Raw genomic sequence first — 54570 nt, 5'->3', positions numbered from 1 at the left:
CACGGCACGGCGCGAGGGCCGCACGCGGGACTCGGTCTCGCCCGGCGGCTCGCCCACGTCACCTATCGCAGCGAGCCGGAACTCCAGGTCCGCTTCGGCCGCTCCCCGCAGGGGGAGGAGGATCCGTGGTCGGGCGGCCGGTACCGGGTCGGGTCCTACCTCGACCATCACGCCGCCAAGCTGGTACGCCGCTTCGACGCGGGCAGCTATGCCGTGCTGTGCGAGGCGATGAACAGCCACGACATCGGCCGCGGCCGCGGCGGTGTACGCGCCGCCCTGGGCCGGGTGACCGCCAGGACCCTGGTGGCCGGCGTCGATTCCGACCGGCTCTACCCCCTCTCGCAGCAGGCGGAGCTGGCCGCGGGCATCGGCACGGCCGACGGCCTCCGGGTCATCGAGTCCCCCTGCGGCCACGACGGCTTCCTCATCGAGGTGGCACAGGTCGCCGCGCTCGTGGAGGAACTCCTGCCGTGAGCCGGCCGGCTCGCCACGTCCCCGGCGGGCCGGCACCCGTCGCCCCTCAGAGGGACTCGGCCAGGGTGAGTGTCCCGGTGCGCCCTCCCAGCGTGGCGGAGAAGTGGTCCGTGACCTGTTCCAGCGCTGCTGCTGCGGCCGGTGCGACGAGCGGTGAGCCGTGGTCGTCGGCGGCCACGTCCGTGTCGAGGGTGAACCAGCCGGGCACGATGTGGGAGGCGCCCATGGAACTGAGCACGGGGCGCAGCGCGTAGTCGATGGCCAGGACGTGGGCCCTGCTGCCGCCGGTGGCCAGCGGCAGCACGGTCTTTCCGGCCAGCGCGTACTGCGGCAACAGGTCGAGCAGCGACTTCAGCAGGCCGGAGTAGGCCGCCTTGTAGACGGGCGTGCCGATCACCACGCCGTCCGCCCGCGCGAACAGATCGGCGGCGCCGGTGATGGCCGGGTGGCGGAGGTCCGCCCCGAGCAGGGCCTGCGCGGGCAGGGTGCGCACGTCCAGCGTGGTCACCTCGTGCCCGTGCTGCCGGAGCCGTTCGTCCAGGTGACGCAGCAGACGCGTGGTGCGGGAGGTGGGGGAGGGGCTTCCGGAGACGGACAGGATGGTGGCCATGAAATGCCTTCCGGTATCGGGGTCCGGTCCTGCCGGGGGGCGGACCGATGAGGGTTCACCAAGCGCTGGACCGCACGGTGACCAACGGCTGGAGCTGGTTGCGGAGCGTTTCGAGGAAGGTGACGACCTCGGCGGCGACCGAGCGGTGCTGGAGGTCGTTGAGGACGTCGTGGTGGGCGCCGTGGACGACCGAGAGCCGCGCGCGGGGCAGGGACTTGGCGGCCCGCTCCAGTGCCTCGTGGTCGGCGAGGGGGTCGGCGTCGCCGGTCACGAGCAGGACGGGCACGTCGATCCCGCCGTCCTGGACGGCGTCCAGCAGGGCGTCCGGGACGGCTTCGCCGAGCGACCCGCGCCGCACCCGGGGGTCCTGGGTGAGCGTGCCGCGGTGGGTGGGGCAGGAGGTGCGGACGTCGAGTTCGTCGTCCCAGGTGCCGGCCGGCCCGGCGGCCCGGCCGGGGAGGCCGGCGAGGACCAGCGCGTCGGGCCGTGTCCCTTCGGGCAGTTCTCCCCGGGTGACGAGTGCGGCGACGGCGGCGGCTCCCGCGTCGGCGCCGACGAGGACGACGGGCCGGACGACGCCGTCCTCCGCCGCGGTGCCGTAGACGGCGTCGCCGATCCGCGAGGCGAGGTCGTCGGTGGCGGCGGGGTCGTCGGCGTCGAGGAGCGGCGGGTCGATCACCCGGACGCGATAGGCGTCCGCGGCCAGCCGCCCGCCGAAGCGGGCGTAGGTGTCCCGGGTCTCGCCGCGGCCGGGGACCACGACGACGGTGCCGCGGACGCGCAGGCCCTCGGGTGCGTGGTGGTCGCTGTAGTCGGTCATCTCGTACTCCTGCGGGTGCTGGACGTTCTGGGTGCGCGGGCCTCCGGCCCAGGGCGGGTGCCACCTCGGTCGCGACGAGCCCGACCCATCGGCGGTTCGTTCACGGCGTGGACCCTCAGCCGTTCACGAGCCGGCGCTCGCGGGTGTGGCGGTTGGCCGGAACCGGCAGTCCGAGGTTGCCGCGCAGGGTGTCGGAGGCGTACTCGGTGCGGAACAGGCCCCGCTTCTGCAGGATCGGGACGACGCCGTCGACGAAGAGGCTGAGCTCCTCCTCGGTGCGGAAAGCGAGGTTGATGCCGTCGAAGGTGCCGGCGTCGAACCACGTCTCGATGGTGTCGGCGACGGTCCACGGGTCCCCCACGAACGGAGACCTGCGGAACTCGTTGACCGATTCGGCTACCTGACGCAAAGTCAGGTTCTCGGCCCGGGCCCGCTCGATGAGCTTGGCCGCACCCGTGCGGCCGCCCTTCTCGGCGAGGTGGGCGACGTCGGGGAACGGCGCGTCCAGGTCGTGCACACTGAAGTCGTAGGCTCCGAACGAGCGGCCGAGCAGGGCGAGGTTGCGGTCGAAGTCGTTGTCCTCCTCGAAGATCTCCCGCTCGCGCCGCCGGGCCGCCTCGTCGGTGGCGGCGACGACCGGACCGCCGTGGATGAAGATCTTGATGTGGTCGGGGTCGCGGCCGTAGGCGGCGGTGCGCTTCTTGATGTCGGCGTAGTACTCCTGGGCCTGCTCCAGGGAGCCGCCGGGCGCGTAGATGCCCTCGGCCACCTGGGCGGCGAGGTCACGGCCCTCCTCGGAGACACCGGCCTGGAAGATCACCGGCTGGCCCTGGGGTGAGCGCGAGAGGTTCAGCGGTCCGGCCACCGTGAAGTGCTCGCCCGCGTGGTCGAGCGCGTGCAGCTTGTCCGGGTCGAGGAAGACGCCCCGCTCGACGTCGGCGGGGAACGCGTCGTCCTCGTAGGAGTCCCACAGGCCCCGGGCGACCTGGACGAACTCCAGGGCCCGGCTGTAGCGGGTGGTGTAGTCGAGGTGCTCGTCGAGGCCGAAGTTCCGGGCGGTACCGGTGTCGAAGCTGGTCACCACGTTCCAGCCGGCCCGCCCGCCGCTGATGTGATCCAGCGACGCGAACCGGCGGGCGAGGTTGAAGGGTGAGTTGTACGTCGAGCTGGCTGTGCCGACCAGACCGATGTGCCGGGTGTGGGTGGCGACGGCCGACAACAGGGTGAGCGGCTCGAGCCGGTTGAGGTAGTGCGCCGGGTAGGTGGCGTTGATGAACTGGCTGTCGACGATGAACAGGGCGTCGAACAGCGCGTGTTCGGCGGCCTGGGCCTGCCGGATGTAGTAGCCGATGTCGATGCTGGCGTTCTTCGCGACGCGCGGGTCCTTCCACAGGCCGTGCTGGCCCGGCCCGCCGACGCCGTAGGGGTGCAGGGCGAGATGGATGGTGCGGGGCATGGCTGTTCCTTGTCTGTCGGGGGTCGGTGCCGGGAGTCCGGCGTGAAGTGAGGGGGTCAGGCGTCCAGCAGGGCGCGTAGGGCGGCGCGTTCGGCCCGGTCGGCCGACGCGGTGTGCAGGGTGGGGGCGGAGCCGACGAGCAGCCGTGTGTAGGGGTGCCGCGGTGCGCCGATGACGTCACGGGCGGCACCGGCCTCGACCAGCTCGCCCCGGTACAGGACGGCGATGCGGTCGGCGATCCCGGCGACGGAACCGAGGTCGTGGGAGATGAAGACGAGGGCCACGCCGTCGGCCCGCAGTTCCTTGAGGATCTGGAGGATCTGCACCCGGTTCGCGGAGTCCAGGGCGCTGACGGGCTCGTCGAGAATGACCAGGCGAGGCTCGGTGACCAGGGCCCTGGCCACCGCGACGCGCTGACGCTGCCCGCCGGACAGCTCGCCGGGGAGCCGGCCGAGCAGTTCCTCGGAGAGGCGGACGCGGGGGAGGAAGGCCCGCGCCCGCGCCGCCGCCCGGTCACGGGGTACGCCCTGCAGGAGCAGGGGTTCGGTCAGGGACGCCTCGATGGTGAGGTCCGGGTCGAGACTGCGCAGCGGGTCCTGGAAGACGTACTGGACCAGGCCCCGGCGGCGCAGGGCGCGCCACTGGCGGGGGCCGTACGCGCTGACGTCCTCGCCGCCGACGACGACCGATCCGGCGGAGGGGCGCACGAGACCGAGCGCGGCCCGTGCGAGCGTGGACTTGCCCGAGCCGGTCTCGCCGATGACGCCGACGGTCTCGCCGGGCGCGATGTCGAGGGAGACCTGGTGCAGGGCGCGGCGGCGCCGGCGGCGCGGACCGTAGTGCACCTGGAGGTTCTCGAACCTCAGGACGGGCTCGGCGGGCTCGGCCGCCGGGTCGGTGCTCACGCGTCCTCCTCGGGGGTGAGGAACTTGTCCAGGCCGTACTGCTCGTGCTCGGCGATCAGGAGGCGGGTGTATGCGTGCCGCGGGTCGTGCAGGACCTGCCGGGTCGGTCCCTGCTCGACCACCTCGCCCTGCCGCAGGACGAGGACCTCGTCGCACAGCTGGGCGACGACGGCCAGGTCGTGGGAGACCACGACGAGGGCGAGCCCGCTCCGCTCGCGCAGGTCGGCCAGCAGGTCGAGGATCTCGGCCTGCACGGTGACGTCGAGGGCGGTGGTGGCCTCGTCGGCGATCAGGATCCGCGGGTCCGCGGCGATGGCCGCCGCGATGAGCACCCGCTGGAGCATGCCACCGGACAGTTCGTGGGTGTACTGGCCGTAGACCAGTTCCGGGTCCCGCAGGTGGACGGCGCGCAGCAGGTCGAGGGCCTGCCCGCGCGCCTCGCGTCGCTTGACCTTCTTCTTGACCCGGATGACCTCGGCGACCTGGGGGCCCACGCGGATCGAGGGGTTGAGGTAGGAGGCGGGGTCCTGGAAGACCGCGCTGATCGTGGTGCCGCGCAGGGCCGTCCACCGTTCGGGGCTGAGGTCCGCGATGTCGTGGCCGTCGATCTCGATGCGACCGCCGGTCACTGTGAACCGGTCGGGCAGGATGCCCAGCGCGGCGCGGCAGGTGAGGGTCTTGCCGCTGCCGGACTCGCCGACGATGCCGACGGCTCGGCCGGGGGCGAGCGAGAAGCTGATCCCGTGGACGATCTCCCGCCCTCCGTCCGGGTCGCCGATGCGCACGTCGCGCACCGACAGCACGGGCGAGGGAGAGCCGGAAGGGGCAGCGGGGTGTGCGGGCCGGGTCCGGAGCTTTTCTGACAGCGGGGTCATCGCGCACCTCCGGCGGGGGCGGGGTCGGCCTCGTCGAGGCGGTCGGTGAGGGGCTTGCGGCGGTCGACCAGCGCCCGGCCCGCTTCGCCGGAGACGTCGCGGACGGCGTCGGCGAGGAGGTTGCAGGCCCAGACGGTGATCATGATGAGCAAGGCGGGGGCGAGCGGGGCCCAGGGCCGGTGGCTGAGGTAGCCGAGGTCCGAGGCGAGCAGACCGCCCCAGGTGGGGGCGGGCGGCTGGACGCCGATGCCGAGGAAGGTCAGGCTCGACACGATGACGAAGCCGACGCCGATGGTCTGGGCGAGCGCCACCGCGACGGGCGGCAGCACCTTGACCCAGACGTGCCGGCGGACGACCCAGCCGACGGACGCGCCGGAGATGACGGCGGCCTCCACGTAGGGGGAGCGGGCCACCGACAGGGTGGCGGCGCGCGAGACCCGGTAGAACAACGGGGACACCAGTGCTCCGGTGACGAGCATCGCCTGGGTGATCCCGTTGCCGAGCAGGGCGATGACGGCGACGGCGAACAGCAGGAACGGCAGGGCGACGAGGGTGTCGGCCAGCCGGAGGGTGATCCACTCGAAGGTCCGGCCCAGATACACGGAGAGGATCCCGGGCACCGCACCGACCGCCAGCGCCGTCAGGGCGACCTCCAGGGAGCCGAGCACGCTGACCCGGGAGCCGTCCAGGAGCCTGCTCAGCACGTCCCGGCCGAGGTAGTCGGTGCCCAGCCAGTGGGCGCCGGAGGTGGCGGCGAGGGTGTTGCCGCTGGTGGCCAGCGGGTCCTGGGGGGCGAGGACCGGACCGAGGGCGGCCAGGAGGGCGACGACGGTCAGGACGGCCACGGCGATCCGGCCGGACGGCAGGGCGAGTACGCGACGCACCATGGTTCACACTCCCCGCTGGGATGCGGGCGTCACGCGCGCCAGCACCAGATTGACGACCAGGTTGAACGCGACGACCAGGACGATCGAGACCACCAGCACGCCCTGCACCGCGGGCACGTCGCCGGCCTGCGCGGAGTCGTTGGCGAACCGGCCGAACCCCTGGAGGCCGAAGATCCACTCGGTGACGACGGAGGCGCCGACGAGAGAGGGGAACTTCAGGCCGAGGGTCGCGAGGGCCGGCCCGAGACCGTTGCGCAGGACGTGGGTGAAGAAGATCCGGCGCGGGCTCAGCCCCCGTACCACCGCGCCCGTCACGTAGTTCTCGCGGTAGGCCGCGACGAGGCCGGAGCGCAGTTGGCGGGCGACGTCGGCGACGACGTCGAAGCTCAACGCCACGGCCGGCAGGGTGATGTGGGCCAGCCAGGGACCGAACCCCTGCTCCGCCGGCACATAGCCGGCGGAGGGGAACAGGTTCAGCCCCACGGCGAAGACGGAGACCAGCACGATGCCGACGACGAACGCCGGCATCACGGAGATCAGGGTGACGAAGCCGGTGACGGCCCGGTCGACCCAGGTGGTGCGGCGCAGCGCCGCGACCGTGCCCAGGGCGAAGCCGGCGACCACGCCGATGAGCAGCGCGAAGGCCGCCACCGACAGGCTGACGCCGAGGCCGAGCCCGATGAGGGTGGAGATGTCCGCGCCGTTGGTCCAGCTCGCTCCGAGCTGCCCGTGCAGGACGCCGTCGAACCAGTCGCCGTACTGCACCAGGAAGGGCCGGTCGAGGCCCCATTCGGACTCGACCCTCGCGATCGCCTCCGGTGTCGCTTCCTCGCCCAGCTGGATCCGCGCGGGGCTGAGCCCGCTGAGCGACCGCAACGCGAACGTCACGAACGTCGCGACCAGGAAGACGGGCACGAGGATGGCGATCGACCGGGCGAGGGTGACCAGGATGCGGCCCAGTGTGTGCCGCGTCCTGGCCGCGGCGGCCGTGCGACGGACGTCGGGGACGGCCTGAGCCTCCGTCGTCGTCATGGGGTGCCCCCTCTCAGTGGTGGACGGAAGGTCAGTTGCCGCCGATGGTCACGCCGGTCCAGTCGATGTGGGCCGGGTTCGCGGGCAGGCCGGACACGGACTTGCTCTTGGCGATGAGGTTGGGCTGGGAGTAGGTGAAGACCAGCGCCCTGCTCTCCAGGCCGGCCCGGGTCGCCGCCTGGAGGACCTTGGCGTAGTCGGGCGAGTCCAGCGGCGTCTCACGGACCTTGGCGATGGCCGCCTCGAAGCCGGCGGGCTGGTACGGCGAGCTGAGGTTGAGCGGTCCGTCGGGGCCGAAGTGCGCGGTGAGGGTCTGGGCCGCGGAGTCACGACCGGTCGTCCCGTAGAGCGAGAACGTCAGGTCCTTGGCGAAGAACGGGGTGGCCCAGTTCTTGTCGATCTTGATGTCGACGGTGATGCCGACCTTGGCGAGCTGCGACTGGACGATCTCCGCCTGCGGGTCCTCCGCCGGGATGACCAGGTCGAGTTCGATGTCACCGGGCTTGTGGCCCGCCTCGGCGAGGAGCTTCTTCGCCTTCGCCGGGTCGTAGGCGTAGGCGTTCTCCGACTGCGGGTCGTAGGCCACATACCCCTTGGGGAAGGGCTGGTTGGTCACCTCGCCGTAGCCGAAGGTCAGTTTGTCGACGAACTCCTGACGGTCGATCGCGTACCGGACGGCGTCGACGACCCTCTCGTCGTCGAACGGTGCCTTGTTGACGTTGAGACTGATGTTGGAGGCGTTGAAGCCGGGCTGGACGAAGACGTCGAGGCCGGCCTTCTTGGCGGCGTCCGCCTGGCTGGGGTCGATGTCGGCGAAGTTGTACACCCCGGTCTGCAGGCCGGACACCACGGTCGAGGCGTCGGGGGCCGAGGTGAGCTCGACGTTGTCGATGTGGATGTTCTTGGCGTCCCAGTAGTCCGGGTTCTTCTTCAGCACCGCCTTGGTGCCGGGCACGATCTGGGTGACGGTGAACGGGCCCGCGCCGACGGGGTGCTGGTCCAGCTCGGCGGGGGACCGGGCCGCCTTGGGGCTGGCTATCTGGAGGACGCGCTCACCGAGCAGTTGCGGGATCTGGTAGTCGACCTGGTTGAGGTGGATCACCGCGTCCAGCCCCCTGGCGTCGACCGACTCGATGGAGGTCAGGTCGCCGAAGAGCGCCGAGTTCTTCTGCTTCTTGGCGCGTTCGATCGCCGCCTTGACCGCGGCGGCGTCGACCGGCTCGCCGTCGCTGAACTTCAGGCCGGGGCGCAGATGGAAGGTGATCAGGTCGCCCTTGTCGTTGTACTCCCAGCTCTTCGCCAGGTCCGGGACGGCCTTGCCGGACTCGTCGGTGCGGGTCAACGAGGCGTAGACCAGCGCCAGTTCGCGGAACTGGGCGCCGCTTCCGCCGACCACCGGGTCCCAGTGCGCGGGGAAGTAGGAGGAGGTCCACTTCAGGGTGGCGCCGCCGCCCGCGGAGGCGGCGTCACCGCCGCAGGCGCTCAGGGCGGGGACGAGTACCGTCACGAGGGAGACCCCCAGGGCCGCGGCGCGGAGCCGGCCGGGTCGCAGGAGCGGTCTGTGGCGCGGGGGAGTGTGGCGTCCGGACATCTCGGTTCTTTCTTCGAGGGCTCCGCACCGTGACGGAGGGCCACGGGGCGGAGCACGGGGAGGGTTTCCCGCCGCAGGACGGGGCGGCGCACGGTCGGCGGGCACGCCGGAGCGGGGACGTGGCACGCAGAAGGGCCACGCTCACGGCGTGAGGCGTCGGTACGGCGGCGGGGGAGCCGGGAGGTGTGAGGAAGGCAGTGGCGAAGCGCGGGGGATCAGGCGCGACGGGTGACGGTCGCCGGACGGGTCAGCGGCGGGAGGCCGGTGCCGGCGGAAGCGGTCGGGCGCCTGGGAGCCGAGGTCGGCGGAGGATCAGCGACAGAGAGCGCTGCAGGTGCGCCGCAGGTCCACGTAGCGGCACACCACACCGGGGTGCGTCGTGTGCATGCTGCACATCCTGGGGGCAGCGAACGGCGGCTGTCAATGGACACCAATTGGTGTCTCATTCGGTGGAACGGTCACCTGACCGCTGATCAGAGGCCCTGTCGGGGCGGGGAGGGAGCGCCGAGGCCGACAGCCGGGTGCGTCGCGGCCTCTTCGGGATGCAGCCAGAGGGAGCCGTTGCCGGTTTCGATCCGGACGGCGCCCGCAGGCGGCCACGAACCCTGCGTCAGAAGCGTGCGCTCCGGGTCGGTCATGCTCCGGTACCGCTCGAGCGCCGTCGCCGCGTCCAGTCGCACCGGCTCCGACGGCAGTGACGGCCCGACCGCGCGCAGCGCCGAGGCGTACTCCTCGTAGGACCGCCAGCCGGGCACCGCGCGCATCCCCGCCGGTGAACGGAACAGCAGCGTCGGAAGCGCGTAGCGGTACCCGCCGTCCGCGGTCTCCTTGGCGGCCCCCGGGTGGGGCGACCCACCGGGCACGGACAGCACCTCGCGCACCGGGCGCCGCGCTTCGGCGTGGTCGGCGCGCACCCCTTCGCGTACGGCGGCCGACGCCGCGTCGGCCGCCAGCCGGCGCAGGTCCAGGCCCGGCAGGCCCCGCGCGGCGGACAGCGCGAGCGCGGGAGTGTCGGCGGGGTCGCCCAGGACGAAGACGGTCTCCCGCAGCCGCCGCAGCACCCGCTCGGCCGCGTCGCAGCCTTGCAGTTCGGCGGCCTTGGCCACCAGCGAGGACGGCCACGAACTCGCCGCCACCCGGCTGAGCCTGAGCGCCCTCGGTGCGTGGGTGCGACCGCTGATGTCCTCGACGTAGCGGGCGTACCACGCGGTCTCCGCGGCCGGGTCGGGCGCCGGGTCGTCGTCCTCGTCGAACAGGACGCAGAACACGCGGCGCCAGCGGACGCGGCCGGCCAGAGCGGCGCGCAGCCCGCGCAGCACGGGCTCGGCGGCCCAGGACCAGGGACACAACGGGTCGGTGTACTCCACCACTTCGACCCGCGCCCCGTCCGCCGCCACCGTCACGCCGCTCCCCTTCGGCCCAGCTCCCCGCCCGCCGCGTCGGGCACTAGCGCGCTGAGAGTGGTGCCGCCCAGGAGCGCGGCGGCGTCCGACTCGATCCGGCGCCACACCCCGGGCAGACCGGACGCGGGTCCGGGATAGTCGAGACCGGTCAGCGACTCGCCCCGCAGGGTGATCAGCTCGCCGTCCACGGCGTGTGCCACGTCGAGAAGAGTGATCTCCTCGGCGGGCCGGCCCAGCCAGTAGCCGCCCTCGCAGCCGCGCTGGCTGCGGACCAGGCCGGCCCGGCGCAGTTCGCCCACCACGGACTTCAGGAAGCGGAAGGGGATCTGCTGCGCGGAGGCGATGGCCTCACATGTCAGAGGGCGGTGGGGTTCGCGGGCGAGCTCCAGCAGAGCCCGCGTGGCGTAGTCCGCCTTCGCGGAGATATGCATGCCCACATGATGCCCGACAAGCCGCGCGCGGCGAGGGCGTCTGTGAGGTCCGCTCCTCCATTGCGGCAACATTGCCGCAGGTGAACCGCAATGGACACCTCTTGACATCCTTTTTCGGGCGGCCCTAGCGTCCTGACCCATGAGCGAGCCGTCGACGACCCCCGGCGAGGGGTTCCACCCGCACCTCCACCACACGGCCGGACAGCCGGCGGCGCCCCTGCGCACCCGTCTGCACCACGTCCGCGCCGACGCACTCGACGGCGACACCGCCCAGACCGGCGGCATGCGCCGCTTCGCCGCCGTCAGCGGCAGGACCGTGGGTTCCGAGAAACTGTGGATGGGCCAGACCCACGTCGCCCCCGCCACGTCCTCCTCCGATCACCACCACGGCGAGTCGGAGACCGCCATCTACATCGTCAGCGGTCACCCGGAGTTCGTCTTCCTCGACGACTCGGGCCCACAGCCGGAAGAGGTACGCCTGCGCACCTCCCCGGGCGACTACATCTTCGTTCCGCCGTTCGTCCCGCACCGCGAGGAGAACCCGGACCCCGCCGAGGAGGCCGTGGTCGTCATCGCCCGCAGCACCCAGGAGGCGATCGTGGTCAACCTGCCACACCTGTACGCCCTGGGGGCCGAAGGCTCCTGACGGCGAAGCCGCCGGGTGCCCGCGCGGGCACGTGCGAGGATCGCGGGATGAACGATCTGCGCCTTCGCCTCGCCGAGGAGAACGACCTCGCCACCCTGGTCCGGCTGCGCGACGACGCGGCCCGCCGGATGCCGGCCGAGGGCATCACCGGCCAGTGGCAGCCAGGCGAGTTGGGCCAGGACCACTTCCGCGGGGTCATGGCGGACGGAGAGGTCCGGCTCGCCGAGGCCGGCGGGCGGGTGGCCGGGGCGTGGGAGTTGTGGTGGCAGGACGAGGGCGCCTGGGGACCGCGGCCGCCGGTGGCCGGCCATGTGCACCGCCTGATGGAGGACTGCGCGAGCCCCCGGCCGGGAACGGGGCGGGCCCTGCTGCACGCCGCCGAAGCGGGGCGCGAGTTCGTGCGGCTCGACTGTCTGGCCGGCAACGCGCGGCTGAACGCCTACTGTCTGCGCGCCGGTTACCGGGTCGCCGGCCACAAGACCGGAAAACCGCAGCCGGGCGGTGCGCCGAAGTCGTTCACCCTCCTGGAGAAGGTGTGCGGTCCGGCCGGTACCGATGACAGGGTTCAGTCATGAACCCAGACGGAGGCACGGCTTATCGGAGGGCGCGCGGGCGCGTCCGGCAGGGCACCTGACAGGACAGGTGCCCTGAACCCCGCGTCTTCTCCCGAGCGGCCGACTCCAGCGGCGAGCCGCAGGGCCGGGCGTTCCTGGACGCGCCGACCGCCGCGACCGACGAATCCGACCGCACCTCGGTCGGCGCCGGTCACCGGCGCGTTCAGCATACGAGACCGCCCTCTGACGTCTCAGGCGTCCGCGATCCAACTGCCGTGGAAGCCCAGGGGCACGCGGCCGGGCAGGTGGACGCGGGCCAGCGGGTGGCCACCGAAGTCCTGCGCCGAAAGGATGATCAGGTCGGTCGCGCCGCGCTCGGGGTCGTTCACGTACGACAGGACGTAGCCGTCGTCCTCGTCCCGCGCGCCGCCCCGGGGAACGAACACCGGCTCGCTCACCGCCGCGTCCCCGGGGAAGCGGTGGAGCTGCCTGCTGCCCCGCAGCATGTCGTGCTTCACCAGGTAGTTGGTGAACTTCTCGTCCGGCCACGTCCCGTCGACGGCCTCGTACGCGCGCCACATCTCGGCCGTGCTCGCGGTGTAGGCGTAGCGGTGGCGGCGCGAGACCAGGGATTCGTTGATGCGGGGGAACTCCTGCGGACGGTCGTCCAGCCGGCTGCTGTGCACCCGGCCCGCGCGCAGGTCGATCACCCAGCGGTCGAGTGTGGGGGCACCGGTCGCGGAGGGTCCGCCCATGCCTCGTCCGGCGGCGTGGAACGGGGCGGGGAACGCGGTGTACTCCACCACGACGGTGTCGCCCTGGTCATAGGCGTTGAGGGTGTGCGAGTAGTAGACCGGGTCGATGTCGAACCAGCGCGTGGTACCGCCGGCGCGCGGCAGCAGCCCGACGCGCATGGGGTGCCTGTCGTTCCACACGTACGGCACCACCGCGCCCGCCTCCGCGGCGGCACCGTCGAAAGTGATCGGTACGTCCGCGATCACCACGTACTTCTCGGTGAGCGCGAAGTCGTGCATCATCGGCGCGTCCGCGACGGGGATCCGGGTGGCCCGCGCCACCCGGCCCGTCCGGTCGATCATGATGTGCCGCACATGGTCCCAGGTGGGGTAGTACGCGATCGCGTGCAACTCGTCGGCCGAGGCGTCGTACTTGGTGTGCGCGGTGAAGGCGCCCTTGAGCGTGGAACGGAAGTCGTACGGGCGGACGGTGTCGAGCTCGCCGTCCAGTTCGTACGGCAGCGGCCCGCCTTCCTGCATCGCCAGGATGCGGCCCTTGTACGGGATCACGTGCGTGTTGCAGGCGAAGTCGTCCGGCGGTGCCTGACCCGAACCGGTCTCTCCCAGCTTGGCCCTCACCTGTGAGGAGCGCACCCAGCGGTTGCGGTACCACTCCGCCCGTCCGCCGCGCAGCCGGACCCCGTGCACCATGCCGTCGCCGAGCATCCAGTGGTGGGCCCGGACGTCCTCGATGCCCAGCGCGTTCGGGCCGTTGCGCAGGTAGCGGCCGTCCAGGTCGTGCGGGATGCGGCCGGTCACCTTGAGATCGAAGGCGGTCAACTCCTCGGTGACCGGTGCGAAGGCCCCCGTCAGGAACGGGCGGGCCCCGCCCGCGCCGCCCTTCCCGACCGGAGGGCCCGTCTGTGCCGCGGCCGCGACGAATCCGGGCCCGAGGCCGCTCCCGACCACACTGCCCGCCGCCGCGGCCGCGGCGCCCCCGAGAATCCTCCGCCGTGTATGACTGGCCATCATGCTTCCCCGTTCCGCTGTCGGCGCCCGGCTCTCGCGCCGGCCGCCTGGTGACGAGGACAACTCTCCTCCGCGATCGCCCGTGCAGCAGTCGGCCCAGCACCCCGATCAGGGGGTGGTGTTGGCACCACCCCTGACACCGGCACATGCGGGAGCGGCTGTCCGAGCGCTCCACAGCCCGGGTGCCCACGTGGTGATGCGTCCGCGCCGGACACGCTCTCGCTCCTCACCGCGGCATGGAAACACAGCCCGAAGGCCGGTGACCAGCGACTTTCGCAATAGGCCGCGCCGCGTCGGACGCTTATGGCGTGCGGGGCGAGTGCATGTGCTGGAGGGGTGGTGCCGGCGGCAGCGGCGTAGGCGATGCCGCCTCCGGCGTGGCACGGAACGCCTCGATCACGTAGGCGGCGAAGCGGCGGGAGGCCGTGATCCGGGCGGCACGGGGCGTGTCATGGAGGCCTCGGTGGGCCATGAGCATGAGGACCAGGTCGTCGACGACGAAGCCGGGGCGCAGCCGGCCGGCCTCCTGGGCGCGGCGGGCCAGTTCGCCGACCGCGCGCAGAGCCCGTTCCTGGTCGGCGGCGAAGTCCATGGCCTCGGGGCAGGCCGTCATGAAGGCGTCGGCGAATCCCTGGCTGTGTGCGTGCAGTTCGCAGATCCGCTCGATCAGGCTGCGCAGGCCGTGCCACGGGTCCGGGTCCGTCAGCGCGTCGCGGACGGCGGCATGGCAGGCTCGCCGCTGCTCGGCGAAGGTCTCCGCGATCAGTTCCTGCTTGGTCGGGAAGTGGCGGTACAGCGTGGCGGGACCGACGCCCGCGTGCCGGGCGACCTCGCGCATGGGCGCACGCAGTCCCTCTTCGCCGAACACCGCGCGGGCGGCGTCCAGGATGTGAGCCCGGTTCTCGCGGGCGTCGGAGCGCACGGTCCGAGGCACATGGCTGGTCATGGTCTCTCACTTTAGCCAAACGGACGAGGGCGTCCGTTACGGTCCGAAGGCGGTGCTGCCGCCACGATCCGTCCCCCCACCGACCCGAGGAGCAGAGATGAAAGCCGTTGTGATCAGGACGTTCGGAGACCCCGATGGCCTGGAGGTCGTCGATGTGCCCGTGCCCGTTCCCGCTTCGGGGCAGGTGCGGATCGCCACGGAGGCGATCGGGGTGGGCGGCGTGGACGCCGTGATCCGCCGGGGGACGCTCGCCGCCTACGGCTTCCGGGAGGGCCATCTGCTCGGCAGCGAGGTCGCGGGAAGGGTCACCGCGGCGGGAGAGGGCGTGGACCCCTCGTGGATCGGGCAGCGGGTGTGGGCGTTCACCGGGCTGTCCGGTGGGTATGCCGAGCATGCCGTCGCCGCGGTCGAGGACGTCCTCCCGCTGCCCGACGGCCTGACCGGCGCCGACGCGGTGACCCTCGGCGGCTCCGGAGTGGTCGCCCACTTCGCCCTGGACCGGGCCCGTTTCACCCCCGGCGAGACGGTGCTCGTGCGGGGTGCGGCGGGCAGCATCGGGATCACGGCGGTCCAGCTCGCAGCCAGGGACCGCGCGAGCGTGGTGGCGGTCACCACCTCGTCGGAGGAGCGTGGCGCCCGCCTGCGGGACCTGGGCGCGACCCATGTCCTGGACCGTTCCGGCGAGGGCGGGCCGGACGCACCGGCGGGCTTCGACGTGGTGATCGATGTCGTGGGAGGTCCCCAGCTTCCCCTGTTCCTGGACAAGCTGCACTCCAACGGGCGGTATGTGGCCGTCGGTGTGGTCGGTGGGCAGCCACCGGCGGACTTCGGCACGCGGCTGCTGGACGCCTTCCGCAGGTCGTTGTCGTTCGCCACGTTCAGCTCCGACACCGTGCCCGGCCCCGACCGGCAGGCCGTACGGTGGTCCCAGTTCGCCGACGCCGCGCGGGGGGACCTGCGCACGGTGGTGCACGACGTCCTGCCGCTGGACCAAGCGGGGCTGGCCCACCGCGAGATGGACGCGGGGGAGGTGTTCGGCAGGGTCGTGCTGGTGCCCTGAGCCGGGCAGGCACCACCGGCCCGCCGACGCCGCGGGACCACCCGTCGGAGGGGCCGGGGGATGCGCCGTGACGGTCAGGGTGCTGCTCGCCGACGATCAGGCCCTGCTGCGCGGTGCCTTCCGGATGCTTCTCGACAGCGCCGACGACATCACCGTGGTCGGCGAGGCCGGCGACGGCAGGGAGGCGGTCGGACTCACCCGGGAGCTGCGCCCGGACGACATGCGCAACGCCGTGACCCTGGCGGCGAAGTCCCTGAAGGTCTCACCCACCGAACTGGATGCCGGCGGCGCCGACGCCACGTACCTGAACGTGTACGACCTCGCGGGCAGGACCACGCAGACCAAGCGGATCACCGGCTGGCTGCTGAACACGCTGTCGGACATCCAGCTCGCCTCGGACCGTGTCTTCTACCGCGTCACCGGCGGATTCCTCTTCCCGATGACGACCATCGGGCCGGCGCCCGTCCTCGATCTGTCACGGATGCAGAACCTCAAGTTCCTACCGTCACTCGGCGACGGGCAGCGCATCGCCTGGCTGGACACCTCGGCCGTGGCCACGGACGTGGTGACCCGGCCCGATTTCGCGGGGACCTGCGAGGAGTAACCGCCCGGCGCTCCGACCCGTCACCGCTCCCCCGGAGGGGAACCGGCCCGCTCAGTCCTCCGCCACCGGGTGGAGGCCCTGGGCGGACCGCCGCGGGACCACGGTGGGCACGGGCCACGTGCGGTCCGGTGTGTGTCTTACGGAACGCCACCACGGCTCGTCGGGAACCCGGGCGGTCTCGGTGTTCCCTGCGGATTTCCCGCGTCTGCGACGATGGGCTGTATGGACGTGCTCAGCAGGAACCGGGTACGGGTGTCCGGCCGACCGGGCGGGCCGGTGGTGATGCTGGCCCACGGCTTCGGGTGCGACCAGAACCTCTGGCGCTTGGTGGTGCCGGCACTGGAGCGCGAGTTCACGGTGGTGCTCTTCGATCACGTGGGAGCCGGCCGCTCCGACCTCTCGGCGTGGAGCCGGGAGCGGTACTCCGGCCTCGACGGTTATGTGGAGGACGTGCTGGAGATCTGCGGGGAGCTGGATCTGGGGCCGGTGACGTTCGTCGGACACTCGGTCAGCGCGATGATGGGCGTACTGGCCGCGGCCCGGCACCCGGAGCGTTTCGCGGGCCTGGTGCTGCTCGCTCCCTCGCCCTGCTTCATCGACGATCCGGCGGCCGGCTACCGCGGCGGGTTCAGTGCCGAGGACATCGAGGAACTCCTGGAGTCCCTGGACGCGAATTACCTCGGCTGGTCGGGCGCGATGGCCCCGGTCATCATGGGCAATCCCGAGCGGCCGGAACTGGGCGAGGAGCTGACCAGCAGTTTCTGCGCCACCGACCCGGACATCGCCCGCGTGTTCGCACGCGTGACATTCCTGTCCGACAACCGCGGCGACCTGGCGCAGGTCGCCGTGCCCACCCTGGTCGCCCAGTGCTCCAGTGACGCCATCGCCCCTCCGGAGGTCGGCGCCTTCGTCCATGACCGGATCAAGGGCAGCCGGCTGGTCACTCTGCAGGCCACCGGACACTGCCCCCAGCTCAGCGCCCCCGAGGAGACCGCTGAGGCGATCATCGAATTCGCCGGGAGCCTACGGTGATGTGCGAGTCCGACGGTGGCCGGGGCAGCGACCCGGACGACGGAGAGCGCTCCGACGACATCCGCATGTTCCCCTCGATGCTCGAGGACAGCCCGGACGACCTGTACGACAACGCCCCGTGCGGGTACGTGTCCACCCTGCTGGACGGACACATAGCCAAGATCAATGCCACTCTGCTGGGCTGGCTGGGCTACGAGCGCGGCGACCTGGTCGGCCGCAGAACGTTCTCCGACCTCCTCACCGTCGGAGGGCGGCTCTACCACGAGACGCACTTCGCGCCGCTGCTGCGCATGAAGGGGGAGATCAGCGGTATCGCCCTGGAGATGCAGGCGGTCGACGGCACCCGCCTGCCCGTCCTGGTCACCTCGATCGTCAAGAGGGGCAGCGACGGGCAGCCCCTGCTGATCCGCAGCACCGTCTTCGACGCCCGCGACCGCCGCGCCTACGAGCAGGAGCTGTTGCGCGCCCGCCAGGAGTCCGAGCGTGAACGGGCACGCCTCCGGCAGCTTGCCACCACCCTCCAGACAACGCTGCTGCCGCCCACCCTGGCGAACGTACCGGGCCTGGACGTGGCCGCGCATTACCACATCGCCTCGATCGACGAGGTCGGCGGCGACTTCTACGACCTGTTCTCCCTTGCCGCCGGCACGTGGGGACTGTTCCTGGGCGACGTGTGCGGCAAGGGCGCCGCGGCGGCGGCCGTCACCTCGCTGGCCCGTTACACCCTGCGTGCCGCCGCCGTGTACGACCCCGATCCCGCGGCCGTCCTGAGCAATCTCAACACCGTGCTCCTTCACGAGTACCACGGCGCGGAACCCCGGTTCTGCACCGTCGTCTTCGGGCTGCTCACTCCCGACGGCGAGCAGGGCGGCTTCCGTATCACCCTGGCCAGCGGCGGCCACCCGCCCGCCCTGCTGATGCGCGCCGACGGAAGTGCCGACTACCTGCCCACCCCCGGCGGACAGCTCATCGGCGTCCTGCCCGACGCCGACATCGCCACCACCACCCTCCGCCTCGACGCGGGCGACACCCTGCTCCTGCACACCGACGGTCTCACCGAGGCGCACACCGCCGTCCGCGGCGACCGCTACGGCGACGAAGCCCTCCTCGCATTCGGCCGGGCCCTCGCCCCCGCCACCGCCCGGCAGACCGTCTCGGCCGTCCGGGACCTTCTCGACACTCTCGGTAGCGGGGTGGACGACGACGCCGCCGTCCTGGCAGTCCATGTCCCCCGCCCCGATCGGGACGAGCAGCCGGAAAGGGGATGACCGGCCGAGACAACGCGGTTCATCGACGCTCCGCTGGGCACCGGGGCTGTGAGCGCACAAGAGAGGTGACCGGGGTGGCGAACGACAGTGGAGCGGGGGCAGGCACCGGAGGTCCCGCCGAGAGTACGGTCGAGTCGGAACTGCTGGAGGGACTGTCCGTGGACGATCAGCGTCCGGAACGGCCGGTCCTGCTGAACGCCGACGGCAGCCCGCTCGAGACATGGCGGGAGAACCATCCCTACGACCACAAGATGCGCAGGCGCGAATACGAGCAGACCAAGCGTGTTCTCCAGATCGAGCTGCTGAAGATGCAGCGCTGGGTGAAGGAGACCGGCCGGCGCGTCGTCGTCGTGTGCGAGGGCCGGGACGCGGCCGGCAAGGGCGGCACCATCCAGCGCTTCACCGAACGCCTCAACCCCCGCGGCGCCCGGGTGGTCGCCCTGGAGAAGCCCACCGAGCGCGAGGCCGGGCAGTGGTACTTCCAGCGGTACATCTCCCATCTGCCGGCCCGGGGAGAGATCGTCTTCTTCGACCGTTCCTGGTACAACCGGGCCGGCGTCGAACGCGTCATGAACTTCTGCACGGAGGCCGAGTACCGGCACTTCCTCGGACAGGCCCCGATGTTCGAACAGCTGCTGACCGACGACGGCATCCTGCTGGTCAAGTTCTGGTTCTCCGTCTCCCGCGCGGAACAGCGCACACGGTTCGCCATACGGCAGGTCGACCCGGTGCGCCGCTGGAAGCTCTCACCGACCGACCTGGCCTCCCTCGACCGCTGGGACGACTACACGACCGCCAAGGTCGACATGTTCCGTGCCACGGACACCGCGCACGCGCCGTGGACGGTGGTGAAGAACAACGACAAGCGCCGCGGCCGACTCGAGGCCATGCGGAGCCTGCTCTACCGCTGCGACTACCCGGCCAAGGACGTGGACGCCGTCGGCAAGCCCGATCCGCTGATCGTCGGCGCCGCGGACACCCTGCTGGAGCCCGGCGAGGAGCAGACGGCCCTGTCCCCGACCCCGCTGACCGGTCACGGCGACGGCCCGGGCCTGCATCCCCCGCAGCGCTGAAACGGGGCCGGCGTGGCGAGGGCACCGCCCGGACATCTGTTTGACGAGCGGGTCGAGGGTATCCGCATGAGAGAGGCTGCCCGCCGGGCAGAGTCCCGGCGGGCCGGGACCGCGGCGGGTCGGCGAGGCGGACCCACACCGAGCTGGGGGAAGGGACTGGTCGCGGTGACCGTAGTGGCGCGGCAAGGCGGCGGCGGAGGCTCCAGCGGCCTCTACGACGTCCTGGAACTGATCCTCGACCGAGGGCTGGTGATCGACGCGTTCGTCCGCGTCTCCCTCGTCGGCATCGAGATATTGAAGATCGACGTGCGCATCGTGGTGGCCAGCGTAGACACCTATCTGCGCTTCGCCGAGGCCTGCAACCGCCTCGACCTGGAGGCCGGACCGCGCAAGCCGGCCGGGCTGACCGAGCTTCCGGGACGCATGAAGGAGTCGGGGGCCCGCGGTGCGACCAAGGGACTCCTGTCGGGAGCCGCGGAGACGATCTCCGACGCCTTCCAGCAGGCCCGGGGCGAGAGGCAGCCCGGAGGGCGCCAAAGGTGACGGAAGTACCGTGGCCGCACGGAAGCACGGTGCCGGTACTCGGACGTTCGCGGGGCGGTGCCGAACCGGTGACCCGTTGGGACGACGGCTGTACGGGACGATGCTGTACCGGGAGACTGCCGACCGGGGTCCCTCGCGCTGACGACGGTGCAGGGCCATGCCCGCCTGGCTTCGATCAGAGGTCGAGGGCCCAGTTCTGGCCGACGAGGTCGTGTCCGAAGCTGTGCCGGGGCTCCTCGTCCACGAGGACGAACCCGAAGTGTTCGTAGATCCTTCGGGCGGACACCAGATTGTCGGTGGTCCACAGGGTCACGCTCCGGTAGCCGGCCTCGCGGGCGAAGGTGAGGGACTGCTCGACGAGCCGGGTGCCGAGACCCAGGCCCCGGGCGGCCGGAGTGACGAGCAGGACGCGCAGCTTGGCCACGCCCGGCTGGTCGGCGGCGACCAGGAACACGCAACCGGCGCGTTCACCGTCGATCTCGGCGATCCAGGCCGCCTCCTTGTCAGGGGAGTGCTTGGCCGCGTAGTCGCCGACGATCTCGGCCACCAGTGCCTCGAAATCGGTGGTGAAGCCGAACTGACGGGCGTACAGCTCGCCGTGGGCCATCACCACCCAGCCCAGGTCACCGGGCCGGTCGGCATGGCGGACCACGATCTGCCGCTGCTTGGCTGCCTCCGGCATGCGCACTCTCCGCAAGGTCATCTCGCTGTACGTTACTGACACGACCGTGTCAGTGCCCTTAGGTTAGATCCGTGCTTCCGAAGACCGCAACCCCGTCCGCACGCCGGACCCAACTGCTCGAAGCCGCCTACGCCTACGCGCTCACCCACGGCTTGGCGGATCTGTCGTTGCGCCCGCTGGCAGAGGCCATCGGCTCCAGCACCCGGGTGCTGATGTTCCTGTTCGGGAACAAGGAGGGACTCGTGCGGGCCCTGCTGGAGCGGGCCCGCACCGATGAGCTGGCCCTCCTGGCAGACCTCCGTCGGACCAGCAGGCCGGCCGGCCTGGCATCGGCGGCAGAGCGGGTGTGGACATGGCTCGCCGCCGACGAAAACCAGCCGCTGCTGCGCCTGTGGGCCGAGGCCTACGCCCGTTCCCTCGTCGAGCCCGACGGCCCCTGGGCCGGGTTCGCCAGGTCCACCGTGGACGACTGGCTCGGCGTCCTGGCCGCCTGCCAGCCACAGCCGGAACGAGACGGTGAGGACGGCGTCATTCGCCGCACCATGACGCTGGCGGTCCTGCGCGGAGCGCTGCTCGACCTTCTCGCCACCAGGGACGAGGAGAGGGTCACCGCCGCCGTTCACCGGCACCTGGCCCTGCTGCGCGGCGAGGACCGGGGCAAGGGGTGATGCCAGACCGGCGAGGTGGCCAGGGCCGACGAGCGGCGGGGCGCGGTGGCCCCACCGGGGCGGTCTGCCCGGGCCGGACTGCTCCCTCTACTCCCAGGGGTAGATGTCCCCGCTGCGCATGCCGCTCTCCTGCTCGCACCGCGACTCCAGCGAGCGCGACTCCTCCCGAAGACGGGCACGCTGCTGCGGATCACTGGCCCGCTCCGCGGCCTCAGCCAGGTCCTTGGCCTTCTCCCGCATGTGCCGTAGCCGCTCGCGCGTTTCTTCTGAGCTCATGGTCGATCACCTCGAGAGTGGGGAACCCCAGGGCGAGCGGTGGACCGGCGCGGGGTGCCGCTCGCCCTGTCTCCAGGGTGCGCCGGTGACGTCGTACCCGCACCCGGGTGCGGAGCCTCACCTCCGCCCGCCGCAGAGAGCGGGCAGGTCCCTCGCCCGCGACGAGCTTTCCGGCGCGGTCGGTCACACCTCGGGGAGCGGTGAGGTCGCGTGCGCCGGCGGGGAGTCCGCGGCGTCGGACTGTGCCGCTGCGCCGTGCTTGCGCTGATGTGTCAGCAGACCGAGGAACCCGGCGAGGAAGCCGCTGATCAGCCCGGACACGGCGTGGTTGGCGGCGTTCGCCCCGGCGCCGGAAGGAACGCCGACAACCAGGTAGTTGGCCAAGGCGCTCATCACCGCGCCGATGACACCCCCGATCACGCCGCTGGCGACGGACGCGCGCAGCGCGGACGGCCGCGTGGCAGCGGGGGCACGACGGGCCGTCGGCGGGTTCTCGATGCCGAGGCAGCGGTCGAGCGCGAGCGGCCCCGGCCCGGCCAGCAGCACGACGAGAAACGCAGCCACCATCATCAGCGGGAACTCCGCACCAGCCCCGCTCGCCGCACCCTCCTGGGGTGTCACGAAGCCGGTGTCCGCGTTGACCAGTGCGATCGCCGCGCACAGATGGACGGCCAGGAGCAGCGCCGTGAGCCGCGACAGCAGTCCGCCGACGAGCAGCAGGCCGCCGAGGGTCTCCCCGACCGCCACCGCCCACCCCATCGGCGTCGGCGCGGGGACACTCATACTGCCCAGGAAGGCGCCGAACCCGGCCGGCCCGTCGACGAGCTTGTCGATGCCGTGGACCGCCATGACGGCCCCGGCGGCGACGCGTACGACACTCGGTGCGGCGGACGGGAAACGGTGGGCCGGGGCGACGCTGATGACGCGCCGCAGCGTGTCCGACCGGGAATCGGGCATGGAGGAGTCCTCTCGCACAGGTGAAGGACGCACCGGTAGGTGGCTTACGCGCCACTGTGCGGTGGACTCGGGCCCGGCGGAATCCCCTGGCTCATGGAAAGTGCTGATGCCGCCGATCCATGACGTGGATGCCGGTGGCCCGCGAACGTTGTGCCGTCACCACACGATGGCTTCTCGGACTTCGGGCAGTGAAGTGATGCCGTCGGAAGCGAGGAAGTGACCGCCTCCGGGGACTATGCGTGCGGGGACTCCGAGGAGGTCGGCGAGGCGGTCGGTGTGACCGGGCGGTACGTACGGGTCAGCGTCCGACCGGATGATCGTGAGCCGGTCGATGTGGTCGCTGAGTCCTGCCACGTCACAGCCGTGTCCGATGTAGGCGTTCAGCTCCGGCAGCGCGGGCAGTCGATCGACGAAGCCGGCGACCAGCACGAGCGTGCCGAGGCGCCAGGGGCTCGGCAGGGAGCGCAGATGGCGCAGCACGGTCAGGCAGCCCAGGCTGTGCGCGACGACGATCGAGTGCGCGTCGAGCGTGCCCAGTTCGGTGCGTACGGCGTCCGTCCACTGCTCGGGATCCGGGTCCTGCGGGTTCGGAAGGGCCGGGATCGTGGTCGGGATGCCGTCCGCTCGCAGTTGCCCGGCCAGCCAGCCGAACCAGTGGTCCTCGGGGGTCGCGCCGTAGCCGTGGATGATCGAGGCACGCTGCCGGGTTGTTCCAGGTGTCATGCCGCAGGACGGTACGGCTTCACGTCAGCGTGAAGGTCAAGACGATGAGGAGGAACCGACGGTGCTGATCAGCGAACTCGCCGCGCGGACCGGCGTGAGCGCGCGAGCGCTGCGTCACTACGAGGACCGAGGACTCCTGGTCCCGGCCCGCAACAGCAGCGGGTACCGGGACTACTCGGCATCCGACGTCACCCGCGTGGCGCAGATCAGGGCGATGATCTCCGCCGGCCTGGGAACCTCGACCATCCAGCGGTACTCCGACTGCGTTCGTACCGGCGATCACGGCATGGCACTGGAGATGTGCCCGGATCTGCGGGCTGAACTGGACTCCCTGGCCAGACGCCTTGACGCCAGACAAGCGGAACTCCGCGAGACCCAGCGGCGTCTGAGCGAGCTCGTGTCGACCGGTGGCGGCGCGCTGACAACGCCCTGACCGGACCTGCCCAGGCGACGGGCACGCTTGTCGAGGAACTACGCGGACCGGGTGGGTCGACCGGTCCGGCCGGATCGCCTCGGCTCAACCGACCTGCACCTCGGTGTTCTGGCAGGCGTGCAGCAGCCACCTTCCGTCATCCTGCTTGGTCATGACGTAGAGCGGAGCGCCTTCCGTGTCGCCCTCTGCCGAGTGGTAGATCTGCCGGACCTTGACGGCCGCCACATCGGGCCGCAGGAACTGCGTGTGCACTGCCTCGTAGGTGACCTCACCGTCCCAGCTCGCGGTGGGCAGCACGGCGCGCGTGAACTCGGCGATGGCATCGAAGCCGATGAGGACCTTGCCGTGGGCGGTCGTCCAGACGGCATCGGGATGGAACAGCGCAGGAATCCCTCCGCGTCCTTGGCGCGCTGCGTGCGCTCGACGGTGGCCACGACCTGCTTGATGGAGTTGACGTCTGCGGTTTCGGCGTTCATGCGGATCACTCTGATGCCTCAAGTCGACTTGAGGTCAAGATCGTCGCCCAGGGACCGGCCGGACAGGCCCGAGGTGCCGAGCGTGAACCGCGAAAGACGGACCACTCCGTGTGCCCCCGACCCGACCGGCTCCGCGCACGCGGTCCGCGGCTTCCTTGCCGAGGTCCCGTAAGGGTTCGCGACAGGCCCGCGTGTCCGGTCAGCCGTGAAGCGGCCAAGCCCTAGCGTGGAGCGCCAACGATCCAGGCCGACCGTCGGCCTTCAAGCCCCATGGAGGAACCTTGACGACCACCGACCTCGCCGACCTCACCGGGGACTACGTCTTCGATCCCGCCCACAGCCGGATCGGCTTCGTGGCCCGCCATGCCATGGTGACCAAGGTCCGCGGTGCGTTTCACCAGTTCGAGGGCACCGCCCGCCTGGACGGCGCCGAGCCGGCCCGCTCCACTGCCCAGGTCGTGATCAAGACCGAAAGCATCGACACCGGCGTCGAACAGCGTGACCAGCACCTGCGGACCAACGACTTCCTCGACGCCCCCACTTACCCCGACATCACCTTCCGGAGCACCTCGGTCGAGCCGCTCTCCGACACCGAGTTCCGTGTCACCGGCGACCTCACCATCAAGGACACCACCCGTCCGGTCGGCATCGACGTCGAGTACACGGGCAGCGCCGTCGACCCCTTCGGCAACCAGCGGGTCGGTCTGGAGGGATCGGTGACCATCTCCCGCAAGGACTTCGGTGTGACCTGGAACGCGCCCCTGGAAGGCGGCGGCGTGCTGGTCGGGGACAAGATCGTCCTGGAGCTGGACATCTCCGCGATCAAGCAGAGCTGACAGCGGCCGGCCGGCACGGCCCTTCGCGGCAGGGGCGGGAGCGGAAGGCCGGACCGTGAGGGTCAGTCTCCAGTGGCTGTCTGTTCGTGTCGTCGCGCGAACCGCGCACGAGCGGCGTCGTGCGCGCCGCGCAGAAGCCGCAGAACGGTGTCCGTCGTCCGCTCCCCGGGTGTGACGACGGAGATCCAGCCGAGCTCGCCGTACACCGGGTGGGGCATCACCGTGTCGGCGGCCGCGTGGTCGCGGGAGCGGCTGAGGCTGCGTGGCGCCTCACCTGTGAGCTGCTGGAACGTCGCACGGTCGACGTGGATGTTGACACGCCAGCGGCCCGGAGGGTCAAGGTCGGAAGCGGTGTCGCCGGGGTAGTCCTTGGTGATGATCGTCCCGTACGGCTGGACGTGGTGAGGTACCTGGCCGTCGGGGGAGTAGTAGAAGAACGCGTCTCCCCACGCGATCTCGGGGAGGTCGCCTCCCTGCTCCGGGGCAAGGACGAGCGCGCCGTCGAAGGCTCGCACGGTCGCGATGATCTGTTCCATACTCATGGTTCAAGCATGTCCTTCAAGTGCTTATGTGGGGTTGACCGGTGCGCGAGACCACGAACGGTTCGCAGCGAGTGCCGCTCCGGACGGTCGAGGTCGCCAGAGAGTCGGGTTACTCGGTGCAACAGGTTCGCGACCTGGAGCGGCTGGGAGTCATTCCCCCGGCCGCACGATCGAAGAACGGCTACCGCTCCTATACGCCTCTTCACGTGCAGGCTCTTCGCGCCTACCGGGGACTTGCCTGTGCTGTCGGGCCGGTCGCGGCCCGGCAGATGCTCGCGGAGCTGCGAACAGAGACCATGGCGACGGCAGCCTCGGCGATCAACGCGGTCCACGTCCGTCTCGCACGGGAACGGGACGAGGCCCTGCGCGCGCAACAAGCGCTGCGTGCGATCCAAAGCGAAGCGGAGGCCGGCGAGTTCGAGCGCGAGGGTGATGTCATGACGATCACGGAGCTCGCCGGCGCACTCGGTGTGCGTCCCTCGGCCCTGCGGTTCTGGGAGCAGGAAGGACTGGTGGTTCCCGAGCGGGTGACCTCCCTGCGAGCACGTCGCTATGGGCTCTCGGCGATCAGGGCGGCCCGGATCGTTGCGGCCCTGCGCGGCAGCGGCTACGGCATCCCCGCGGTGCGCGACGTCATGGGGTCCCTGCACCGGCTCGACGGCGTGGAAGCGACCCAGTGCATCCTGCGGCAGCGTCTTGACCAGATCGCTGCGAGGACCGTGGCGCTACTGCGAGCGGGCACTGATCTGGCGGCCGTCGTCATGTCCGCCGAGGACGCGTCGACCTCGTAGTTCACGGCAACTTCCCAGCGGTCGGCAGTACTTGACCCGGGCAGCGCAGGCATGCATCGGCCGGGACGGGCAATCAGACAGGAACCGAAGGAGCAAAAGAAGCCAACCGCGACAGTTTGGGAGATAACGATGTCGTCCTACAGCCGAACGAGCGCGCACAAGACGAGCCGGACGAGCGGGCTGGCCATCGCGGGTCTGGTCTGCGGCATCGTCGGCCTGTTCTTCCTGCCGATCATCCTCGGCCCGCTGGCCATCATCTTCGGTGCCGTGGCGCTGCGTCAGACCGGCTCCGCGATGGCGAAGTGGGACATCGGCCTCGGTGTGGTCGACATCGTCCTCATGATCGTGATGTTCGCCGTCGCGGCCAACAACGGCGGCAGCTTCACCTGGAACATCGGCTGACCACCCACATCCACCCCTCACACCTGGCCGGGGTCCGCGCGGAATGCCGGCGTGGCCGTGAGCGTTGTGGGGGGTGTGGTTGTGAAGGGGACTGTGACCCCGGGCCTCATCTCATACCTGCGGGGACGATCGTTCGGCTGAAGCCCCGCAGTGCTTTCCGCCGCGGAGGCGACCGCCCTTCACAACCACCCGGTGAACCGAGCCGTGTGGGATGCCCTGCGGGTCGCCACGGGCCCCTGATCGGCTCGCTCGGTGGTCAGGCGGTCAGCGCGGTGAGTTCCGCGTCGGCACGCTCGGTGACCAGGGCGAGGACGCGGCCGGCGGCCGCGAGGTCGTCGGCGGGGATCCCACCCCAGATACGTGCGGTGAAGGGGGCGGTCTCCGCGCCGACGGCGGCGAGCAGCTCGCGCCCCGCGTCCGAGGGGCGCAGGTGCGCACCGTCCGCGACGAGAAGCCGCTCGGCCAGCAGTTCGTCGAGCGTGGCGCGGACGGCGACCGGATCGGCCTTGAGGGTGGCTCGGACCTGGGTGATGAGATCGTCCGCCGTCTGCGGGGCGGCGGCGGTGACGGCGGCGCGCAGCGCGATCTGCTGCTGGAACGTGACGCCGTGCCGGGCCAGGACGTGCTCCAGGACGCCGCGGGCGGCGTAGTGGGCCAGGCCGAGGGCGCGTGAGTCGGCGACGGGTGCGGTGGTGGTCATGGTGTGGTCCCCTCAGTGCTTTCGTCGTTCGGTACGGAAGGTGCGAGAGGTGCGTCGAGCAGGGCCCTCAGTTCGTCCGTGAACGCGCGCGTCCGTGCGGACTCGAGGCCGTCGAGCGGCTCCAGCAACTGCTGCAGCAGGTCGTGGACCACCGCGATGGCCTGCCGCGTGACGGTCCGGCCCTGCTCGGTGAGAGCGAGCTGCACAGCGCGCGGGTCGCGGGGATCGCGGGTGCGCTCGATCAGGCCGGCCGACTCCAGGGCGCGCGCCAGCTTGGAGACGTACAGCGCCTCCAGGCCGGTGTGGTCGGCGAGCCGGCGCTGACTGGGCCGCTCACCGGTGCGCTGCATGCCGTACAGCGATGCCACCAGTGAGTACTGCGCGTGGGTGAGGCCGAGCGGAGCCACGGCACGATCGACCGCGACGCGCCACTTGTTGGCGAGCCGCCATACCAGGAAGCCGGGCGTGTGGCCGGGTGAACCCTTGCTCATGCAGATAGAGTACATGGCGACTATGTCTATGGCTACTATTCGCCGGATCAAAGAAGATCACCCCGATGAGGCGGCCCGCGGTGGGTATAGGGAAGGCCTGCGGATCCGACCCGCCTTCCCCTGCAAGGAAAGAGAAGATGACCGACGACGCCTACCTCGTCCTGTTGGACGGCCCGGACCTGACGCTCGGAACGCCTCCCGCGGCCCTCGGGGAGCTGGCCTGCATGCAGACTCCCGCCGTACGCGCCTGGCTCGACGCGCAGGGTGTCACCGCCTCGTCCCCCGCGCTGCGTCTGCTGCCGCCGGAGGAGACGCAGTCCATCCCGGAGGGCGCCGAGCGGCTGCCCGTCCCCCTCGGCGAGGAGGAACTGAGCCGTCTGCGTCACCGTGCCGCGCCGGAGAACGCCGCACGCCTGGAGGAGGAGCTGCTGGCCTACCGTTCCTGCGCGGACGGCCGCGAAGCACTGCTCACCCGCGCGCTGGCGGCCGGTGTGCCGGCGCACCGCATCGCGGAACTGACCGGGGAGGACCTGACCGCCGTCAAGGCGCTCGCCCGCTGACGCCGCCAGGGCCTCGCCGCCACTCAGGCCGGGATGCCGCACCCCCTCTTGTTCGGCGATAACGGACCAAGAGGTGCTAAAACTGGTGAATGCGTGAGGGGACGAGCGGCGCGTCACCGAGACCACGAAAACCGGGGCTGCACAGCGTTGCGGCGCAGGTCTTCGTGCTGCAGTTGCTGATCGTGCTGCTACTGGCCGCACTGAGCGACACCACACTGGTGTACGAGACGCGGAGTCACGCGGTGCGCGGGGCGCGGCACGAAGCGCTTGCCGTGGCGGCGGGCTTCGCCAGTTCTCCCGGTGTCGCGGCGGCGCTGCAGAGCCCGGACCCGACAGCCGTACTGCAGCCGATGGCCGAAAGAGCACGTCGGACGTCAGGCGTGGACTTCGTCGCCGTCCTCAACCGGGACGGTGTCCGCTACACCGACGCCCGGCCCGACCTGATCGGCAAGCGAGCGAGTGGCGATTTCAGCCGGGCACTCGCCGGCGAGTCCTACACCGAACTGTTCAGGGGAGCGCCGACGGACGCCGTGCGCGCGGTCGTGCCGGTCACCGATGCGGACCGGAGGGTCGTGGGCATAGTCACGGCCGGCCTGGAGATCAGCACGGTGAGCGGCACCTTCTACCGGCAACTTCCGCTGCTGGCAGCCGGTGCCGCGGGGTCACTGGCGTTGGCCACGGGCGCGGCGTGGCTGGTGAGCCGGCGGTTGCGCCGGCAGACGCACGGGCTCGGGCCGACCGAGGTGACGCGCATGTACGAGCACCATGACGCGGTGCTGCATGCGGCGCGCGAGGGGGTCCTGGTGATCGGGGAGGACGGCCGGTTGTTGCTGGTCAACGACGAGGCACGGCGGCTGTTGCAACTCCCTGCGGATGCGGAACAGCGACCGCTGCGGAACCTTGGCCTGCCTCCCTCGATGGTGCGGCTCCTGGCGTCCGAGGAGAGTGTGGACGATGCCGTTCAGCTGGTGGGCGGCCGCTTGCTCGCGGTCAATGTGCGCCGGACCAACCGTGACGGGCGCGGCCCGACCGGTGGCGTCGCCACGCTGCGTGACACCACCGAGCTCCGCGCTCTCGCCGGGCGAGTGGACGTGGCACGCGAGCGACTGGAACTGCTGTACCGGGCGAGCGCGGAGATCGGCAGCACCCTGGACGTGGTGCGCACCGCCGAGGAGCTCGCGGATCTCGTCGTCCCGCAGTTCGCGGACGTGGTCACCGTCGACCTCTTCGAGCCGGTGCTGCGCGGGGACGAACCCGCACCGGGCGTCGCGTCGTCGGTGCGGCGCGCGGCGGTGCGCGGGGCGGTCGAATCCTGGCCCTGGCACGAGGCGGGCAGCAGCCTGGAGTACGGGCCGCTCGCCCAGCAGCGACAGGCGATCGAGGGGGAGGACGCTGTTCTGGTGCCTGATCTGGCACGGTCACAGGACTGGCGGACACCGGATCCGGAAGGCGCACAGCGCCTTCTCGAACTGGGCTTCCACTCACTCATCACGGTGCCGCTGCGTGCGCGGGGAGTGGTACTGGGCTTCGTCATGTTCTGGCGTGGTCCTCACCCTCCGTTCCAGCCGGACGATGTCTCGCCCGCGGAGGAACTGACGGCCCGCGCGGCGGTGTGCATCGACAACGCGCGCCGCTACACACGGGAGCACGCCACCGCCGTGTCGCTTCAGCGCAGCCTGCTGCCGCGGGACCTGCCCCGACAGGACGCCGTGGAGGTGGCCCACCGCTATCTCCCGGCCCGATCAGGTGTCGGCGGTGACTGGTTCGACGCCATCCCCCTGTCGGGGGCCCGGGTGGCCCTGGTGGTGGGCGATGTGGTCGGGCACGGTCTGCAGGCTGCGGCCACCATGGGCAGACTGAGAACCGCGGTCCTCAACTTCTCGGCTCTCGATCTGCCCCCGGAAGACCTCCTGTTCCATCTCGACCAACTCGTCAAACGCCTGGACGCCGCAGATCAGGCAGACGGCGAGGAGCAGGCCGTCACCGGCGCGACCCTGGTGTACGCCGTCTACGATCCGACCAGCGGCCGGTGTGCCGTCGCCGCCGCCGGGCACCCACCGCCCGCACTCGTCCTGCCCGACGGCTCGGTGGAGTTCGTCGACGTGCCGGCGAATCTGCCGCTCGGCCTGGGGAGCGTTCCGTTCCAGACCGCCGAGATCGCCATTCCGGAAGGAAGCCGCCTGGTTCTCTACACCGACGGGCTGGTGGAGAGCCGGAGCAGGAACATCGACACCGGACTGGAGGTGCTGCGGTCGGTCCTCGCCCGCACTGGGCCGAGCTGCGAGAGCACGTGCAGTACCGTCATCGACGCCATGGTGCCGGACAGGTCGCGCGACGATGTCGCCCTGCTCGTGGCGGCCACCCGTCGGTTCCCGACCGAGAACATGGCTCAGTGGAACGTTCCCTCCGACTTCGCGGCAGTCGGTGCCGTCCGCGCCCAGTGCATGCGGCAACTGGAGAGCTGGGGACTCGACGACACGGGTTTCACCACCGAACTCGTCCTCAGTGAACTGATCACGAACGCCGTACGGTACGGCGCGCCGCCCGTCACCGTTCGACTCCTTCGGCACCACGTCCTGATCTGCGAGGTGTGCGACGCGAGCAGTACCGCGCCGCGCGTGGTCCAGGCGGCCGAATTCGACGAGGGCGGCCGGGGCCTGTTCCTCGTGGCTCAGCTCGCCGACCGGTGGGGCGTGCGCTATGCGAGACACGGCAAAGTCATCTGGACCGAACAGTCACTCGCCCAGGGCCAAGACCTGCCGGCCGGGGCTGAGTGACCGCCGGGACCCGCAGCCGGCCGCCGTGGGATCAGCGGCCGGTCGTGCCACGTGGTCGGCGACTTCGGCGGTGCGTCCGCCCGGTCCGGTCGTGGTCCGCCGGGGTGCGTCGGCCCGCTCGACCGTCCATGTCGCCGGGGCCCGGTCCATGTCCGCGGCGACTGCCCGCGCGCTCGGGGACCGCGTTCCGGGATCCCGGTCCCACGACCACGGCGCGGTCGAGCTTCTCATCCTGTTCGGGCTGCAAGGAGCGCGTGCGCGCGTACGGACCGACACGCACCGGTCGTCCCAGCCTTGTCGATCATGGTTGGTAGCCTCGCGGAATGACCGCGATATTCGACGAAGCCGTCCGTGCCCGCCTGCAAGCTCCCAACATCTGGTACGTCGGCACCGTGTTCGCCGACGGGGCGCCGCAAGTCAGCCCGATGTGGGTGGACTTGGAAGGGGAGGGAGAGCTGACCTTCAACACGTCGGTGGGCCGGGTGAAGGAGGAGAACCTGCGCCGCGACCCCCGCGTGTACCTGTCGCACGCCGACGCCACCGATCCCTTCGACCGCGTGCAGATCAGCGGTGTGGTGTCCCGCTTCGTCGAGGGCGAGGAGGCACACGAGCGGATGGACCGGTTGGCCCGGAAGTACCTGGGCAGTGAGCGCTTCGAATGGATCATGCCGGGGGAGCAGCGCGTCGCGGTGATCGTGCGACCGGTCAAGGTGCGGCACATCGTCGGGGTGGAGCGGTTCCGGCCCGGCGGTCCTGTTCCCGGGGCCTGACCCGCGGGCAGTCGTGGCAGTGTCCCGGTGGCGTCGAGCAGACGCCTCAGCGCCGGGCAGATGTGTTGTCCAGGTGGACCCTCGTCCCGAGGACCGCACGGTTCTGCCACGCTGCACGGCTTCCTCGGACCCGGACCGTCGCGCAGGGCGCGCCTCGGCCGGAGGTACGGTGGCCGCGTGATGCGTGACGACTCGCTGCGGCCGCAGTCCTTGATGCTGACCTTCCTGGGCGACCAGATGCTGGGCCGGGACGTCTGCGTGTACTCCGGCAGCCTGATCGACGTCTTCGCGCGGGCCGGGATCGGTGAGCAGGCGACCCGTTCGACGCTGACCCGCATGGTGGGCCGGGGGCTGCTGCGCCGCCAACGCGAGGGCCGCCGCATGTACTTCGGGGTGACCGAACGCGCGGAGGCCGTCCTGCGCGACGGCGAGCGGCGCATCTGGCACACCGGCGCCGTCAACCGGCAGTGGGACGGTACCTGGACGATGCTCGGCTTCTCGCTGCCGGAGTCCTGGCAGCGCCAGCGGCACGACCTGCGTTCCCAGCTGACCTGGGCCGGGTTCGGGCCGCTGTTCAACGGGCTGTGGATCGCGCCCGGCGAGGTCGACGTGTCGTCGCTGGTGGCGGAGCTGGGCCTGTCCGCCCATGTCAAGGTGTTCCGTGCGCGCGCCGACGCCGGCATGGACATCGGCGCGATGATCGAGGAGACCTGGGAGCTGCCCGACCTCTCGGCGTCGTACGAGGCCTTCGTCCGGCACTGGCAGCCCTGCGCGGAGCGGACGCCGGACGGCGACGAGGCGCTTGTGCTGCGGCTGCGGATCCAGACGGAGTGGCTCGGGCTCATCCGCCGCGATCCCCGGCTGCCGGTCGAGCACCTGCCGGACGACTGGCCGGCCGAGCGGGCCGAGAAGACGTTCCGGACGGTGCACGACCGGCTGACCCCGCCCGCCCGGGACGCTGCGCGGCGGCTGCTCGACCTGGTGCCCGTGCGCGAGGCACAGGCGTAGTACCGCGACAGGCTCCGAGTACCGCCCCGGCTCGGCGCCGTCCTCCGATCCGACGCTCAACGCCTCGCCCCAGGAGTCCGGGCTGCGCCTGCGTCACGGCCCACTCGACGCGGCGGAGCGCCACATCCCGCACGCGCTGCTGATGCGGCGCCGACGTCCGGCCCGATGTTGTGCAAATGATTGACGGCTGAAGATTTACTGCCTAACTTCACCGGGTACCGGCACCGTCCCGTCCCCCAGGGAGCTCACCGTGCAGCCGTCCCCCTCCCGTCAACCGTCCCCGGAATACCGGCAGTTGCGCCGCGCCGCGCTGTCCGGCCTGCTCGGCACCACCGTCGAGTTCTACGACTTCCTCGTCTACGGCACCGTCGCCGCGCTGGTCTTCGGCGAGCTGTTCTTCCCCGGCGCCGACCCCGCGGTCGGCACCATCGCCGCCTTCGGCACCTTCGCCGCGGGCTATGCGGCCCGGCCCCTGGGCGGCATAGTCTTCGGCCACTTCGGCGACCGCATCGGCCGCAAGTCGATGATGCTGCTGACCATGGCCCTGATGGGCGGCGGCAGCTTCCTCATCGGACTGCTGCCGACGTACGGCGCGATCGGCGTGTGGGCACCGGTGCTGCTGGTCGCCCTGCGCGTCGTACAAGGGCTCGCCATCGGCGGCGAATGGGGCGGCGCGACCCTGATGGTCGTCGAACACGCCGAAAGCACCCAGGGCGACCGGCGCGGCCTGTGGTCCAGCTTCACCCAGCTCGGCGCCCCGCTCGGCTCCGTGCTCTCCGCCGGCGTCGTCGCCCTCGTCTCCGCCCTGCCCGACGACGACTTCCGCTCCTGGGGCTGGCGGGTGCCGTTCCTGCTCAGTGTCGTCCTGCTGGCCGTCGGCCTGTTCGTGCGGCTGAAGGTCGCGGAGAGCCCCCTGTTCGCGCAGGGCAAGCGGGAACCGGTGGCCCGCCCGCCGGTCCTGGAGGTGCTGCGCCGGCCGAAGACGGTGCTGCTGGCCGCCTGCGTCGGCATCGGCGCGTTCACCGCGCAGTCGCTGCTGACCGGCTTCATGATCTCGTACGCCGTGGACCAGGGCTACAGTCGCCCGCAGGTCCTCACCGCCGTGACCGTCGCCTCCTGCGTGGCCCTCGCCGTCCTGCCGGCCGCCTCCGCGCTCTCCGACCGGATCGGCCGGCGCCCCGTCGTCCTCGTCGGCGCCGTCGCCTGCGCCGCCCTCGCGTTCCCGGTGCTCGCCCTGGTGGACTCCGGTTCGCCCGGCCTGCTGATCCTCGCCCTGGTCCTCGGCCACGGCGTCGCCCAGTCCACGATGTACGGGCCGCTCGGCGCGTTGCTCACCGAGCTGTTCGGCACCGAGGTCCGCTACACCGGCGCCTCGCTCGGCTACCAGGCGGCAACCCTGATCGGCGCCGGCTTCTCACCGTTGATCGCGAGCAGCCTCGTCGCCTCGTCCGGCGGCGGCAGCACACCCGTCGCCCTGCTGCTGTGCGCGGGCGCCGCGATCACCGGCGTCACCGTGTGGCGGATGCGCGAGACGCGCACCGCCCGTCTCGACGCGTCCGTGCCGCGGGCCGTCGCACCGTCCCCCGCACCGGAAGGAACCCCCCGTTGAGGACCCGTCTGGCCCTGTCGGCCGCCGCCCTGCTCGCGGTGACCGCCCTGCCCGCGCAGGCCGCCGCCCCCGCCGACGCCCACGTCGAGGGACGGCTCCCCTCCGGGGCCGCCTACGTGATGGACGTGCCCGCCGGCTGGAACGGCACCGTCCTGCTCTACAGCCACGGCTACACACCGTCCGGCTCCCCGAACCCGGCCCGCAACGCGCCCGACACCGACACCCGCGGCAAGCTGCTGGCGGCGGGGTACGCGCTCGTCGGCTCGTCCTACGCGACGACCGGGTGGGCCCTGACGGAAGCGGTTCCGGACCAGCTCGCCACACTGGACCTGTTCACCGAGCGGTACGGCACGGCCCGGCGGACGCTCGCCTGGGGCACCTCCTACGGCGGCCTCGTCACCACGGCACTCGCCGAGCGGCACGGCGACCGCTTCGACGGCTCCCTGTCGATGTGCGGCCTGGTGCAGGGCGGGGTCGCCAACTGGAACAGCACGCTCGACCCGGTGTTCGCGCTGCACACCCTGCTCGCCCCCGGCTCCGGCGTCCGGCTCACCGGATTCACCGGCCAGGGCGATGCCCGCGCCGCCTCCGACGCACTGACGGCGGCGACCGACGCCGCCCAGCGCACCCCCGAGGGCCGCGCCCGCATCGCCCTGGCCGCCGCCCTGCACAACATCCCCGGCTACAACTCCCCCACCCAGACCGAACCGGGCCCGACGGACTGGGCCGGCCGGCAGGCCAACCAGTACGCGGCCGTCCGCGGACTCCTCCAGCAGCCCGCCTTCGGCTGGCGGCAGGAGGCGGAGAGCCGTGCCGGCGGCAATCCGTCCTGGAACACCGGCGTCGACTACACCGCCATGCTGCGCCGGTCGCCGCTGTTCAAGGAGGTGAGCGAGCTGTACAAGGAGGCCGGAGCGTCCCTGCGGGCCGACCTCGCCGCCCTGAACCGCGCGCCACGGATCGCCGCCGACCCCGATGCCGTGCGGTGGATGAGCCGCACCAGCGCGCTCACCGGCCGGCTGTCCGATCCCCAGCTGACGATCCACACCACCGGCGATGCGCTGATCCCCGTACAGGCGGAGAGCGCCTACCGGCGGGCCGCCGGCGCCGCGGGCTCCGGTCCGCTGCTGCGCCAGGCGTACGTCGACGGCCCCGGACACTGCACCTTCACCCCGGGCGAGATGACCGGCGCACTGCACGCGCTGGAACACCGCCTGGACACCGGGCGCTGGGACACCTCGCCCACCACCCTGAACTCCCTCGCCGAGGCTGCGGATCCGGCGTCCGAGCCCCGTTACCTCCCGTACCACCCGGCTCCGTACCCCCGTCCCTACGACCTGGCCCACCCGGGGGACGGCCGGCGAACGGTGTCCCGCTAGGGCCCCGAGTGGCACGGGCCGGAGCGTGCGCTCGTCGGTGCGACCCGCCTGGAGGCAGACGGGGTGGCTCCGCGTGCGTGATGCCCGCTCTGGTCCGCGTCTGTGGTCATGAGCATCCGCCCATGGATCATCGTGGAGCCGCCGGACAGAGAAGCCGACCGTGACGTCGTCCGGCGGCCCGCATGTGTGCGAGGAGGCACGTGGTCGGTCTGTCGGGCACGCCGTTCGGGAAGTACCGGGTGGTCCGCTGGAAATCTCCGGGCTCGACTGCCGACCGGACGGGGACGTGGATCCCGGGTCGCCCCGCGGGGCGTCACGTGGGGCGGTCGAGTCCGTCGTGCGTGTCGACCGCCGTTCCCGGGCCGGTCGGCGCCGGTGGCATGGGTGGCAGGCCCGCGGAGAGGCCCGGCAACAGGACGGGCTCCAGCCGGACCCGCTCCTGCCTGCTCAGATAGCGCACCAGCTCCGGCGGCCGGTAGCCCGTGTTCTGGTCGTAGCGCTCCTTCGTGGGAACCGAAAGGAACTCGTTGCCGTCGGGCTCGCCTGCGTCGTTCACCGCCTCACCGAGCGGCCGGTGCAGCGGCTCGGCCAGTCGGTACATGCCCGTCCGCGAGACGTGCAGAGCGCCCGAAGCGTCCGGCCGTACGCGGAAGTCGACGCTCTCCCGAGGCTGCATGACCGGTGGGCCGGCCGTGCTCAGCACATCGGCGTCGAACTCCAGCCCGTGCCTGCGGGCCTGATCGACCATCCACAGGAGCGTGATGTCGGACAGTCCCGTTTCCTTGTATCCACCACCGGCATCGCAGTGAACCCCGGCGAACCACACCTGCTTCAGCTCCTGGCCCGACGCCGCTGAACCGGCCTTCTGATGCCACAGTGTCGGCCGGAACGCCGACCGCTGCTCGTCGGTGGCCAGTGCGTGGAACGCCGCCTTGACCCAGCTGCTCAGCTCGGTGTCGTGGAACGCCCAGCGGTGATTGAACCGGGTCGCCGTCGGCTGCAGCCATGCCGTGTCCGGAACGGGGATACCCAGGGCGCCGACCGTGTCCCACACGCCGATGAACCTGATCTCCGTCTCATACGCGTACGAGCGGCGGAACAGCGTGGCGGCGGCACCGTTCGGTTTCTCGATCCGGTCACGGTACAGAGCCCAGGCCTCGGGGATCCGGTCGGCGTGGTCCCGGCGCAGGATGCCGCTGTTGCGTACCAGCCCCGCCAGGCTGCGGGCGGTGAACGCACCGCGGCTGAAGCCGAAAAGGAACAACTCGTCGTCGGGCTCGTACGCTTCGACGAGGAACCGGTAGGCGTCCACGACGTTCCGGGACAACCCCACACCGAACGCGCCGCCCCGCAGGCGCTCCCCCCGCCGGCTGCCGACACCGCTGTGGTAGTAGACGCGTTGCTCCGTGCCGGCAACGGATCCGGCGCGCACGGACAGGGCGACCTTGGCGACGTTCGTCTTGCTCGGCTGGTCCGCGACATTCCATGTCCCGTCGCAACAGACCACCAGACGCGTGGCCATTGACCATCCCTCCTTGTGAATGAGCTCGTAACGGTTCGCACACGTTGTACGCGTGTGCCGCCGGCGGAGCCGGGGCCCTATGGCCCAGCGTGGGTTCCGGTCAGGACGGCGCTCAGGCGGTTCTTGATCCGGCCGCGCATCGAGGCCATGGTGAAGCCCTTGGGGTCGATCTTGCCGGGCTGCCACTCCAGGTGACCGATCACACTGCGCTCGGTCCAGCCGTGTGCCCGGCAGACAGCGGCGGCCGCCTTCGCGATCGCCTCCAGCTGCACCTCGGGCCAGGGGTCGATGCCGTCGCCGAGGTTGATCGCCTCGAAGCCGTAGAAGTGCTGGTTGCCGTCCGTGTTGGCCTCGTTGTCGGGCGGCAGGGCCACCTCGTCGATCACTGCGCGCAGGACGTCGTCGTCCCCGAGCCCCGCGTGATTGGCGCGGCCGTTGCCGACCATGTGCACGGTGCCGTCCTTGGCGATGACTCCGTGGCACAGCGGCCCGGGCAGGCCGGAGTGCCCGTCGTAACACAACTGGACGCTGCTCGACGTGCCAGAGGTGACCGTGTGATGGACCATCACCCCGTTCACGGGGCCCCAGGGGCCCTTGTGGTTGCGGTTGTGGGTGCGCCACGACCGGTGCTCGACGACGGTGAGCCCTTCGGCGCGCAGCGCGTCGAGAAACCGGTCTGCTGACATGGGGGCGGCCATGGCTTCCTCCTCGGGGGTGCGGTGCACAGGAGATCTCCTCGACGGGCGACATTCCGCGGGGAACTCCCAGGAGCGAGTCTTCCGGCCGAAGCGTCACCGCCGTGTGACGGTCGCGTGGCCCCGGTCCCGGGCCGTCACCCTCCGTCGCGGTCGGTGAGCATCTCCTCCAGCCATTCCTGGATCACCCGGCACACGGCATCGACCCGGGTGAGCGTCATGCTGCGCTCGACGCCAGAAGCGATGTCGGCGGTCACGCGGACATGCGCCCGCAGGGGCTGGTCGGAGCCTTCCTCCACCCAGACCCGGATGATCATCACGCCGGTGCTCGATGCGGTCATGCCCCTCACCGTCCGGACCGGCCGTCACGGTGGCGTGACCGGGCGAGGCCGGCGACCAGCCGGTGCAGCCGCTCGGTCGGCTCCAGCCCCAGTTCGTCGTGCAGGCGCCGGCCGTAGCGGGCGAACGCGTGCAGGGCCTCGGAGGGGTTGCCCTCCGCCAGGTGGGCGCGGATCAGACACACCTGGCCGCTCTCGCGCAACGGGTCGGCGTGCACGGCCGCGTGCGCGGCGGTGACGGCCTCGGCATACCGTCGCGCCGTGATCAGCCGCTCGGCCAGCGTCTCCAGGGCGTGCATGCGCAGCTGCCGCCAGTCCTCGGCTTCCAGCAGCGCCCAGTCGTCGTACCAGCCGGGCAGCAGATCGGCGGAGAGGGCATCGACCGCGTCCAGGACGCAGGAGCCCGGGAGCCGGCCGGCCTCGGCGGGGTCGAGGATGCGGTGGGCGGTCCGGCGGGCGTCGTGGAGGTCGACGGTGGTGTCGGAGGCCAGACGTACCTCGGCCGGGCCGATCTCCAGGGCTTGCCGGCCGGCGTGGTGCAGGCGTGCCAGGGCCGAGCGGAGATTGGCGTGTGCACTGTGCTCGGACGACGCCGGCCACAAGGTGCCCGCGATCAGAGGGCGGGGGACTCCGGCCCGGGCGCACAGGGCGACGAATGCCAGCACGCGCTCCGACCCCACGGGGACGGCCGCGGGCTCCCCGCCCACCCACAGTCCGAAGCCTCCCAGGACACCGATGCACACCCCGGCCCCGACCCGCCCGGAGTCCGCGGAGGCGGGAGCGCGGGGGAACGGAGCCGGGACGGCCTGATGCGGCGACCGCCGGCCGGCCGGGCCGCGACCCTCTCGGTGCCCGTTGCCCATTTCCTGCCCTTCCCTGCCAGGACGTGACCCGTGGGCGACCTGGCGGACGCCGACGCGTCGGGCGGGCGGCCGCTGCGGAGCACGCAGCCCGCACACCGCTCTGGACACCGGGCACGCCCCCTGGCCGCCGGAGTGTCAGGAAGGACGCCAGGCAGGGGCGTAGGGCTGCGGGAAAGGTGGTGGACAGGTTCCTCCCACGACCGGAACAAGCCCCGGCATCGCCGGAACCAACGGTGGAGGGCGTACCCGCGACAGGGGCGGCGAGGCCTCGGCCCGTCCGGCCCCCGGTCCACGGGCATGCCCGCGGGTCATACGACCAGTGTCTGCTTGGCCTGGAGGCGCGGCAACTCAGGAACACGCCGTCGGCCAGGCGGGAGCCGGTGGTTCAGCGCAGACGGCGCGTTGCGCGGGGCGCGGGCGCCGGGCGGAAACGACCCCTGTGTCGCTCCGCGCGCCCTGCCGACGCCGGACGACCGCGGAAATGATGTGCACACCGCACGTGAGCCAAGCGAATCCACGTATCTGCCGGGAAGGGATTCCACCTTGTTGCTTCTCATCTCTCCGGACGGCGTCGACGAAGCCCTCGACTGCGCCAAGGCGGCCGAGCACCTCGACATCGTCGACGTCAAGAAGCCCGACGAGGGCTCGCTCGGTGCGAACTTCCCCTGGGTCATCAGGGAGATCCGCGACGCGGTTCCGGCGGACAAGCCCGTCTCCGCCACCGTGGGGGACGTCCCGTACAAGCCCGGCACGGTGGCCCAGGCGGCGCTCGGCGCTGTCGTCTCCGGAGCCACCTACATCAAGGTCGGCCTCTACGGCTGCACGACACCCGAACAGGCCGTCGAGGTCATGCGCGGGGTCGTCCGGGCCGTGAAGGACTACCGGGCGGACGCGTTCGTCGTCGCCTCGGGCTACGCCGATGCCCACCGCATCGGCTGCGTCAACCCGCTCGCGCTGCCCGACATCGCCGCACGCTCCGGCGCCGACGCCGCCATGCTCGACACCGCGGTCAAGGACGGAACACGGCTGTTCGACCACGTGCCGCCCGACGTCTGCGCCGAGTTCGTGCGGCGTGCCCACGAGGCGGGGCTCCTCGCCGCACTGGCGGGCAGCGTGAAGGCCGGCGACCTGGGTGAGCTGGCTCGCATCAAAACGGACATCGTCGGGGTGCGCGGGGCGGTCTGTGAGGGAGGTGACCGCAACGCGGGCCGCATCCGGCCCGACCTGGTGGCCGCTTTCCGGGCGGAGATGGACCGGCACGTCCGGGAGCACACGGTCGCCGCCGCGGCGAGCTGACCGTGACCGTGCCGACCGGACATCGTCGTCGGGCCCAGGGCCACCGCCGCGGCCACGTCACCGTCGTCGACCCGTCGACGGGCAGGGGCTTCGCCGAGGTTCCCGAACAGCGGCCGGAGGAGCTGGACGCGGTCGTGGACCGGGCCCATGCGGCCTGGCGCGACTGGCGGGCCGACCCGGACTCCCGCAGGACCGCGCTGCTCGCCGCGGCGGACGCCGTCGAGGCGGCAGCGGCGGAGCTCGCCCCGCTGCTCACCCGAGAACAGGGCAAGCCACTGACCGAGTCGTACGCGGAGGTGGCCCGTACGGCCGCGCGGCTGCGCTACTTCGCCGGGCTGGACGCCGGGACGGAGCCGATCACGGACGGCCGCCCCGTGCAGAGCGAGCTCCGCTGGCGGCCGCTGGGGCCCGTCGCCGCGATCGTCCCGTGGAACTTCCCTCTGCAGCTCGCGTCGGCGAAGTTCGCTCCGGCCCTCGCCGCGGGCAACACGATGGTGCTCAAGCCCTCTCCGTTCACTCCTCTCGCCACCCGGTTGCTGGGGTCCGTCCTCTCCGGGGCGCTGCCCGAGGGCGTACTGACGATCGTCACCGGGCGGGAGCCCCTCGGCGCCCGTCTCGCCTCGCATCCGGGAATCCGCCACGTGACCTTCACCGGTTCGGCGGCCACGGGCCGGGGCGTCGCCGCGGGCGCGGCGGCCTCGCTCGCGCGGGTCACCCTCGAACTGGGCGGCAACGACGCCGCCGTCCTGCTGGACGACGTCGACGTGGAGGATGTCGCGGACCGGTTGTTCTGGGCGGCGTTCCGCAACTGCGGGCAGGTCTGCATGGCGGTCAAGCGCGTCTACGCCCCGGCCCGTCACTACGCACGGGTGGTGGAGGCGCTCGCGGACCGGGCGAGGACGACCGTCGTCGGATCCGGACTCGACCCGGACTCACGGCTCGGACCGGTCAACAACGCCCCTCAACTGGCCCGCGTCGAGCGGTACACGGCACGGGCCCGGGCGGACGGCGCCCGGGTCGCCGCCGGCGGGCACCGACTGGACCGGCCGGGGTACTTCTTCGCGCCGACGATCCTGGCCGACGTGCCGGCCCACAGTCCGGTGGTGACGGAGGAACAGTTCGGCTCCGTCCTGCCGGTGTTGCCCTACGACACCCTCGACGAAGCCGTCGGGGCGGCCAACGGCACCGGTTTCGGCCTGGGCGGCTCGGTGTGGGGAACCGACGTCGACCTGGCCGCCGCCGTGGCCGACCGTCTGGAGTGCGGTACCGCCTGGATCAACCACCACGCCGAACTGTCCCTCGCCCAGCCCTTCGCGGGTGCCAAGGACAGCGGGGTCGGCGTCGCGGGCGGACCGTGGGGGCTCTACGGGAACCTCAGACCGTTCGTCGTGCACCGGCCCGAGGAGGCGTGACGAGGTGAAGTTCGGCGCGGCGGTACTGCGTGCTTACGAGGACCCGTTCACCATCGAAGAGGTGATGCTGACCGAAGGGCCGGCCGAGGGCGAGATCCTGGTTTGGATCTCGGGATGCGGGCTGTGCCGGACCGATCTCGCGGTCCGGGGTTCGGCGGGCCGTTCGCCCCTGCCGGCCGTCCTCGGCCACGAGGGGGCGGGAGTCGTGGCGGAGACGGGGGGCGCGGGCACCGGCTTCGACGTCGGCGACCATGTCGTGCTGAGCTTCGACTCCTGCGGTCACTGCCGCAGTTGCAGGAGCGCGGCCCCCGCCTACTGCGACTCCTTCGCCTCGCTGAACCTCTTCGGCGGGCGCAGGGAGAACGCCGCACGGTTCACCGACACGGCCGGCACCGCGCTGGCGCCCCGTTGGTTCGGCCAGTCCTCGTTCGCCGAGTACGCGATGGTCCCGGCCCGCAACGCCGTCCGGGTCGATCCCTCACTTCCGCTGGAACTGCTCGGACCGCTCGGCTGCGGCTTCCTCACCGGCGCCGGGGCGGTCTTCAACTCCTTCGGCGTCGGTCCCGGTGACACCCTCGCGGTCTTCGGCGCGGGAGCGGTGGGCCTGGCCGCGGTGATGGCGGCCCACGCCGCCGGGGCGGTGACCGTGGCCGTCGACCGGCATCCCGGGCGGCTCGCTCTGGCCGAGCGGCTCCACGCCCTTCCGCTCCCCGCCGCATCCGCCGCCCTGCCCGACCGGATCCAGCGGCTGACCGGCGGCGGAGTGATGTACGCGCTGGACACCACGGGGTCCGCCGGACTGATCAACGATGCGCTCCGGTCACTGAGCCCGACCGGCCACCTCGGCCTCGTGTCACGTCTGCGCACCGCGTTGCCGCTGGAGCCGGGAACCCTGGACCGCGGCCGCCGGATCTCCCACATCTGCGAGGGCGACGCGGTCCCCGGGCTGCTGATCCCACGCCTGACCGCGCTCTGGCAGGCCGGACTGTTCCCCTTCGACCAGCTGATCCGTCTCTATCCGCTCGCCGACATCAACGAGGCCGAACACGACTGTGACACGGGCCGCGTCGTCAAACCCGTCCTGATCCCGGACGGACGGAAGCGGTGACCGAGGCGTTCCGTGACACCACCCACCCGAGCTGCCGTCCCGAGGGACGTCGGCCCCGCCCGCATCAGGGAGAACGCATGGTCGATACGGCACCCCGCAGCACCGGCGTGGAGGGAGGGGTCGGCCTGACCGCCCTTCTGGTCGCCGCGGCACGGGCGATCGAGACCTACCGCCCCGACAGCCTCGCCCAGGACGTCTACGCGGAGCTCTTCGTGCGTTCCGCCCAGGCGTCCGCGCACTGGCCGGTCCGCCCGGCCCAGGTTCCGGACGGGGACGCGAACCCGCTGTGGGGGCGCTTCGCCCGCTACTTCGGACTGAGGACCCGCGTACTCGACGACTTCCTGCTCCGCTCGGTCCGGGCAGGCGGCGCCCGCCAGGTGGTGCTGCTCGGTGCGGGGCTCGACGCACGGGCGTTCCGACTCGACTGGCCTCCCGACTGCGTGGTCTTCGAGGTCGACAGGGACGGCGTCCTCGCGTTCAAGCACGAGGTGCTCGGCGCGTTGTCGGTCGCGCCGAGGGCGACGCGCGTGCCGATCCCGGTCGACCTGCGCGCCGACTGGGTCGGTGCGCTGAGGGCGGCCGGCTTCGACCCGGCGGCCCCCACCGCGTGGCTGGCCGAGGGGCTGCTGTTCTATCTGCCGCACGCCGCCGAGACCAATCTGATCCGCACGGTGGACCGGCTGAGTGCGGGGGGCAGCGCGCTGGCGTACGAGGTCAAGCTCGAGAAGGACCTGATGGAGTACCGCGACAGCCGCCTCTACACGTCGACGCGTGAACAGCTCGGCATCGATCTGCTCGACCTGTTCAGCAGGGAGCAACGGCCCGACTCCGCGGCTCGTTTGGCGAGCAGCGGATGGTCCACCTCGGTCCACACCCCCTTCGAGTTCACCCATCGGCACGGACGCGGCCCCCTGCCCGAGGAGAACGACGCACTGGCGGGCAACCGGTGGGTCTTCGCGGACAAGCCGCGGTCGGAGCGGTAGCGCACCACTCGTGGTCCCGGTCCGCGGGTTCCAGGCGCCGGCCCCGGGCGACCCGTCGAGGACGGTGGGAACGTCTTCCAGCAGCTTGAGCCGACCGTCGAAGGCGCGGCTCTCCATGCCCCACGGACCGGGCCGGCCGTCCGCTGCCGCGTAGCCGTCGCGCGAGATGATGAAGTCCATCATGAGGCTCGACATCGGGCTGTTCCTCCTGTGTACGTGCGTACAGGTCATGACCGATGCCGAGCCGGAAAGTCGTCGCGCTCGCCTGGCGGTGAGCGGCTCGACCCGCGTGGCGTCGTGTCTGCCGACGGTGTGCGGGTGAGCATGAGGTGACCCAGTTCTCCTCCCGCACCGAGGCGATGCGATGCCCGACCACGCCGACCACGTCCCACCCGAGGGCGCTGCACCGAGAGGAAGCCTGCGGCCCGAGCTGGCGGAACGCTGGCTGTTCAGGGGGATCTACGGCCTGGTGCTGGCCAGCGCCATGGTGGCCGCGCTGGATGTGCCGGGGGAGAAGGCCGACCCCGGTCAGGACGCGCTGTGGGTACTTCTCACCGCGCTGGCGTCGGCTGCCGCCCATGGGTACGCGCACGTCATCGCCCAGCGTGCGGCCGCCGAGGGGGAGGCCAGGCCCGGCAGACTGCGGGCGGTGCTCGCCGAATGGCCGTTGCTCGCCGCCGTACTGCCCACTCTGTTGCTCCTGCTCGGCGCGGTCGCCGAGTGGTGGACGGAGGACACCGCGGTCGACGTGGCTCTGCTGTTCAACACCGTCGCCCTGTTCGGCCTGGGAGTGTCGGCAGCCCGCACCGCGGGACTCGGCTGGCTGTCCTCCTGCCGGGCGGGGCTCGTGGACATGTTGATCGGGCTCGTCGTCATCGCCGCGGACGCACTGATCGACTAGCGCGGCCACCGGCCGCCGTACCGCCAGGTGTCCGCGCCGCGCGAGAGCGGACTCGACACGGCACCTCGCGGTGTATGAATGGCGCAAGACCGGCAAGGCGGCTGGGATGAGCAGCTTTACCGGAAGGACCACTCCGAGCGAGGGCGGGTTCCCCGCGGCCGCCCCTGGACGCGAGCCGGCTCGCACGGTGCCGGCGGTGAGCGCGGCCCCCATGCAGCCCCGGCGGGACGGCGAGGGAAGCCTCGCGCACGTGGTGGAAACCCTTCTCGACAAGGGTCTGGTGCTGAACGCCGACATCATGGTCTCGGTCGCCGGGGTCGAGCTGCTGGGCATCCGGCTCCGCGCGGCCCTCGCCTCCTTCGAGACGGCCGCCCGCTACGGACTGGAATTCCCCTCCGGCACGGACACGGAGACCGCCGCGTGGCGCGACACCCGGGAGGAGAAGGAGACCTGCCCGGCGTGTGGCAAGCGCGCGCCCGTCGAGCAACTGCTGAACCAGTGGTGCCCCTGGTGTGGCTGGCGCAGTGCCCAGGCCCGGTTGCGGGACGACACCGGGCAGGCCGCCCTGACGGGTCACCATGACGCCGACGCGCAGGGCGGCGGCGAGCGCGACGGGGATCACGATCAGGACCCGGCCGAGCGAGAGGCCGAGCGGCGTGGCGACTGACCGGTCCCCGATGCGGCCCACCCGGGAACCGAGGGTGACCCTCGACGACCTGGTGGAGGTCCTGCTCAACAAGGGCGCGGTCCTGCACCTGGATCTCATCGTCGCCGTCGCGGACATCCCGCTGATCGGCGTCTCGGTGCGGGCGGCCGTCGCCGGGATGGAGACGATGCTGGAGTACGGCATGATGCGCCACTGGGACGAGGCCACCCGCGCGTGGGCCGAGCGCTCCGTCGCCCGACGCGCCCTCGACCTGCGTGAGGGCGAGAGCGTCGTCCGCCGGATGAGCGGGGGCCATTTGCTGACCGAGGGCGTGTACCACGGCTGGCGGCCCGGCACGGTCTACCTCACCGATCAGCGCCTCGTCGTCCTGCGTGAGGAGCCCCGGGAGGTGCTCTGGCAGACCGATCTCGGCGCCGTACGCGACGTGCGGCTGAAGCCGGAACGGACGGTCGGCGGCGAGGAACGCCTGCGCCTGGAGGTGTCGCTGGCCGACGGACGGCGGGAACTGCTCTCGGCCAGGGAGCCCGAGACACTGCACGGCCTGCTCACCCGATCCCGCGCCGGGCACCTTACGCCCGCGCTCCCGTCGGGGACCGCCGCCGAGGACGAACCGCCCCTCGCGGAGGGGCACCTCTGGTACGAGGAGCCGCGCAGGTCCGGCCCGCTGTGGCGCGGCGGACAGGCACGGCTCACGGCCGGCCGGCTGACCTGGAAGTCACCCCTGGACGCCAGGCCCGCGCTGGTGCTGCCCACGACCGACCTGGCCGGGGTGCGGCGGGCGCCCGGGTACGGGCCGGGCGGCGAGGGAAGCGTCCTCGTGCTGCGCACCGCCGCAGGCGAGGAGATCCGGCTCGCCGCCGACGACCCGGACCGCTGGGCCCGACGGCTCGCGTCCGCCGGCCCCGTGGCGGCCACCGCATGAGCGGGACGAGAAGGGATCGAGCAGTGCAGCGGAAAGAGGAGAGGACGACATGCCGTTGACCGTCGACGAGAAGAGCCTCAAACACGGGGTGCTGTCCCTCGTCGTGACACTGGTCGAGGTGATCCAGGAGGCTCTGGACCGCCAGGCCATGCGGCGCATCGAAGGCGGTGACCTCGACCCGGAGGAGGCCGAACGCCTCGCCGACGCCCTGCTGGACCTGGACGAGGCGATGGAGCAGATCAAGGAGGACCACGGCATCGTCACCTCGGTCGCCGACCTGCACCGCGGACTGGACGACGTGGTCGACGACGTCGTGGACAAGCTGATCAACCCGCAGCGCTGGGCGGAGGAGGCCGGGCGATGACGGAGAACACCGCTCTGTACGTGTACGCCCTGCTTCCCGACCGGCAGGGCGCGGCCGACGGCGTCGCCGGGCTCGACGGGCGTCCGCTGCGCCTGGCGGGAGTTCCGGGCACCGGCGTCGCCGCGCTGGTGCACGACGCGACGCCTGCCCCCTTCCAGGGGGACGACGACCAGGTGCGACGCTGGGTGGCGGAACAGAGCGAGGCGGTCACCACGGTCTGGGAGCGCGTCGGCAGCCTGCTGCCGATGACCTTCAATGTCCTGGTCGCCGACGACACCGCGTCCGGACGGAGCGCCGAGCAGCGGCTGGGGGACTGGATCAGGGAACAGGAAGACGACATCACCGGGCAGTTGACGGCGCTCGCCGGGCGGTGCGAACTCCGCGTGGAGATCACCCTGGACCGCGCGGCCGCCACGACCGGCGGCCCGGCCGCGAGCCCGGGGGAGACGGAGGGCGACGCCCGGTCGCCCGGCATGCGCAGGCTGCTCGCCAAGCAGCGCGAGCAGCGCGAGAAGAACGCGGCCGGGCAGCTCGCGGACACACTGCACGCCGGCCTCCGGCGTCGCCTGCTGTCGGTCGCCGAGGACCTTCGCGACCGAGGACCGGCCCACCGTGTCCCCGGCGAGACGGACGTCCTGTCCGCGGCTCTGCTCGTCCGGCACGAGGACATCGACGCCGTCGGTGCCGTCCTGAGCGACGCGCAGGCCGGTCAGCCCGCCCTGCGGATCCGCTTCCTCGGTCCCTGGCCGCCGTACTCGTTCACCGAGACACGGCCGCACCAGCCGGCGGAGCAGGCGGCGCGCTGATGTCCGTACGGGCTCCGTCCCTTCCGCGGGCCGGGAATGCCGGCGCGTACGGCCGTGTTGTGGAAACCGTGACCGTGGAGGGGACAGTGTCCCCGGGCCTCACCTCTCGCCTGCGGGGACGATCGTCCGGCTGAAGCCCCGCAGAGCCGCTCGCCGCGCAGGCGACCGCCCTCCACGTCACCCTTCGTCGGGAATGCGGTACCCGTCGCGGGCGTTGCACCGTACGTATGACATGTCCGAGTCAATCGACTCGGGTGGTGGCGAAAGGAGCACCCCATGGCACGCAGCACCTCGCGTCCGGTCGTCAGGCTCACCTCCACGGCCGGCACCGGCGTCACCTACGTGACCCGCAAGAACCGTCTGAACGACCCCGACCGGCTGGTCCTGCGCAAGTACGACCCGGTCGTCGGCGGGCACGTCCTCTTCCGCGAGACGCGCTGACCGCAGCGGATCGCCGCTCCTCGCCCCACCGCTCCCCGCCGTTCGCGCGGCGGAGGCCTCCAGGAAGGACAGCACTCCATGAGGCACGGAATACACCCCGTCTCCCGTCCGGTCGTCTTCCGCGACCGCGCGGCGGGCTTCCAGATGCTCACCCACTCCACACTCGACGCCCGTCGCACGGTCGAGTGGGAGGACGGCGTGACGTACCCGGTCGTCGACGTCGAGATCTCGTCGGCGAGCCACCCCTTCTACACCGGCACCTCGCGCGTCGTCGACACCGCGGGACGTGTGGAGCGTTTCGAGCGGCGCTACGGCACCGCCGCCCCGGCCCGCCGCTGACGGCGGGTGCCGCCCGATCCCCCGGAGGGACACCGCGATGAAGGTACGCAAGTCACTGCGCTCGATGAAGGCCAAGCCCGGCGCCCAGGTGGTGCGCCGACGCGGAGTGACGTACGTGATCAACAAGAAGGACCCGCGTTTCAAGGCCCGGCAGGGCTGACGGGGCATCCCGCAGACCGGACGGCCCGGCACCGCACGCTCGCGGTGCCGGGCCGTCCCCGTCGGGGAGGGCACCGGCCCGCGCGGGGTGCCGACGCCGGCCTCCCGCAGCGCGTCGCCGCCCCTCAGACGGTGCGGAAGTGCTGCCGCAGTCGCGAGGTGACGGTGTCGGTCGCGGCGGTGGGGCCACGGCGCCGATGGCGGGCGAGGAGGACGGAGACGTCCGGAAGGACGGGGCCCGGCACGGCGGCGAGCGTGCCGTCACGGAGCGAAGGAGCCGCGTTGGCCGAGGGCAGGACGGTCAGCCCCAGTCCGGCCGCGACGCAGGAACGGACGGCCTCGATGCTGCCGAACCGGGTCAGTCGGGGCCGGGCTCCGGCGACGGCCCGGAGACGGTCGGCGAGCCGGTCGCTGTAGGAGCAGCCCTGCTCGTGCAGGAAGAAGTCCGCCTCGGCCAGCTCCGGCCAGCTCACCGGTGCCTCACGACCGGCAAGGGGGTGGTGGGGAGCGGCCAGCAGTACCAGGGGCTGGCTCGCGACACGTTCCGCGATGACGTCCGGGTGGTCGACTTCCTCCTCCAGCAGCAGCGCGCAGTCGAGCACTCCCGCCCGCAGCCCGTCCACCGCGCCGTCCGTGCCGCAAGCCCGCAGGTGCACCTCGACCCGCGGATGCGAGCGGCGCAATGAGGCGATCACCTGGGGGAGGTGGGCCGAACACAGGGTTTCGCCCGCGCCCACCGTCACGGTGCCCTTGACCGGACCGTCGCCGTCGGCCGCGGTGAGCAAGCGCGATTCGGCGTCCAGGACGTCCTCGGCCAGCGGGACGAGGCGCCGTCCCGCGTCGGTGAGCAGCGCGCCACGCGGCATGCGGTCGAAGAGCCGGGCGCCGAGTGCCTTCTCCAACGACTTGATCTGCACGGTGACCGTGGACTGCGAGAGCCGCAGTTCGGTGGCGGCACCGGTGAAACTGCCCGTCCGGGCGAGCGTGGTGAAGGTCTGGAGCAGCCGGGTGTCCATCACGGCATCCTAAGTCCTCCCATCGGATATATCGATGGGGATGATGAGAAACGATCGTTGGCTTTCATGGGCCCGACGCGGAATCATCAGGGTCATGACCACTTCTTCGTCTGACGTCGACGTCCTGCGCTACACGGCTTTCACCTCCCGCCCCGACGGTGGCAACCCGGCCGGTGTCGTCCTCGACGCCACGCAGCTCGGCCCGGACCGCATGGGGGCGATCGCCGCCGAGGTCGGATACTCGGAAACGGCGTTCGTCACCTCCCGGGACGAGGAGCGGCGCCGGTTCACGCTCCGGTACTTCAGTCCGCTCGCCGAGGTCGCCTTCTGCGGGCACGCCACCGTGGCGACGGCGGTGGCGCTCGCCGAGCGCCTGGGCGCCGGTGACCTGGCCTTCGACACCCCCGCCGGGGAGATTCTGGTGAGCACGGAGACCGATGCCGGAGGAGCGGTGCGGGCGACGCTCACGAGTGTGCCCACCCGGTCGCGGCCGGCGCGGGCCGACGAGGTGGACACGGCCCTGTCGGCCCTGGGCTGGGACAGCGCCGACCTCGACCCCGGGCTGCCGCCGCACGTCGCCTTCGGCGGCAACGAGCACCTCGTGCTCGCCGCCGGCTCCCGGGCCCGGCTGGCCGCCCTCGACTACGACTTCGACGCGCTCGCCGCCCTCATGCGCAAGAGCGGCTGGACGACGGTGCACCTGGTCTGGCGCGAGGACGAGCAGCAGTACCACGCCAGGGACCCGTTCCCGGTGGGCGGCGTGGTGGAGGACCCGGCCACCGGAGCGGCTGCGGCCGCGTTCGGCGGCTACCTGCGCACGATCGGCGCGCTGCCCGCGTCCGGCGTGGTCACCGTCCGGCAGGGGGAGGACATGGGCCGGCCGAGCGAACTCACCATGCGCGCGGACCCGCACGGCACCCGCGTCCACGTCACCGGCCATGCCGTACCGATCACCGGATGAGCGTGCGGCGGACACGTCGCCCGGAGGTCCGGAGCCCGATGTTGTCCAGTCACCCCCTGCTTCATGCACGGACGGGCGGATTCCCTCCGATCGTGTGGGAAGCGCGGCGCTTTCCCGTCGCGGATGTCGGAACGTCTGGATAGTGAGTGAGCTGCCGGGGCAGCGTCCGCGGCGGAATCCGACGGCCACGTTCCATCAGGGAAGGCAGGGTTGCACCATGACGCCCACCACCGAGGCGACCGACCGCGTCGAGCTGGTCTTCTCCCTCTTCGACGCCGATGGGAACGGATACCTGGAACTGTCCGACTTCGACCTGATGAGCGAGCGCGTGGTGGCCGCCGTACCGGCTGCCGACGAGGCCACGAGGAACCGGCTGTCCGGTGCCTTCCGCCGTTACGGTGAAACGCTCCTGACCGAGCTGGACGCCAATGGCGACGGCCGGGTCAGCCCCGCGGAGTTCACCTCCGTCGTCCTGAACCCGCAGCGGTTCGACGCCACCGTGGACGAGTTCGCCGAAGCGCTCGCCGAGATGGGCGATCCGGACGGCGACGGTTTCGTGGCCCGCCCCGAATTCGTCGCGCTGATGCTCGCGATCGGCTTCGCGCGGCCCAACATCGAGGAGCTCTTCCGGGCCTTCGGGCCGGACGGGGAGGACCGCATCCCGGTGTCCACCTGGGCGGACGGAGTCAGGGACTACTACCGCCCCGAGAAGTCCGGTATCCCCGGCGATCACCTGGTTCCGGCCGGGAGCCGGTGACGGCGACGGGGCCGCGGAACCGGCCCGCCCGGACAGCGCAGGCGCCGCGGCCCCGACGCCCGGCGTGACCGGAGAGCCGGACGACGGTGATCGCTCATGCCGTCCTGCGTACCGTGACGACGGGGCAGTGGGCGTGCGTCATCACGGCCTGGCTCACCGAGCCCAGGACCAGTCCGGCAACGCCTCCGCGTCCGCGGGCGCCGACCACCAGCAGTTGAGCCGCCTTGCTCGCTTCGAGGAGGACGTCACGCGCCTTGCCGCGCACCAGCTCGCGTCTGACGCTGACGTCCGGGCAGCCGGCCGCGCGACCGGCGACCGCCTGGGCCAGCCTTTGCGCGGAGGACTCGGGATCCGCGTCGGCCGCCCCGCCCGACTGCCATGCATGCACCGCCACGAGCTCAGCCCGGCGCTGCGCGGCTTCGGCGAACGCGACGTCGACGGCCTGGTCGCTGTCCGGGGAACCGTCGACGCCCAGTACGACAGGCCCCGCGCCGGCGGACGGACGGTGCTCTGCCCTGACCGTCATCACCGGACAATGGCTGAGGGCGGCCAGGGCAACCGGGGCCGAACCCAGCAGCAGGCCCACGACACGCCCCTTGCCACGGGAGCCGACGACGATCAGATCCGCAGTCCGTGACTCGGCTTCCAGCACGTACGCCACATCACCCGTCACCACGGCGTTGGTCACCACGATCCCGGGCGCCACGCCACAGGCGTGGGCCGCTGCCTCGTGGACCAGAGCTCCGGAGGCCGGGTCCGGCACCAGGTACCGGGGCTTGACCGGAATCTCGGCATGCACCACACGCAGCTTCGCCCCGCGCCGTACTGCCGCCGCGGCGGCTGCTTCCACGGCGGTGAGACTCGTCGCCGAGCCGTCCACACCGACCACGACCAGGTTGCTCATCAGCGGCTGCTCCACTTCAGGCCCCGCGATTCCAGCGTCGCCCCGCCGGTGGGCCGCTGCAATTCCTGTGGGGCCCGCGCACCGACGGAAATGCGGACCGGCGGACGCCGTAGAGTTCTCCCTCACCACGGGGCATAGAGAAGAGCGGACAGCAAACACCGCAGGACAGCCGCGCAGCGGGAGCGGGACCGAGGCGGTGCGGCCACGAGGAGGTCCGGACATGGCAGGCGCGAAGGACACGGAGACCGGCCACGGGCAAGGCCGGGAAGCGCCTCATCCGCAGCTCCTCCGCGCCCTGGAGGTCATCAGGGCCGGAGCGTACGTCGTCGACGAGCAGGGCCGTGTCGTTGCCGTCAACACCCGCGCCGAGGAACTGCTGGGCCGCCGGGCAGCGGACATGGCCGGCCAGGACGCCCACGAACTGCTGCACCGGGGACCGCACGGCGAGCAGTTGTCGGCCACGCGGTGCGCCATGCGGCTGCCTTTCCACGCCGGGCAACCGGCACAGGGCGAGAACGACTACTTCGCCCGGGCCGACGGCTCCGTCCTGCCCATCTCCTGGTTCATCGCCCCCTACGCCGTGGACGGCCCCGACACCCACACACTCGTCCTCTTCCATCCGCGTGAGCAGGGGCAGTCCGCCGGGCCGCACTCGGAGCTGCCCGCCGAGCCCATGAGCGAACTCGAACGACTGGCCCTGCTGGCCGAGACCACCACCCAGGTGACCTCCACCCTCAACGTCGACGAGACGCTGCGCCGACTGGTGGCCCTGGTCCTGCCCCGGCTCGCGGACTGGGCCGTCATCGACCTGATCACCGAGCACGAGGAGGTGTGGCGAACCGCCGTGGTCCACGTCGACCGGGACCGCCTGGTGCACCGTGACGATCTCGAAGGGCCGATGCCGCCCGTGCCCGAGGAATCACCGATGCCCCTGTCCCGTGCCCTGCGCGGCGTCGCCTCCGCCCTGGCCGGACCCGAGACCTATCAGCGCACCCCGGACTCCGGCATCGCCGTCGAACAGCGTCGCCTGTTCGAGGCCACCGGCATCCGCTCCGCAGCCATCGTCCCCCTCCGGGGGACCCGGGAGGTCCTGGGAGCCCTCACCCTGGGCCGGGCCGGCAAGCCCGGTGACTTCTCCACCTCCGACCTGCCCCTGATCGAGGACATCGCCCGCCGTGCCGGCCTCGCGCTGGACAACGCGCGCCTCTACCAGCGTCAGCGCGCGGTCGCCGAGACCATGCAGAACCACCTCCTGCCCCAGATGCCGCGCGTGCCCGGACTGCAGATGGCCGTCCGCTACCTGCCCGCCCCCGACGCGTCTCAGGTCGGCGGGGACTGGTACGACGCCTTCACCCTCTCCGACGGCGCCACCGCGCTGGCCGTCGGGGACGTCGTCGGCCACGACCTGGAGGCCGCGGCCGGCATGGCCCAGTTGCGCAACATGCTCCGTGCCTACGCCTGGTCGCAGCAGGCACCGCCCAGCCGCATCGTGGAGCGCCTCGACGAGGCGATCATGCCCATCACGGACGTCACGATGGCCACGCTCGTCTTCGCCCGCGTCAGCAAGACGGACAGCGGAGCCTGGCAGCTGTCCTGGACCAACGCGGGTCACCCCCCGCCCCTGCTCGTCACCCGTGACGGCCTGACCGACTATCTCACCGACGGACACAGCCTCCTGCTCGGCACCGGTCTCAGCAGGTCCCGTCCCGACGCGACGGTCCCGCTTCCGCCGGGTTGCACCCTCCTGCTGTACACCGACGGCCTCATCGAGGTGCCCGGCCACACCCTGGACGAGGGCCTGGACCGGCTGCGCCAGCACGCCGCGGCTCTCGCCCACCGGCCCCTGCCGTCCTTCGCCGACCAACTCCTGCGCCGTGTCCAACCGCCTGGCCTGGACGACGTCGCCCTCCTGGCGCTCCGTACCCCTGCGTGAGCGGGCGGCCGCACCCCGGAACCCGCCGTGGGGGGGGGGGCGCCCCCGCGCCGGCGGGGGGGGGGTGAGATGCTGCCGCGGGGGCCCGCGGGGCCGCGGGGCGGGCCGGCCCGGGCGGCCGGGGGGGGCG

General features: G+C 71.7%; 59 protein-coding genes and 2 pseudogenes (1 of these 61 running past the window's edge). 35 read left to right on the top strand and 26 right to left on the bottom strand.

Going from position 1 to position 54570, the window contains the following annotated elements:
* On the top strand, positions 1–474 hold the 3' portion of the coding sequence (metX, locus tag ACIRG6_RS07850; protein ID WP_364678347.1) for a homoserine O-acetyltransferase MetX. The gene continues 672 nt to the left of window position 1, outside the view; 474 of the gene's 1146 nt are visible here — the last part of the coding sequence; the start codon falls outside the window, past its left edge; the stop codon is at positions 472–474.
* A gap of 46 nt (positions 475–520) precedes the next feature.
* On the opposite strand, the gene ssuE is transcribed toward metX, so the two are convergent.
* The 10 genes from ssuE to ACIRG6_RS07800 form a co-directional block, all read right to left on the bottom strand.
* The gene (gene ssuE, locus ACIRG6_RS07845; RefSeq protein ID WP_350716295.1) at positions 521–1084 is read right to left on the bottom strand and encodes an NADPH-dependent FMN reductase; all 564 of its coding nucleotides are present in this window, start codon (positions 1082–1084) and stop codon (positions 521–523) included.
* Positions 1085–1139: 55 nt separating this feature from the next.
* Positions 1140–1904 carry an alpha/beta hydrolase gene (locus ACIRG6_RS07840; protein ID WP_403321496.1) on the bottom strand — a complete coding sequence of 255 codons (765 nt, stop codon included), beginning with the start codon at positions 1902–1904 and terminating at the stop codon, positions 1140–1142.
* A 115-nt stretch (positions 1905–2019) separates the two neighbouring features.
* Positions 2020–3360, bottom strand: coding sequence for an LLM class flavin-dependent oxidoreductase (locus ACIRG6_RS07835; RefSeq protein WP_350716290.1), 1341 nt, complete (start codon positions 3358–3360; stop codon positions 2020–2022).
* Between the two features lie 56 nt (positions 3361–3416).
* Positions 3417–4265: an ABC transporter ATP-binding protein gene (locus ACIRG6_RS07830; protein ID WP_392145238.1), complete on the bottom strand. Its 849-nt coding sequence runs from the start codon at positions 4263–4265 to the stop codon at positions 3417–3419.
* Positions 4262–5140: an ABC transporter ATP-binding protein gene (locus ACIRG6_RS07825; protein ID WP_403321493.1), complete on the bottom strand. Its 879-nt coding sequence runs from the start codon at positions 5138–5140 to the stop codon at positions 4262–4264. Before ACIRG6_RS07825 ends, ACIRG6_RS07830 begins: the two co-directional genes overlap by 4 nt.
* Entirely contained in the window at positions 5137–6027 is an 891-nt protein-coding gene (locus ACIRG6_RS07820) for an ABC transporter permease (protein WP_364678121.1), read from the bottom strand. Before ACIRG6_RS07820 ends, ACIRG6_RS07825 begins: the two co-directional genes overlap by 4 nt.
* A 3-nt stretch (positions 6028–6030) precedes the next feature.
* Positions 6031–7059: an ABC transporter permease gene (locus ACIRG6_RS07815; protein WP_381687834.1), complete on the bottom strand. Its 1029-nt coding sequence runs from the start codon at positions 7057–7059 to the stop codon at positions 6031–6033.
* Between the two features lie 31 nt (positions 7060–7090).
* The gene (locus ACIRG6_RS07810) at positions 7091–8650 is read right to left on the bottom strand and encodes an ABC transporter substrate-binding protein (RefSeq protein ID WP_364678115.1); all 1560 of its coding nucleotides are present in this window, start codon (positions 8648–8650) and stop codon (positions 7091–7093) included.
* Between the two features lie 473 nt (positions 8651–9123).
* A complete protein-coding gene (locus ACIRG6_RS07805; protein WP_364678112.1) occupies positions 9124–10053 on the bottom strand; it encodes a DsbA family oxidoreductase in 930 nt (309 codons plus the stop codon).
* The gene (locus ACIRG6_RS07800; protein WP_365021722.1) at positions 10050–10484 is read right to left on the bottom strand and encodes an RrF2 family transcriptional regulator; all 435 of its coding nucleotides are present in this window, start codon (positions 10482–10484) and stop codon (positions 10050–10052) included. Before ACIRG6_RS07800 ends, ACIRG6_RS07805 begins: the two co-directional genes overlap by 4 nt.
* A gap of 139 nt (positions 10485–10623) precedes the next feature.
* Here ACIRG6_RS07800 and ACIRG6_RS07795 point away from each other — a divergent pair, with 139 nt between their 5' ends.
* Both ACIRG6_RS07795 and ACIRG6_RS07790 read left to right on the top strand, forming a co-directional pair.
* Complete coding sequence (locus ACIRG6_RS07795) at positions 10624–11130, top strand: cupin domain-containing protein (protein WP_364678110.1); 507 nt, start codon at positions 10624–10626, stop codon at positions 11128–11130.
* A 47-nt stretch (positions 11131–11177) separates the two neighbouring features.
* Entirely contained in the window at positions 11178–11705 is a 528-nt protein-coding gene (locus ACIRG6_RS07790; RefSeq protein WP_403321490.1) for a GNAT family N-acetyltransferase, read from the top strand.
* A 230-nt stretch (positions 11706–11935) separates the two neighbouring features.
* Here ACIRG6_RS07790 and ACIRG6_RS07785 read toward each other — a convergent pair whose 3' ends face one another.
* Together ACIRG6_RS07785 and ACIRG6_RS07780 are read right to left on the bottom strand one after the other, a co-directional pair.
* Positions 11936–13447 (bottom strand): carotenoid oxygenase family protein, encoded by a 1512-nt coding sequence (locus tag ACIRG6_RS07785; protein WP_403321826.1) that lies wholly within the window; start codon positions 13445–13447, stop codon positions 11936–11938.
* Between the two features lie 301 nt (positions 13448–13748).
* Positions 13749–14393 (bottom strand): TetR/AcrR family transcriptional regulator, encoded by a 645-nt coding sequence (locus tag ACIRG6_RS07780; protein ID WP_364821571.1) that lies wholly within the window; start codon positions 14391–14393, stop codon positions 13749–13751.
* 97 nt (positions 14394–14490) lie between these two features.
* On the opposite strand from ACIRG6_RS07780, the gene ACIRG6_RS07775 reads away from it, so the two are divergent.
* The 6 genes from ACIRG6_RS07775 (at position 14491) to ACIRG6_RS07750 (ending at position 19973) form a co-directional block, all read left to right on the top strand.
* Positions 14491–15453 (top strand): zinc-binding dehydrogenase, encoded by a 963-nt coding sequence (locus ACIRG6_RS07775; RefSeq protein ID WP_364821569.1) that lies wholly within the window; start codon positions 14491–14493, stop codon positions 15451–15453.
* A 67-nt stretch (positions 15454–15520) separates the two neighbouring features.
* The gene (locus tag ACIRG6_RS07770) at positions 15521–16057 is read left to right on the top strand and encodes a response regulator (protein ID WP_364821566.1); all 537 of its coding nucleotides are present in this window, start codon (positions 15521–15523) and stop codon (positions 16055–16057) included.
* Positions 16058–16279: 222 nt separating this feature from the next.
* On the top strand, positions 16280–17089 hold the full coding sequence (locus ACIRG6_RS07765) for an alpha/beta fold hydrolase (RefSeq protein WP_364678102.1): 810 nt from the start codon (positions 16280–16282) through the stop codon (positions 17087–17089).
* Positions 17089–18357, top strand: coding sequence for a SpoIIE family protein phosphatase (locus tag ACIRG6_RS07760; protein ID WP_403321486.1), 1269 nt, complete (start codon positions 17089–17091; stop codon positions 18355–18357). Before ACIRG6_RS07765 ends, ACIRG6_RS07760 begins: the two co-directional genes overlap by 1 nt.
* Positions 18354–19430: a polyphosphate kinase 2 gene (gene ppk2 / locus ACIRG6_RS07755; protein ID WP_381687855.1), complete on the top strand. Its 1077-nt coding sequence runs from the start codon at positions 18354–18356 to the stop codon at positions 19428–19430. The genes ACIRG6_RS07760 and ppk2 overlap by 4 nt, the downstream gene beginning before the upstream one ends.
* Positions 19431–19595: 165 nt before the next feature.
* Positions 19596–19973 (top strand): gas vesicle structural protein GvpA, encoded by a 378-nt coding sequence (locus ACIRG6_RS07750; protein ID WP_364678099.1) that lies wholly within the window; start codon positions 19596–19598, stop codon positions 19971–19973.
* Positions 19974–20148: 175 nt separating this feature from the next.
* On the opposite strand, the gene ACIRG6_RS07745 is transcribed toward ACIRG6_RS07750, so the two are convergent.
* A complete protein-coding gene (locus tag ACIRG6_RS07745) occupies positions 20149–20655 on the bottom strand; it encodes a GNAT family N-acetyltransferase (RefSeq protein WP_365021717.1) in 507 nt (168 codons plus the stop codon).
* A gap of 71 nt (positions 20656–20726) precedes the next feature.
* On the opposite strand from ACIRG6_RS07745, the gene ACIRG6_RS07740 reads away from it, so the two are divergent.
* On the top strand, positions 20727–21323 hold the full coding sequence (locus ACIRG6_RS07740; protein WP_365021715.1) for a TetR/AcrR family transcriptional regulator: 597 nt from the start codon (positions 20727–20729) through the stop codon (positions 21321–21323).
* Between the two features lie 87 nt (positions 21324–21410).
* Here ACIRG6_RS07740 and ACIRG6_RS07735 read toward each other — a convergent pair whose 3' ends face one another.
* The 3 genes from ACIRG6_RS07735 to ACIRG6_RS07725 form a co-directional block, all read right to left on the bottom strand.
* Positions 21411–21599, bottom strand: coding sequence for a DUF6381 family protein (locus ACIRG6_RS07735; RefSeq protein ID WP_364678094.1), 189 nt, complete (start codon positions 21597–21599; stop codon positions 21411–21413).
* Between the two features lie 183 nt (positions 21600–21782).
* Positions 21783–22556, bottom strand: coding sequence for a DoxX family protein (locus ACIRG6_RS07730; RefSeq protein WP_403321483.1), 774 nt, complete (start codon positions 22554–22556; stop codon positions 21783–21785).
* Between the two features lie 156 nt (positions 22557–22712).
* On the bottom strand, positions 22713–23279 hold the full coding sequence (locus ACIRG6_RS07725; RefSeq protein ID WP_403321479.1) for an RBBP9/YdeN family alpha/beta hydrolase: 567 nt from the start codon (positions 23277–23279) through the stop codon (positions 22713–22715).
* 61 nt (positions 23280–23340) lie between these two features.
* Between ACIRG6_RS07725 and ACIRG6_RS07720 the strand changes: the two genes are divergently transcribed.
* On the top strand, positions 23341–23712 hold the full coding sequence (locus ACIRG6_RS07720; protein WP_403321477.1) for a MerR family transcriptional regulator: 372 nt from the start codon (positions 23341–23343) through the stop codon (positions 23710–23712).
* 84 nt (positions 23713–23796) lie between these two features.
* On the opposite strand, the pseudogene ACIRG6_RS07715 reads toward ACIRG6_RS07720, so the two are convergent.
* Positions 23797–24188 (bottom strand): annotated as a pseudogene (locus ACIRG6_RS07715) (SgcJ/EcaC family oxidoreductase).
* A gap of 281 nt (positions 24189–24469) precedes the next feature.
* Here ACIRG6_RS07715 and ACIRG6_RS07710 point away from each other — a divergent pair.
* Entirely contained in the window at positions 24470–25024 is a 555-nt protein-coding gene (locus tag ACIRG6_RS07710; RefSeq protein WP_364678087.1) for a YceI family protein, read from the top strand.
* 62 nt (positions 25025–25086) lie between these two features.
* Here ACIRG6_RS07710 and ACIRG6_RS07705 read toward each other — a convergent pair whose 3' ends face one another.
* Positions 25087–25560: a DUF6194 family protein gene (locus ACIRG6_RS07705; RefSeq protein WP_364678340.1), complete on the bottom strand. Its 474-nt coding sequence runs from the start codon at positions 25558–25560 to the stop codon at positions 25087–25089.
* 47 nt (positions 25561–25607) lie between these two features.
* Between ACIRG6_RS07705 and ACIRG6_RS07700 the strand changes: the two genes are divergently transcribed.
* On the top strand, positions 25608–26357 hold the full coding sequence (locus ACIRG6_RS07700; protein WP_403321476.1) for a MerR family transcriptional regulator: 750 nt from the start codon (positions 25608–25610) through the stop codon (positions 26355–26357).
* Between the two features lie 129 nt (positions 26358–26486).
* Complete coding sequence (locus ACIRG6_RS07695; RefSeq protein ID WP_189229516.1) at positions 26487–26759, top strand: DUF4190 domain-containing protein; 273 nt, start codon at positions 26487–26489, stop codon at positions 26757–26759.
* 256 nt (positions 26760–27015) lie between these two features.
* Here the strand turns inward: ACIRG6_RS07695 and ACIRG6_RS07690 are convergent, their stop codons facing one another.
* Positions 27016–27459, bottom strand: a complete 444-nt coding sequence (locus tag ACIRG6_RS07690) for a MarR family transcriptional regulator (protein ID WP_403321474.1) — start codon at positions 27457–27459, stop codon at positions 27016–27018.
* Positions 27456–27950, bottom strand: a complete 495-nt coding sequence (locus tag ACIRG6_RS07685; RefSeq protein WP_239766641.1) for a MarR family winged helix-turn-helix transcriptional regulator — start codon at positions 27948–27950, stop codon at positions 27456–27458. The genes ACIRG6_RS07690 and ACIRG6_RS07685 overlap by 4 nt, the downstream gene beginning before the upstream one ends.
* Positions 27951–28087: 137 nt before the next feature.
* On the opposite strand from ACIRG6_RS07685, the gene ACIRG6_RS07680 reads away from it, so the two are divergent.
* From ACIRG6_RS07680 to ACIRG6_RS07655, 6 genes are all read left to right on the top strand, one after another.
* On the top strand, positions 28088–28510 hold the full coding sequence (locus tag ACIRG6_RS07680) for a DUF6003 family protein (RefSeq protein WP_364678081.1): 423 nt from the start codon (positions 28088–28090) through the stop codon (positions 28508–28510).
* 89 nt (positions 28511–28599) lie between these two features.
* Positions 28600–31287 carry a SpoIIE family protein phosphatase gene (locus tag ACIRG6_RS07675; protein ID WP_403321471.1) on the top strand — a complete coding sequence of 896 codons (2688 nt, stop codon included), beginning with the start codon at positions 28600–28602 and terminating at the stop codon, positions 31285–31287.
* Between the two features lie 323 nt (positions 31288–31610).
* Positions 31611–32057 carry a TIGR03618 family F420-dependent PPOX class oxidoreductase gene (locus tag ACIRG6_RS07670; RefSeq protein ID WP_239766635.1) on the top strand — a complete coding sequence of 149 codons (447 nt, stop codon included), beginning with the start codon at positions 31611–31613 and terminating at the stop codon, positions 32055–32057.
* A 180-nt stretch (positions 32058–32237) separates the two neighbouring features.
* The gene (locus ACIRG6_RS07665; RefSeq protein WP_351138465.1) at positions 32238–33065 is read left to right on the top strand and encodes a PaaX family transcriptional regulator; all 828 of its coding nucleotides are present in this window, start codon (positions 32238–32240) and stop codon (positions 33063–33065) included.
* Positions 33066–33315: 250 nt separating this feature from the next.
* Positions 33316–34674 (top strand): MFS transporter, encoded by a 1359-nt coding sequence (locus tag ACIRG6_RS07660; protein WP_403321469.1) that lies wholly within the window; start codon positions 33316–33318, stop codon positions 34672–34674.
* Positions 34671–36053 carry an alpha/beta hydrolase family protein gene (locus tag ACIRG6_RS07655; protein WP_364678075.1) on the top strand — a complete coding sequence of 461 codons (1383 nt, stop codon included), beginning with the start codon at positions 34671–34673 and terminating at the stop codon, positions 36051–36053. The genes ACIRG6_RS07660 and ACIRG6_RS07655 overlap by 4 nt, the downstream gene beginning before the upstream one ends.
* 313 nt (positions 36054–36366) lie before the next feature.
* On the opposite strand, the gene ACIRG6_RS07650 is transcribed toward ACIRG6_RS07655, so the two are convergent.
* From ACIRG6_RS07650 to ACIRG6_RS07635, 4 genes and pseudogenes are all read right to left on the bottom strand, one after another.
* The gene (locus ACIRG6_RS07650; RefSeq protein WP_364678073.1) at positions 36367–37575 is read right to left on the bottom strand and encodes a DUF2235 domain-containing protein; all 1209 of its coding nucleotides are present in this window, start codon (positions 37573–37575) and stop codon (positions 36367–36369) included.
* Positions 37576–37655: 80 nt separating this feature from the next.
* Positions 37656–38273 (bottom strand): annotated as a pseudogene (locus ACIRG6_RS07645) (N-acetylmuramoyl-L-alanine amidase); the annotation flags it as partial.
* A gap of 134 nt (positions 38274–38407) precedes the next feature.
* On the bottom strand, positions 38408–38611 hold the full coding sequence (locus ACIRG6_RS07640) for a hypothetical protein (RefSeq protein ID WP_318216794.1): 204 nt from the start codon (positions 38609–38611) through the stop codon (positions 38408–38410).
* 5 nt (positions 38612–38616) lie between these two features.
* Complete coding sequence (locus tag ACIRG6_RS07635; protein WP_364678071.1) at positions 38617–39273, bottom strand: AfsR/SARP family transcriptional regulator; 657 nt, start codon at positions 39271–39273, stop codon at positions 38617–38619.
* Between the two features lie 741 nt (positions 39274–40014).
* Here ACIRG6_RS07635 and ACIRG6_RS07630 point away from each other — a divergent pair.
* The 12 genes from ACIRG6_RS07630 to ykgO all read left to right on the top strand — a co-directional run bounded on the left by ACIRG6_RS07630 (position 40015) and on the right by ykgO (position 48870).
* Entirely contained in the window at positions 40015–40767 is a 753-nt protein-coding gene (locus ACIRG6_RS07630; RefSeq protein ID WP_318216792.1) for a (5-formylfuran-3-yl)methyl phosphate synthase, read from the top strand.
* Positions 40768–40769: 2 nt separating this feature from the next.
* A complete protein-coding gene (locus tag ACIRG6_RS07625) occupies positions 40770–42179 on the top strand; it encodes an aldehyde dehydrogenase family protein (protein ID WP_403321467.1) in 1410 nt (469 codons plus the stop codon).
* A 4-nt stretch (positions 42180–42183) separates the two neighbouring features.
* A complete protein-coding gene (locus tag ACIRG6_RS07620; RefSeq protein ID WP_403321464.1) occupies positions 42184–43287 on the top strand; it encodes an NAD(P)-dependent alcohol dehydrogenase in 1104 nt (367 codons plus the stop codon).
* Positions 43288–43364: 77 nt separating this feature from the next.
* Positions 43365–44270 carry a class I SAM-dependent methyltransferase gene (locus tag ACIRG6_RS07615; protein ID WP_403321463.1) on the top strand — a complete coding sequence of 302 codons (906 nt, stop codon included), beginning with the start codon at positions 43365–43367 and terminating at the stop codon, positions 44268–44270.
* 364 nt (positions 44271–44634) lie between these two features.
* Positions 44635–45171 carry a hypothetical protein gene (locus ACIRG6_RS07610; RefSeq protein ID WP_318216789.1) on the top strand — a complete coding sequence of 179 codons (537 nt, stop codon included), beginning with the start codon at positions 44635–44637 and terminating at the stop codon, positions 45169–45171.
* A 196-nt stretch (positions 45172–45367) separates the two neighbouring features.
* On the top strand, positions 45368–45838 hold the full coding sequence (locus ACIRG6_RS07605; RefSeq protein ID WP_403321460.1) for a gas vesicle protein: 471 nt from the start codon (positions 45368–45370) through the stop codon (positions 45836–45838).
* A gap of 34 nt (positions 45839–45872) precedes the next feature.
* Positions 45873–46760 (top strand): gas vesicle protein, encoded by an 888-nt coding sequence (locus tag ACIRG6_RS07600; protein ID WP_364821524.1) that lies wholly within the window; start codon positions 45873–45875, stop codon positions 46758–46760.
* A 49-nt stretch (positions 46761–46809) separates the two neighbouring features.
* A complete protein-coding gene (locus ACIRG6_RS07595; protein WP_189229538.1) occupies positions 46810–47124 on the top strand; it encodes a gas vesicle protein K in 315 nt (104 codons plus the stop codon).
* Entirely contained in the window at positions 47121–47930 is an 810-nt protein-coding gene (locus ACIRG6_RS07590) for a GvpL/GvpF family gas vesicle protein (RefSeq protein WP_403321456.1), read from the top strand. Before ACIRG6_RS07595 ends, ACIRG6_RS07590 begins: the two co-directional genes overlap by 4 nt.
* A 276-nt stretch (positions 47931–48206) precedes the next feature.
* Positions 48207–48371, top strand: a complete 165-nt coding sequence (gene rpmG, locus ACIRG6_RS07585) for a 50S ribosomal protein L33 (protein ID WP_189229540.1) — start codon at positions 48207–48209, stop codon at positions 48369–48371.
* Between the two features lie 78 nt (positions 48372–48449).
* Positions 48450–48710, top strand: coding sequence for a type B 50S ribosomal protein L31 (locus ACIRG6_RS07580; protein WP_350716197.1), 261 nt, complete (start codon positions 48450–48452; stop codon positions 48708–48710).
* 37 nt (positions 48711–48747) lie between these two features.
* Positions 48748–48870: a type B 50S ribosomal protein L36 gene (gene ykgO, locus ACIRG6_RS07575; protein ID WP_189229542.1), complete on the top strand. Its 123-nt coding sequence runs from the start codon at positions 48748–48750 to the stop codon at positions 48868–48870.
* 124 nt (positions 48871–48994) lie between these two features.
* Here the strand turns inward: ykgO and ACIRG6_RS07570 are convergent, their stop codons facing one another.
* The gene (locus ACIRG6_RS07570; protein ID WP_403321451.1) at positions 48995–49885 is read right to left on the bottom strand and encodes a LysR family transcriptional regulator; all 891 of its coding nucleotides are present in this window, start codon (positions 49883–49885) and stop codon (positions 48995–48997) included.
* A 94-nt stretch (positions 49886–49979) separates the two neighbouring features.
* Here ACIRG6_RS07570 and ACIRG6_RS07565 point away from each other — a divergent pair, with 94 nt between their 5' ends.
* Both ACIRG6_RS07565 and ACIRG6_RS07560 read left to right on the top strand, forming a co-directional pair.
* Positions 49980–50846: a PhzF family phenazine biosynthesis isomerase gene (locus tag ACIRG6_RS07565; RefSeq protein WP_403321448.1), complete on the top strand. Its 867-nt coding sequence runs from the start codon at positions 49980–49982 to the stop codon at positions 50844–50846.
* 217 nt (positions 50847–51063) lie between these two features.
* The gene (locus ACIRG6_RS07560) at positions 51064–51603 is read left to right on the top strand and encodes an EF-hand domain-containing protein (protein WP_403321446.1); all 540 of its coding nucleotides are present in this window, start codon (positions 51064–51066) and stop codon (positions 51601–51603) included.
* A 94-nt stretch (positions 51604–51697) separates the two neighbouring features.
* Here ACIRG6_RS07560 and ACIRG6_RS07555 read toward each other — a convergent pair whose 3' ends face one another.
* A complete protein-coding gene (locus ACIRG6_RS07555; RefSeq protein WP_364821508.1) occupies positions 51698–52507 on the bottom strand; it encodes a universal stress protein in 810 nt (269 codons plus the stop codon).
* Positions 52508–52727: 220 nt separating this feature from the next.
* Here ACIRG6_RS07555 and ACIRG6_RS07550 point away from each other — a divergent pair, with 220 nt between their 5' ends.
* Positions 52728–54440: a SpoIIE family protein phosphatase gene (locus tag ACIRG6_RS07550; RefSeq protein WP_403321444.1), complete on the top strand. Its 1713-nt coding sequence runs from the start codon at positions 52728–52730 to the stop codon at positions 54438–54440.
* Positions 54441–54570 lie beyond the last annotated feature (130 nt).

The organism is Streptomyces flaveolus (assembly GCF_044765825.1).
GTDB lineage: Bacteria > Actinomycetota > Actinomycetes > Streptomycetales > Streptomycetaceae > Streptomyces > Streptomyces flaveolus.
This window is presented reverse-complemented; position numbering and strand designations above follow the sequence as displayed.

Bases quoted from the DNA above. Each gene is read 5' to 3' on its own strand.
- ssuE (WP_350716295.1), bottom strand. From the start codon at position 1,084: ATGGCCACCATCCTGTCCGTCTCCGGAAGCCCCTCCCCCACCTCCCGC.
- ACIRG6_RS07840 (WP_403321496.1), bottom strand. From the start codon at position 1,904: ATGACCGACTACAGCGACCACCACGCACCCGAGGGCCTGCGCGTCCGC.
- ACIRG6_RS07835 (WP_350716290.1), bottom strand. From the start codon at position 3,360: ATGCCCCGCACCATCCATCTCGCCCTGCACCCCTACGGCGTCGGCGGG.
- ACIRG6_RS07825 (WP_403321493.1), bottom strand. From the start codon at position 5,140: ATGACCCCGCTGTCAGAAAAGCTCCGGACCCGGCCCGCACACCCCGCT.
- ACIRG6_RS07820 (WP_364678121.1), bottom strand. From the start codon at position 6,027: ATGGTGCGTCGCGTACTCGCCCTGCCGTCCGGCCGGATCGCCGTGGCC.
- ACIRG6_RS07815 (WP_381687834.1), bottom strand. From the start codon at position 7,059: ATGACGACGACGGAGGCTCAGGCCGTCCCCGACGTCCGTCGCACGGCC.
- ACIRG6_RS07810 (WP_364678115.1), bottom strand. From the start codon at position 8,650: ATGTCCGGACGCCACACTCCCCCGCGCCACAGACCGCTCCTGCGACCC.
- ACIRG6_RS07800 (WP_365021722.1), bottom strand. From the start codon at position 10,484: ATGCATATCTCCGCGAAGGCGGACTACGCCACGCGGGCTCTGCTGGAG.
- ACIRG6_RS07795 (WP_364678110.1), top strand. From the start codon at position 10,624: ATGAGCGAGCCGTCGACGACCCCCGGCGAGGGGTTCCACCCGCACCTC.
- ACIRG6_RS07790 (WP_403321490.1), top strand. From the start codon at position 11,178: ATGAACGATCTGCGCCTTCGCCTCGCCGAGGAGAACGACCTCGCCACC.
- ACIRG6_RS07785 (WP_403321826.1), bottom strand. From the start codon at position 13,447: ATGGCCAGTCATACACGGCGGAGGATTCTCGGGGGCGCCGCGGCCGCG.
- ACIRG6_RS07780 (WP_364821571.1), bottom strand. From the start codon at position 14,393: ATGACCAGCCATGTGCCTCGGACCGTGCGCTCCGACGCCCGCGAGAAC.
- ACIRG6_RS07775 (WP_364821569.1), top strand. From the start codon at position 14,491: ATGAAAGCCGTTGTGATCAGGACGTTCGGAGACCCCGATGGCCTGGAG.
- ACIRG6_RS07765 (WP_364678102.1), top strand. From the start codon at position 16,280: ATGGACGTGCTCAGCAGGAACCGGGTACGGGTGTCCGGCCGACCGGGC.
- ACIRG6_RS07760 (WP_403321486.1), top strand. From the start codon at position 17,089: ATGTGCGAGTCCGACGGTGGCCGGGGCAGCGACCCGGACGACGGAGAG.
- ppk2 (WP_381687855.1), top strand. From the start codon at position 18,354: ATGACCGGCCGAGACAACGCGGTTCATCGACGCTCCGCTGGGCACCGG.
- ACIRG6_RS07745 (WP_365021717.1), bottom strand. From the start codon at position 20,655: ATGCCGGAGGCAGCCAAGCAGCGGCAGATCGTGGTCCGCCATGCCGAC.
- ACIRG6_RS07735 (WP_364678094.1), bottom strand. From the start codon at position 21,599: ATGAGCTCAGAAGAAACGCGCGAGCGGCTACGGCACATGCGGGAGAAG.
- ACIRG6_RS07730 (WP_403321483.1), bottom strand. From the start codon at position 22,556: ATGCCCGATTCCCGGTCGGACACGCTGCGGCGCGTCATCAGCGTCGCC.
- ACIRG6_RS07725 (WP_403321479.1), bottom strand. From the start codon at position 23,279: ATGACACCTGGAACAACCCGGCAGCGTGCCTCGATCATCCACGGCTAC.
- ACIRG6_RS07705 (WP_364678340.1), bottom strand. From the start codon at position 25,560: ATGGAACAGATCATCGCGACCGTGCGAGCCTTCGACGGCGCGCTCGTC.
- ACIRG6_RS07695 (WP_189229516.1), top strand. From the start codon at position 26,487: ATGTCGTCCTACAGCCGAACGAGCGCGCACAAGACGAGCCGGACGAGC.
- ACIRG6_RS07690 (WP_403321474.1), bottom strand. From the start codon at position 27,459: ATGACCACCACCGCACCCGTCGCCGACTCACGCGCCCTCGGCCTGGCC.
- ACIRG6_RS07685 (WP_239766641.1), bottom strand. From the start codon at position 27,950: ATGAGCAAGGGTTCACCCGGCCACACGCCCGGCTTCCTGGTATGGCGG.
- ACIRG6_RS07680 (WP_364678081.1), top strand. From the start codon at position 28,088: ATGACCGACGACGCCTACCTCGTCCTGTTGGACGGCCCGGACCTGACG.
- ACIRG6_RS07675 (WP_403321471.1), top strand. From the start codon at position 28,600: ATGCGTGAGGGGACGAGCGGCGCGTCACCGAGACCACGAAAACCGGGG.
- ACIRG6_RS07670 (WP_239766635.1), top strand. From the start codon at position 31,611: ATGACCGCGATATTCGACGAAGCCGTCCGTGCCCGCCTGCAAGCTCCC.
- ACIRG6_RS07665 (WP_351138465.1), top strand. From the start codon at position 32,238: ATGCGTGACGACTCGCTGCGGCCGCAGTCCTTGATGCTGACCTTCCTG.
- ACIRG6_RS07650 (WP_364678073.1), bottom strand. From the start codon at position 37,575: ATGGCCACGCGTCTGGTGGTCTGTTGCGACGGGACATGGAATGTCGCG.
- ACIRG6_RS07640 (WP_318216794.1), bottom strand. From the start codon at position 38,611: ATGACCGCATCGAGCACCGGCGTGATGATCATCCGGGTCTGGGTGGAG.
- ACIRG6_RS07615 (WP_403321463.1), top strand. From the start codon at position 43,365: ATGGTCGATACGGCACCCCGCAGCACCGGCGTGGAGGGAGGGGTCGGC.
- ACIRG6_RS07610 (WP_318216789.1), top strand. From the start codon at position 44,635: ATGCCCGACCACGCCGACCACGTCCCACCCGAGGGCGCTGCACCGAGA.
- ACIRG6_RS07595 (WP_189229538.1), top strand. From the start codon at position 46,810: ATGCCGTTGACCGTCGACGAGAAGAGCCTCAAACACGGGGTGCTGTCC.
- ACIRG6_RS07590 (WP_403321456.1), top strand. From the start codon at position 47,121: ATGACGGAGAACACCGCTCTGTACGTGTACGCCCTGCTTCCCGACCGG.
- rpmG (WP_189229540.1), top strand. From the start codon at position 48,207: ATGGCACGCAGCACCTCGCGTCCGGTCGTCAGGCTCACCTCCACGGCC.
- ACIRG6_RS07580 (WP_350716197.1), top strand. From the start codon at position 48,450: ATGAGGCACGGAATACACCCCGTCTCCCGTCCGGTCGTCTTCCGCGAC.
- ykgO (WP_189229542.1), top strand. From the start codon at position 48,748: ATGAAGGTACGCAAGTCACTGCGCTCGATGAAGGCCAAGCCCGGCGCC.
- ACIRG6_RS07570 (WP_403321451.1), bottom strand. From the start codon at position 49,885: ATGGACACCCGGCTGCTCCAGACCTTCACCACGCTCGCCCGGACGGGC.
- ACIRG6_RS07565 (WP_403321448.1), top strand. From the start codon at position 49,980: ATGACCACTTCTTCGTCTGACGTCGACGTCCTGCGCTACACGGCTTTC.
- ACIRG6_RS07560 (WP_403321446.1), top strand. From the start codon at position 51,064: ATGACGCCCACCACCGAGGCGACCGACCGCGTCGAGCTGGTCTTCTCC.
- ACIRG6_RS07555 (WP_364821508.1), bottom strand. From the start codon at position 52,507: ATGAGCAACCTGGTCGTGGTCGGTGTGGACGGCTCGGCGACGAGTCTC.
- ACIRG6_RS07550 (WP_403321444.1), top strand. From the start codon at position 52,728: ATGGCAGGCGCGAAGGACACGGAGACCGGCCACGGGCAAGGCCGGGAA.